Origin of the sequence: Alloyangia mangrovi (genome assembly GCF_002300555.2) — a bacterium.
GTDB lineage: Bacteria > Pseudomonadota > Alphaproteobacteria > Rhodobacterales > Rhodobacteraceae > Salipiger > Salipiger mangrovi.
In genome coordinates this window covers 1-41,604 of sequence record NZ_NTHN02000051.1, presented here as the reverse complement: position 1 = coordinate 41,604, position 41,604 = coordinate 1, and the positions used below count along the sequence as shown (strand labels likewise).

Sequence of the window (41,604 nt, the reverse complement as noted above, 5' to 3'; positions counted from 1 at the left end):
CTCGACCGAGCCGTCGCCATCGTCGCTCGGACCGATGGCGCATCCGATGGCGACCGCTGACAAATCGATACTTGAGGTCGATTTGCCAGCGCGTCAACGCGACGCCCCGCAAATGCCTGGGCTACCGAACGCCTGCCGAGGTCTTCGAAGCCAAGCTCGTGGATATCCAGGACCGACTGATATAAAACAGGAAATAAGACTCTGCGCTTCGGCGTGAGTTCACACTCGGGCACATCCGGGCATTGCGGGCGCGCAGTCACGGCAGCTCACCTTGGCCGCCGTCCTTCCAGAGCAGCCGCTGGTCGCCTCCGAGCTTGGAGTTGATTAGCGGCTCGTTTCTGGGAAGCGGGCTGGCGATGTCGGACTGCGGGAACAGCGCGCGGTAAGCCACGAGCCATGCAAGCTCGTGCGGCTGCAGGGTTTCCGTGCCGTCGAAGTAGGACTGGGGCTTGCCGGAATAGGCCTCGGTGAGCGCCCCCTTCGCCGCGTAGTCCGACAGCGCGTAGCCCACGGCGCGCTCGAGGGCCGCGTCGCAGCTCTCGGTGATCGGCTGGCCCAGACGGTCGAGATGCGCCGCGATGGTGACTAGCGGCGCGATCGCGTGGAACTGGTAGTGCAGCCCGTAGCCACCGCGCTTGGTTTCCTGCGGCAGGCTGCCGTCGGGCCGCGCCGTGCAGAGGATCCGCACCGCCGAGGCCGAGGCCCAACCGATCTGCATGTCGTTGCGGGTGACCTCGCCGGTCAGCAGCACCGCCAGCGCCGCCCAGGCCCGCAGGTTGCCGGTGCGGGCGCCCGAGGTCGCCTCCTTCTCCCAGAAGTCGATCTGCTCGGCGCTGCGCCGAGTCAGCCAATCCTCGATCCCGGCGGCGGCCTTGAGGTCGGTGGCAAGGGGCCGGACCTGCCGGTAGCTTTCCGCGATCCCCGCCAGCCGGGCCCCCACCGACAGCCGCGCGGTGAAGCTGCCGAGGTCCGAGAGCGCGTCGGCCTCGGCCCAAGCGGCAATGCGCGAGAGCACGCAGTCGGCCTGTTGTGCGCTGTCCTCCCCTTCTGCCAGCACCGCGTTGGACTGCGCCACGAGGTCCCGGATGAAGGCGTCGATCGGTCTCAGCGCCCGGTTCACCGCCGCGTTGCTTTCCGTGTCGATGGAGGAGCGCGACGGGTCGTCCTCGGCGTAACGGCTGCCGTAGTCGAGGGTCACAACCGGCTCGGGCGCGCCGGGGCAGCCTTCGGCCAGCGCCGGGACTGCGGAGAGAAACAGAAATGGCACCGTGGGGAGCAGAGAGATCCGGCGCATCTCAGCCTCCCCCGCTCATCCGCACAAGACGGGTGATCCCCGCCGCGCGCTGGTTGCCCTGCGCCGCGGCGCGTTCGAGCCAGTGGATCGCCTGATCCGGGTTCGGAGCCACGCCGATCCCGAAGGCCAACGCCTCGCCGTATTCGGACATCGCCGCAGTGTCCCCGCCCTCGGCAGCGCGGCGCAGCCAGTCGCTCGCCTCGGCAAGCTGCGCCGGAGATATGGCGGTGTCCTGCAGGTAGAGACCGTAGCTGCGCATCGAGATCAGATCGCCGCTTTCGGCCGCCCTGCGATAGAGGTCTGACATGTCGAGCATCTGCCCGATAAACACCCGAACCCGATCATCCGCGCGCCTTAGCCGCGCCAGAAACCCTGCCAGCAGTTCGTACTCGGCGTTGGCCGAGGCCTCGGTGAGCATTTCGGCTGCCTTCTGCGGATCGTAGCTGTCGGTGCCGCTGGCGATGGCCAGCTCGAAGAGGGTCCGGCTCGCGGTCTGATCGCCCATCGCCCGCGCCCGGGTCAGCAGTGCCACCGCCGCAGGCAGGGCCCCCGGCTTGCCGAGCGCCAGCACGGTTTTGGCAAGGTCCGTCATCGCCCAGGCGTTGTCGCCGAGCAACTGCGTGGCCACCTCGATCCAATGCTCCGCCGTCTCGCGCTCGCCGGTCAGGATCGACACGTTGGCCATCGAGATAGCGCTCTTGTAGTCGCAGGTCATGATCCCCTTGGCCCGCGCGAGGTAGCGCGTCCGCTCCGCGCCGGGCGCAACGAAGGGCACGGCAAAGAGAATGGCCTCGAAATCCCCGTCCCTTGCGATCACCTCGCGGTAGCGCTCGAAGATCTCCTGACGCTCCACCGCGGTGCGGGCATGGTCGGCCATGAGCTGCATCGCCCGGCCCATGCCCTGCTCCGCCGGGCCCTCGAGCAGCTCGAGGGCCTCGGCCTGCTCTTCCATCCGCTGCAGCGGAGCATCGCCCGGCGCGCCGCCCAGCAGCATCTCCGCGAGCATGAGCGCCGTTGACGGACCTGACCTGGCATAGACGTTGCGCAGCTGCCGGGCCTCATCCAGCATCGCATCGCGGCGGCCGTCCAGCTCGAGATCCAGCTTCATCAGCGCATCGCTCACCAGGCCGTAGCGCTTGGAATATTCCAGCCAGAAGGCGCGCATCTCGCCGGTTGTCGCCGGGTCTTTCTCGAGCAGCTTCAACCAGCCCGCCACCGCGGACGGGCGGCCGTAAAGCGCGTGGGACTGCAACACCGCGAAGACCAGCGGATCGCTCCGTGGCGAGAGCGACACCAGTTTCGCGCCGGGCAGGTCGAGATTGGCGGTGTCGGTTGCGCGTTCCAGCTCGGCCCAATAGGCCGCCTCCTGCATGCGCGGCGCGTCCGGCGCCCGGCAGGCAAAGGCCGAGGACAGCACCTTGAGCGGCGTAACCCCGCCGCTGACCGAGACCGCGCGCGACAGCAAATCCACCGCCCGGTCGAAGTCGCCGGGGCTTTCGGGCTGTGCCAGAAGCAGCTCGGCAAGGCTCACCGTCCCGTCGAGATCCTCGTGTTTCACCGCCTCTTCCAGCAGCACCCTCGCCTCAGCAGCCCCGGCCCAGCGTCCCTTGTCCTTGAGCACCGCCGTGGCGAGGCGGGTGAAGGCCCAACCCGGGGCATCCTCGAGCGCGACCAGCGCGCGCAAGGCTTCCAGCCGGCGCGGCCGCTTGTCGGGAAAGTCCGCGGCGTGCAACTCCAGGAAGAGCGCCACCCGTGTCAGCCCCGCCCGCGCGCCATCGACCGCGGCGCGCTCGTAGAGCTCGAGCGCCTGGTTCAGGTCGTGCGGCAGCAGCGCCCCGCTCTCGTATTGCCGGCCCAGTTCGATCTCTGCGTAGGGCAGCCCAGCGTCGGCAGCCTGCCGCAGGTATTTCAGCAACAGATCGTTCGATTTCGCGAAGCCCTCGGCCTCAAGGTGGTACTCGACCACCTTCCAGGCCGCGTGGGCATCGCCGAGATCGGCGGTGAAGCGGAACCAGTCATGCGCAAGCTGCGGCGACTTGGTGACGATCTCGCCCGAATGGTACTCGCGGGCGATGCGGGCGGTGCGGTCGCAGATGGTGGTGTTCAGCTCGCCCACCAGGGCACCGAAGGCCATGGTCACCGCCAGTTCGAGCGGCACGTCCCAGGCCGCGGGCGCCTCGCCCGCGAGCACCATCGACGAGAGCGTCAGCAACGCATCGGCGTTGCCCGCATAGCCCGCCGAGATCAGCAGTGCATCCGCCTGCGCCACGTCGCGCGCAACGCCGATGCCGTCGCGGTAGAAGCGCGCCAATGCCGTACGGCTGCCCGCCGAGAGCGTGTCGCCATAACCCGCGAGCCGCGGGACCATGCCGCTCCTCATCAGCTCCTCGAAGCGCCCGGCCGCCTCCATCACCGTGATCCGGGCCAGAAGCGCGTTCTGCCCCAGGAACCTCGGGTCGCGTTCCTCGAGGCGTGCGATCATGGCCATCGCCGTGTCGAACCAGCGCGCCGGGTCAATCTGCATGAGCCGCGAGAGGTCGCGGCGCACCATCGCGGTTTCCCAGTCGGGCAGCGCCTCGGCGTTCCACGCCCCCCAGAAGGCGGTTGTCTCCTCGTCCGGGGGGGCGGGCGACGCAGATCGGGTCGATGTCGAGATCCGGTGGCCGGAATTCGAGGTCGAGCGTCCTTCCCCACGACGGGCCGCCAAGCAGCCCGAGGGCCATGCCGAGCGCCAGGGCAAGGCATCGCATCGCGGCGGCGGCGGTCTGCATCGGGGGCATGGGCGCGCTCCGTCTCTCAGCGAATGTAGAAATTCGGCACCGCGGCGGCGGAATAGGTGCCGTCGAGCTCGGTCAGCACGATGGTCACCCCGGTCTTGCGCTTGAGCTCGACCGCCGCGATGGTGGCAAGCGCCTGCGATCCGTCGCGCAGCTCCAAGTCGAGCGTCAGCGGGGCCTTCAGTGCGACCGACCGGGATTCCACCGGCTCGAGATTGTCGATCGCCACCGCCTTGGCCAGCGGCACGTAGAGGCTCAGCGCCGGCTGAGGCGTCAGGTTGAACACGGTCACATCGCATTTCGCCGGGCTCATCTCGAGCATGTCCTGCGTCACCAGAGGCTCGCCCTGCGCAGGAACAACCACGGTGTAATGCGAGCTGGGGGCCACGACGAAGTCGATCGAGCTTGCCGAGAAGGAGACGGTGATCGGCCCCGGCATGACGTTCACGTAGCCCGAGAGGCCCGAGGTGAAATCCCGGATCGTCTTGCCATCCACCGCGGCAAAGCTCTGGCCCGGCGCGAGGATGCGGATGAAGCTCGAGTCCGGGTCGAACACATCCCGGTAGAGACCTTCATCCCCGGACCGCGCGGCACTGGGCGCAATGCTGGCAATCGAGGCGAAGAGAGCGGCGGCGCTCCCTCCGGCAAGGAAAAGACGGCGCGTGATCATGATTTGTCCTCCGAGGGGGTCGTGCAGGTATATAGGGCGGGATCGCCGCCGAGCGGCGCGGACAGGGATATCTCGATCCCGTCCGCACCCTCGGGCCAGAGCCCGGAGAGCGGCATGTAGAACCGGCCAGAGCGACGCATGCGCTCGCTGCGGTGCAGGACCTTCTTGCGCTCCGATCCCGCCGCCGAGCGGAAGCGGAACTCGACCTCCAGCGCGGTCGATCCGTTGGTGTCCAGAAACAGCGTGTCCGCCGGCCCGAGCCCCAGCCCGCCGAGATCGGCGTGCAGCAACCTACGGTCCTGCGAGACCTCCGAGGCGATCCGCGTGGTACAGTTCCCGCTGGCCGCCGCGATCAGCTCGCGCATCGGCTGGTCCCCGTATTGCGCGAGGTTGTTGTAGATCGGGTTCTCCCAGACGAGGAACACCGGCGGCGCCTCCTCGAACTCCTCGGAGGTAAGATAAGAGGTGATCGCGCCGAACTGGTTGCCCCCGGTGATCGCGTAATTGACAACCTCGAGGTCGCTGTGCTGCGCGATGAACCCCGGGAAGTTGTTGATCGGTGAGTCCGAAAAGGAGGTGCCGACGAGCGCGATATCGAGGGTCTCCGTCTCGGTTCCGAAAAGATCGAGCATGCCGCCCACATCCTTTTCGGGCACGAGGTCGAGCTGCGCCACTGTGGTCTCGAATGTGTCGGTCTCCGGCTCCGGCAGGGTCTCGGTACAGAGCGCCTGCAGGATGCGCCGCATCCCCGAGAAGGAGGGTTCATGGCCGATCCTGACCGTCTCGTGCTCGGTCTTGGCGAGGGCGGAATAGGCCGGCTGCGCGCGTATCACATCGGCGATGGCGCGGGCGCCGAGGTCCGCGCCATAAGCAGACCAGTGGAAATCGGTGCCGAAGAACGGAAGCTGCCCCGGCTCGGCGTTCAGAAGCGCCTCTCGGATGTCCGTAGTGACCACGCCTGCCGCAGCGAGCCGGCGCTGGATGTCCAGATGCACCTCGGTGGCGACCTCCAGATCGAACCCGTAGAGCGCCGCCTCTGGGGGCAGGTAGTCCGGCATCGACACGCTCTTGGTCGGGATCGCCACGAAGATCAGCGTGGTCCCCCGGCGCTCCAGCGCCCGCGACAGTTGCGCCAGACCGTCGACGACACCTTGCGAGAAGGGGTGGTTCATGCGGAGGTCGGCATTGATGCGGAAGAACACCCCGTCCCGCCCCTCGATGCTGGGCAGGTCGCGGTTGCGTTCGAGCCCCGTACAGCCATAGGCGCTCTCGCCCGCGAGCGCGGGGATGCCGGTGGCGGCGATCAGCGCCGTGGCAAGCAGCACCCCTTTGGACAGGCCGCTCATCGGGGTCCCTCCCTTAGCGTCAGCAAGGCCAGCGAGACCGCCTCGGAGAGACGGGTATCAACCACCGGGCCTAGGTTCTGCACGATCAACCGCTGGCGCAGGCTGCTGCCCCGGCCGGCCGCCTCGAGAAACCCCCGGGCGCGGCGCAGGTCGCCGGCTGTGGCGGCCTTGTCCTGCAGGATCTCGCTGGCGAGCTGCAGCGCGGCGGCATCGGCCCCCGGCGCGCCCTCGCGGCGGGCCAGCGCCTCGAGCTCGTCCTGCATCGGGCCGAAGGGGGTGCCGCTCACGTGGTGGCGGATCAGCGCCTCGGTGGCGGCGGAACTGCCGGCGATGGCATAGGCGAGCAGCGCATTCTTCAGCACCTCGAGACGGCCCGGGGAAGTGGTGCCGGGGTCCACCCGGTCCAGCGCCGCGATAAAGCCGAAGATGGCGCCACCGCTGCCGGTCACCGCGGCGATTGCGTAGTAATGGGCGATGTCCGCGGCAAGGTCGGGGCGCGCGTCGAGGTCAAGCCGGTTTGCGAGCTGGAAGGCCGCATTGCCGTCGCGGTGATCCGCGAGATCGCGCAGCTGGGCGAACCGGACGTAGGCGCCGCGTGACAGGCGCTTGCGGACCGCCAGTAGATGCGGCGGTAACTGGTCGGAGCGGGTGATGCCCCGCACCATGGTGACGTCGACCTGGGTCGCCGCCGCACCGCGATAGACCGCGACGCCGGTGTTCAGGCTGCCCTCCGCTGCCCGGGCCACCGTCGCCGGCAGCAGAAGGGCAAAGAGCGCGAGATGGCCAAGCTGGCGCAGCGGCAATGGCAGGACGTGCAGCAGGCGCGTCATGTCCCGCCCTCCTCGGCCAACTCAAGGGACTGCGCCTCGGGGCCCGCCTCCGCTGCCAGCGTCTCGGGCAGCTCGGGGTCGAGCAGGTAGCGCAGCGGAATTTCCCACAGGACCGTGGTTGCAGCGGTCTCGGGAGCGCGCTTTTGCAGGTAGTCCCGCATCGGCACGAAGGGTCCCTGCCCCTCGGTTGCGTAGTTGATCACGTCGCGGCCCAGCTCCAGCTTCAGCGCCTCGGCAAAGCTCCAGTTGGGGTTGGCGGAATAGGAAGTGCCCACGAGATCGACCACCTCGCCCGCGCCCGCTTCGCCGAAGAGGTCCAGCGCGGCCTCCTGCCCCGAGGGTATGGAGACGGCCTCGTAGGGGGTCACGCGTTCGGCAGAGAGGCCGACAAGCGGCGCCAGTTCGCCGGAGGTGACATAGGACACGAGATCGCCGGTGAAGCGGACCTCCGCCCCCGGCACCTGTGTGAACTGCGCGCTGCCGGTCAGCCCCGGTTGCGCCGCGATCCGCACCGCCACGGCCCGGGCGCCCCCCCGGCGTCCAATGGGTGTCGGTGGCGAGGAAGGGCGCCGCCAGTGCCGCCAGCGCGGACCGGCTGTCGACCGTTGGGATTTCCCGATCTGTGAGGTCGGCGCGGAACCTGTCGTAGAAGCGATGCAGCTCTTCCGAGAGAGCCGGGTCGGGGCCCTGCGCGGCCAGAAGGTCGAGCTTGGCCGGAACCGGGACGACGATGAGCTCGGTGCCGCTCGCGCGCAGGGCCTCGGCGCTGCGCACGATCTCGTCCAGCGCGGCGGCATAGGCGGCACCCGCCGCCGCGGGCTGGCGCAGCTCTTCGTCGGTGAACAGCACGCCGCCTGCCCCGACCGCGACCCCGGGGCGGCCCTCGTTCAGCAGCAGGTAGCGGGCCGCGCCGATGAGACGGATCGCCAGGTCCCGGTGCGGCATGCCCTCGCGGTAAAGCGTGTCGATCTCCTGCGTCATTCCATGCCGCCCGAGCCCCGCGTGCTGCGGCAGGGCGGTCGCGGGTCCCAGAACCAGCGCCATGTTCGCCGCCGCCGCGTAGCCGAAGAAAGCCACGGGCACGACCAGCTTCAGCGCGAAATTGACCGAGTGGGGGAACGACATGGCGGGCCTCAGAACTGGAAGTAGAGAAAGGGAGAGAAGCTCTGCTCGGAAAGCTTCAGCACGGTGAGAACCCCGAGGCCGAGCAGCAGGGTCGCGGTCAGCGCCTGCGCCGCGACGCCGCCGATCACCCGCATACCCCCGCCCGGTTGCAGGGGCTGCCCGCCGAGGGCCGCCTGCCCCTCGCGGCGTTCGGCAAGGCGGGGCTCCATCCAGGCGACCAGCGCGGCGATGCCGGTGAGGGCAAGGCTTTCACGGGTCAGCGCGTGCCACAGGGCCGGATCGCCCCAGAGCCCGTTCGCCCCCAGCATCGCGGCGTAGATTTCGAAGCCCTGCCCCACGTTCGCGGCCCGGAACATGACCCAGCCAAGCAACACGAGCAGCAGGGTGAGCGGCAGCGACCAGACCAGTCCCGCCGCGCGGCGGTCGTGGCCGGTGGCGCGCTCCAGCGCCAGCAGGCAGCCGTGCCAGAGCCCCCAGAGCACGAAGGTCCAGTTCGCCCCGTGCCACAGTCCGCCCAGCACCATGACCGCCATCAGGTTGGCGTAGGTCCTCGCCCGGCCAAGGCGGTTGCCCCCGAGCGAGATGTAGAGGTAGTCGCGCAGCCAGGTCGAAAGCGAAATGTGCCATCGCCGCCAGAACTCGGTGATCGAGCGGCTGATGTAGGGAAAAAGGAAGTTCTCGGGGAAGTGGAAGCCCATCATCTTGCCGAGCCCGATCGCCATGTCGGAATAGCCCGAGAAGTCGAAGTAGAGCTGCAGCATGTAGGCCCCTGCCCCCGCCCAGGCGAGCAGCAGGCCGACCTCGCCGCTGCCGTTGAACGCGAGATCCGCGAGCGGCGCCACCGCATCGGCCAGCAGCACCTTCTTGCCGAGGCCGACGAGAAAGCGCGCCATGCCCTCGGAAAAGAGATCGAGCGAATGGGTCCGGCTGCGAAACTGGTCCTCGAGGTCTTTGTAGCGCAGGATCGGCCCGGCGATGAGCTGCGGGAAAAGCGCGATGAAGGCGGCGAAATCGACGAATTTCGCATCCGCCCGCGCGTCGCCCCTCCAGACGTCGATCAGGTAGCTGAGCGCCTGGAAAATGTAGAAGGAAATGCCGATCGGCAGGATCAGCCGCCAATGCACGCCCACCCCCGCGGCGTCGGTGCCGAGCAGCGTGGCAAAGCTGTCGATGAAGAAGTTCAGGTACTTGAACACCCCCAGCACGCCGAGGCAGCCGATCATCCCCACGGCGAGCCAGAGCCTGCCCCGCGCCGTGTCGCGATGCCGCGCGATCCTCTGCCCGACGAGATAGGCAAAGAGCGTGGTTGCAAAAAGAAGCCCGAGGAAGTCCAGCCGCCACCAGGCGTAGAAGAGATAGGATCCGGCGAGGATCACCAGCGACTTGAAGCGCCAGGGCACCGCGAAATAAGCCACGAGGAAGAGCGGCAGGAAGAGGAACAGGAAGGTCTCGGAGGAAAATACCATGGCCGGTCACCCCTCGTCCGATGCCGCGCAGTCCGGCGGCGGCAGGAAGCGCGCGTCGGTGCCCCCGGCGGCCAGGACCAGCGGTTGTCGCCCCGACAGGTCGGCCATCAGCGCGGCGCTGCCGTCCTGCACGTCGCCGTCCAGGAAGCGGGGAAACTGGTCCGAGAAATCATTCGCGCTCAGCACCAGCCGCGCCGGGGCGGCGGTGTCGATCCCCACACGGTTGGCGGAAAAGCGGTTGCCCTCGAGATCGAGCACGGTGCCTTCGGGCTGCTGCGTGACGTAGAGACCGGAACTGCCCGAACCCGCGATCGTGCTGCCGGTGATGCGCGAGGCGCGCGCCTGGCGCAGCGCCAGCCCCTTCTGGCCTGACGCGATGGCCCGCAGCCCCTCGACCGAGGTGCAATCCGACCGGCTGACCGACAGGGCGCTCTTGCCCGCCTGCCAGACCAGCGTGTCGCGGACCAGCGTGCCGTTGCTGGCGCCCCGCAGGCGGATCCCGTTCAGCGCCGGGCGGTATATCTCGGTCCTTTCGAGGCGCGTTGCGCGCGCGCCGTCGCTGAGCCGGATCGCATCGCCGGCCCCATCGACAAAGAGATTGCCGGAAAGCCGCGCTCCCGACGTTCCGCGCAATTCCAGCGCCGTGCTGCGCGCATCGACGAAGATGTTGTCCGAGATCGCGCTGTCCTTGGTCATCACGAAGCGCACCGCGTTGAGATCGCGCAGAAGCGAGGCGCGCAGCACCGAGGGCTCGCTCGGGCGGTAGAGGCCGCTGACGATCACCGCGAGGCCGGAAAAGCTGGGAGTCCGCCCGAAGCCAAGCCCCGAGAAGAGCGCCGCCTCTGCCTGCAGGACCCCGGTGCCGGCGGTAACCACGAAGGGGGCAAACTCATGGGCGCTGGCATTGACCGCGCCGCGGGCGACGATGCCGCCCGCCGCCAGCTCGAGCCGGCCGAGGTTCACCACGAAGGCGCCGGCACCGCGGTCGAGCGCCAGCACCGCCCCATCCTCGATGCGCAGCGTTGCCCCCTGTTGCACCAGCACCGGGTAGGCCATGGCTCCCTCGACCACTGCCGCCGGGTCGAGCCGGCGCGCCTCGGAGAGCAGCCTGTCCGCGTCGATGCTGCCCTCGCGCAGCGAAATCGCCACAAGCCGCCCCTGCGGCTGCGCCCGCAGCACGGTGAGCTGGTCGTTGGTGCCCACCACCAGCGCCATCTGCGCCAGCGCCAGCCGCAGGTCGAACAATTCGACCTTGGCCTGCGGGCCGCCGGGCGACGGAGAGAGATCGACGCCGAGGCGGGAGTGCAGGTCGCGCGGATCCTGCAGGTCGCTCAGTTGTGCCCGAAGGCCCATGTAGCGCGCCTCGATCCGCTCCGCCTCATCTCCCGGCACCTCCTGCGCGGCCGCCGGACCCGTCAGCAGGATGCACAGCGCCAGCAGCAGCGCCGCGACCGGGGAGCGGTCAGGAGACATGGTGCGACACCCCTGCCTGCGCCGCGAGCATCAAGGTCGGCCGCAGGGTCATCAGCAGCGCCTCCGCCTCCTGCGCGCCGGCGTTCACCAACCGGCAGGGCTGGAGGTTGTCGAGCGTGACGTGCTCGCCCTGCCCGACGCTGCGCCGCCATGGCCCATCGAACATCTCGATCGTCCCGCGCGTGACGATCAGCTTGCGCCCGGGTTCGGGGTCGATGTTGACCGAAGTGCCCGAGTTGATCGTCAGCATCACCATGTCGAGGCCGCCCGAGCGCAACAGGCTCATGCTCCGGCCCCACTCATGCTCGCGCCGCTTGTGGCGGCTGGCTTCGAGGCGCTGGCTGCGGCGCAGCAGCTCGACCACCTTCTGCACGTCCTGGCAGCGCCCCCTGCGGGTCACCAGAAGCGCGTCGGGCGTGTCGATCACGATGACCTCGGGAACGCCGACCAGTGCCACCAGGCGATCCCCGGCGCGGACCAGCGCGTTCTCGGTGTCGGTGGCGATCACGTCGCCATGAAAGACGTTGCCCTTCTCGTCTTGCTGGCCGACGCCATGCACCGAGGTCCACGAGCCCACGTCGCTCCAGGTGATATCCGCCGGGGCGAGGATCACATGCGGGGAATGCTCGAAGATGATGCGTTCGGTCGGTTCGGCGCGCGCATGGCGGAAGGCCTCGCCGCCGAGATGCACCTGTCCGGCCTTGCGGATGCCGTTCTCGAAGGCAAGGCTCACCGCCGCGAAGGTCTTCGGATCGATCCTGCGGAACTCGTCGATGATCGTGCGCGCCGCAAAGAGCGATATCCCCGACGCCCAATAGGCGCTGCCGGAGGTAATCAGCGCCTCGGCCTGCTCCCTCGGAGGTTTCTCGACGAATTTCGCCACCCGCCGCAGCGCCGCGTTATGCCGGAAGATGCCACCGTCGACGATGTAGCCATAGCCCGTTTCCGGGTAGGCCGGGGTGATCCCGAAAAGCACGATCCGCCCGTCTTCGGCCGCCTTGCGCGCGTCGGCAACGATGCTGTCGAAGTCGCCCGAGATCACGTGGTCCGAAGGCAGCACGAGCATCAGCCGGTCGGGATCTTCTGCCGCGATTTCCAGCGCGGCGGCGAGAACCGCCGGGCCGGTGTTGCGCGCGAAGGGCTCGACGATCAGCCGCCCCTCGCATTGCAGCCCGGCGAGCTGGCGCAGGACGGTCTGCACATGTGGTGTCGCGGTGACCACGACCGGATCGGCGTAGCAGCCGGCGCGGTGCCGCTGGACCGTGCTCTGGAAGAAAGTCAGCGAGCCCGCATCGGCGACGGGGTGGAACTGCTTGGGGCTCTGGCTCCGAGACATCGGCCAGAGCCGTGCGCCGATGCCCCCGCAGAGGACGACGGGAACGACCCGTGACATGTCCTTGTCCCTTTCTTCCCTGCGCGCTGCATCAGCCGCCGGGCCGGTCGGGAGGACATCCGGCAGGGGTCCCTCATCGCGCATCGGGGTTCTCCTCCGCCTTGGCTCCGCCACCCATCGACAGGCCCCGGCCGATCACCGCCAATCCCGCGGCGAGCGGTGCGGGCAGGAGCTGGCGTTTGAAGCGCAGGCGGGCGGAGCTGCCGCGCTCGAGGTCAGCACTCCCGGGGAGGTTGATCCGCACCGGTTGCAGCGCCGCCCCGGCGCCCGGCGCCGGCAGCAGCTCCAGCGTCACCGGCACCACCCTGCCATCCTGCAGCACAAGCTGGGCGCCGTCGCCCGCCAGTGCGCGGGCGCTGCCCTCGAAGGTGATCTCGGTGCTGGCGGTCAGCGTGCCCTCGCTTTGCAGCAGGTCGAGCAGCGGCGTGCCCGGCAGCACCGTCGCGCCGCTGGCAAAGGCCTCGAGCGGGGCGATGCGGCAGTCGCAGGGCATCTTCACGCTCAGCAGGTCGCCGGAATTGGCGAGGATCGAATAGACCACCTCGCCGAACTGCGCGTCGGGATCGACGTAGGAGAGCTGACCCGCCGCGGTGGCGCGCATGGTCTGGCCACCCTCGGTGAGGATGACCGGGCGCGGCTCGTAGGCGTAGACCAGCCGCTCGTGCACGATGCCCGCCGCGACGATCGCCAGCGCGGCGGTCAACCCCATCACCAACCCCCGCCGCCCCAGCCCCGCCACCCGGTGCAGCGCCGGCTGCACCACCGCGGCGGGCTTGGACTTGAACGAGACCGGGCCGGTGTAGCCCAGCATCCCCCCCGACCGAGACCACGTCACCGGCGATGTAGCTGTTGAGGAGGTAGCGCAGCGGCGGCAGATGCGCGCCGGTGGGATCGGTGAAATGCAGAACCACGCGACCGTCCTCGGACGGGTCCGCCGTGATCCGCGCATCGAGATAGAGGCTGACCGAGAACCCCTCGAGATCGAAGCGCAGGGTCATGGGGGTCACCCGCTCCTCGCTGCTGCGCGGCATCAGCCCGCCGGCATGGGCGCGGGTCAGAGACAGGCTCTCGCCCCGCAGTTGGCGGGTGCCGATCAGCACGGTGAAGGGCATCTGCACCAGCGGGTGCTCGCCGTCATGGGCAAAGCCGGTGGGCAGGTTGTGGGTCGGTTCGCTCGTGGCCATGGTTCGGTCCTTGCTCACCCCAGGGTGTCGCCCCTGGGCCAGGTCTCCGGGCACGCCCCGGGGCGCGGTTTTCTCGGCTCTGGCCGGCGCCACACTGCCGCGCCGGATCACACACCCATCGGCACCGGTCTCAGAAGAGACCGGCGAACCAGAACAGGCCCACCGTCAGCCAGCCCATCGTCAGGGCATGGACATGCAGCGAGCCTGCCGCGACCAGCCGCTCGGCGAGGCCGGCGCGCCCGCCACCTTGGGCCGAGGCCTGGCGGGTCCATTTCTGCCGGTCGAGGCGAAAGAAGACGAAGCTCTTCACCAGCGCGCCGAAGAGCTGGTTGAAATAGAGGAGGAAGGCGTAGCTGATCGGAAATCCCAGGCGCCCGCGGAACCCCGCGATCCCCCAGCAGAAGACGTAACGGGTCAGCATGACCCAGGCGACATAGGCCGGCAGCACCGCCATGTCGAAGGCCAAGGCCGCGGTCAGCGCCAGGATCGGCCCCGACAAGGTGGTCCAGATCGACACCCTCTGGTCGAGGATCGACCACCAGGTGAACAGGCCGATCCGCCACGGCGACAGCTTCAGCGCCCGGCCGTTGGTCCGCAGCATGTTGCCGAACCAGCGCACCATCAGCACCGAGGCGGACTCGAGGAATCCGGACCGCGGCTGGCTCTCGGCGGAGACCGAGCGCACGTCCGGCAGGTAGATCATCTCGTAGCCCTGGCGCAGCAGCCAAAACCAGGTCGACTTGTCGTCGCCGGTGAGGAAGTTCACCCGCCCCAGCCGCCAGTGATCTATGAAGTCCGCGTGCACCATCTCGATGAACCCCGGATCGGTGGCCAGGTCTGCGCGGAACACCGACATGCGCCCGGTCAGCGTCAGCACCCGGTTCGACAGGCCCATCGAGCACATCATCATCTGCCGCTGGTCGAAGCGCAGACGGAACCAGTCGCGGAAGAGGCCGGGCCGCGGGATGTCGACCGCCTCGTCGGTGGTCAGCGCTCCGACGCTTTGGTCGGTGAACCACGGCGCTGCCTCGGCGACGAGCGTCTCGGGCACGCAGGAGTCGCCATCGACGAAGACCACGATGTCCCGCGACGACGGGCAGTGCCGCGCGATGATCCGGAGCGAGCGCGCCATCGCGTCGCGCTTGCCTGTGCCGCGGATGCGATCGACGATGAGCCGCACCCCTTGCGACCCGCCTGCGCCGGCACCTCCCTCCGGTCCAACCACCTGTCCGAACGCTTGTTCGAACACCTGGCGGATCAGCCGCGCATCTGCCCCCTCGACCACCGAAGCGACGATCGTTGCCCCGTCACGCGCCCGCGCGGCGGCGCGGAAGATCGACCGGTAGACCTGGATGGTGACCTCGGGATCGATGCCGTAGGAGGTGACCAGGAAGAAGGCATGCACTGGATGCCGCGCGTCGGCGAAGCGCGCCTGCGCCCGCGCCTTGCGGCGCGGATGGACCACCCGGCGGAAATAGATCGCGCGCAGAAAATTCAGCGCGGCCCAGGAATAGCGCCACATACCCAGGACTCCGACCACCAGCGCCGGCGCCCCAGCCCGGCCCAGCATGTCGCTGGTCACGGCGCCGCCGAGAATGACGATGACCGACAGATAGGCAACATGTCCCAACATGGCGCGCTACCAGCAGATCCCGCTGTAGCCGCCGCCCGAGACCAGGCTGCGGTCCAGCCGCGTCAGGTCGATCATCGGCGTCCGGCCGGCGGCCCTGGCAAGCGAGGGCAGCGCCTCCTTGTAGAGGTTGCCCACGACGATCGCATCGGACCTTTCGAGCAGCACTTCGAGGCTGCCGACCAGCCGGGACTCCAGATCCGGCACCGTCGCATTGCCGCGTCCGGCCGTGGCATTGCCCGCGGCGAAGGCCTCGAAGACGAACGGGTCGTAGATCTCGACCGACACGCCGGAGCGGATCAACCTTGCGGCGAGTTCCGCAAGCGGACTTTCGCGCAGATCGTCGGTTCCTGCCTTGAAACTGACCCCGACCATCCCGACGCGGCGGGCCTTGGCCTCGGTGACGAGAGTCTCGGCCCGGGCGATCTGCTCGGCGTTCGCCTCCTCCACCGCCGCCAGAACCGGGGTCGTCACGCCATTTGTCATCGCGAGATGGCGCAGGGCCCGGATGTCCTTGGGCAGACAGGATCCGCCAAAGGCAAATCCGGGGCGCATGAAATAAGGGGAGATGGCAACCTTGTGATCCGAACAGAGAATTTCCATAACCGTCTGCCCGTCCAGACCACAGGACTTCGAGATATTCCCAATCTCGTTGGCGAAGGAGACCTTCACCGCGCGCCAGGCATTCGACGTGTATTTCACCATCTCGGCAGTGCGCAGATCCACGGAGTGAACCGTGCAATCCATTCCCATGTTGATCTCGCGCAAAAGCGCCTCGGTGTGTGCATCAAGAGATCCGAATACGATCAAGCCGGGATCATGATAGTCTTCTATCGCCGTGCTTTCCCGGAGAAATTCCGGGTAATACCCTACACCGAAATCCTCTCCCGCGGTCTTGCCCGAGTATTTCTCAAGCAGCGGAATGCAGGTTCTTTCGCAGGTACCGGGGACAATCGTCGAGCGCAGGATGACCGAATGAAATCCGTCCTTTTCCGCCAGAGCCGCGCCGATCGCCTTGCAAACCTGCTCGATGTAGATCAGCCCGACCGCACCGTCGGCACCGGAGGGCGTGCCGACACAGACAAAAGAAGCCTCGGTTCCCGAGATGGCCTCGGCGACGGAGCGGGTCGCCGACAGCCGGCCCGAGTCCACGGTCTCTGCCACGAGCGCGGCGAGGCCCTTTTCCACGATGGGCGACTTCCCAGCGTTGATCACATCGATCCTGGCTTGGTCCACGTCCACGGCCACGACTTGGTGCCCGGCCTTGGCCAGACAGGCAGCTGCGACAACACCGACATAGCCTATTCCGAACACGCTGATCCTGGCCATCTGTACCTCTTGGACTGCAAAGGGAACCGATGTTCGCAGCGTGAAGGCCAAAGATAGCCGGATACAGTCGGGAGGATGCCTACACCTGTAGGCATCCTCCCGACTTTGCGGGCCTTGCGAGCAAGCCCCACGGGAACCGGTGCCTCACTGATGTCTCCGTGGCGCGCGATCACGGCAAACTGCGGCGGACGCCTGCCGGCGTCCGCAGTGATTTCATTTCATGGGAGGGAGGGCGCGGCATGGAACGTGCTCTGGCCACCTCGGGTCGCGTTGCGCCGGATGCGCAGTTGCCGGAGAGAGAGCCGGTGCCGCTTCAGCTCCAGAGCCCCTGCGACAGCGCGTAATCCACGAGCTCGGCACGGCTGCGCAACCCGAGCTTAGTCTGCGCCCGCGCCTTGTAAGTTTCGACAGTCTTGGCGCTGATCGAGAGGGCGCTGCCGATCTCCTTGGCGTTCTGGCCTTTCGCAACGCGGCTCACGACCTGCCGCTCCCGCTCGCTCAGGCCGTCGGCCCCCGCCTTGCGCGTGCCGAGGATCCGCGACAGCAGCGGCACGAACCCGGGATCAAAATACATCCCCCCCGGACAGGATGGCCGCAATCGCGATCTTGAGCTGGAGGAGATCCGAATTCCTACCGACGCACCCATGCAAATCCGCCTCGATCGCGACGCGAAGCGTCTCGCCGTCGACCCTGAGCGTATATCCAAGAAGCTTTGTGTCCGGGCTCGCCCGCTTTATTTCGCCAACGACCTCAGCCCAATTAGATTTATTTGGCGGCCCAAATTCGAGAGGGTCTATAATAAGAATGGCCGGTCGGAACTTCAATACCACATCAAGAATTTCTAAATCTCCAAGAATGAATTCTCGACACTCGAATTCCTCTGCGTCATTCAATTGCGAGGCCAATGCAGAACACATGGCCGCACTTCTGTCGACCAAACCGACAAGCCGCTTGTCCAAGAATATGGAGTGCGCCGCATCTTCTTTGTTCGCGAGGCGCTTCGAATAAGTGTCTTCAAACATGTGATCAATCTCATCCATCGTCCCCTGGGTGAAATCATGAGAGTTGCGCGTTTATTTCACGCGCCTGCGTAAAATGAACTGAAGAAAGAAAACCTCACACGTGCTATCAGCACGGCAGAAAGGGTGCAGTTTTTGGTTGTATAAATTTTTCGATAAAACACCCCTAGATTGCAGCAACAATGGGTCGGTGCTGTCAAGTCAATCCTCTGGCGTCTGCTGTATCGCGCCGCTTGCGCTCCAAAAAAACATCGGAGCCGGGGCATCTCGCCGGAGCGTCGTACGCGCGTCGACTGGATCGTGCATCACATCAGCACACGCCGCCGGCAGCCCAACGGTCGGGACTTCGCGCACCAATGCAGAAGCGCATGCAGATCTGCTGGCTTGAGAACGTCTCGGGGGGGGAAGGAAGGGTGGCGACGACCCAAGGGAGGAGGAGAAGGGCCGTCGCCGATTTCCGAGGCTCAGGGAGGAGGAGGAGAGCCTCTAGAAAATTCCTCGGCACTGCGTGGTGCCGATGAGCCATTGATGCCACTTGCTGCGCCGCAGCACCACTGCCGAAAGGGAAGACCCGCCTTGCATACGACGCATGGCTCGGAGGGTCGTCGGGACGATGCGGGAAGCGCCTGTTTACAAAAGATTAATCAAACCCGCTCACCCGACCAGCGGGCGGAAGGAAACCTGCCCCAATAGCCAATCCGCGAAGGCCGCCGCCTTGTCGCCCCGCCCCTCCGGCGCGACGATGTACCAGGCCTGTTCGGTGCTCAGAGGCGCGTCCAGAACGATGCACAGCTCGCCGCGTTCCAACTCCGCCTCGATCAGGTAGCGCGGCAGCAGCGCGATGCCGAGCCCGGCCCTCACCGCCTCGATGCTGAGCGCGAATTCGTCGAACCAGTGGCCACCCTGCGCATCGGCCGCCTCCAGCCCCTGACTGGCGAACCACTCGCCCCACATTGTCGCGCGGGTGGTCACATGCAGCTTGGGCTGCGCCAGCAGTTCCCCGGCCCGCGCAACCTTGAGATCCCGCAGCGCTCCGCCTGCCACGGGCACCACGATCTCGCTGCACAGGTAGCTGCATTGCCCGCCCGGCCAGAGCGGCTGGCCGAAGTGCAACGCGAGGTCGCATTGGCGGCTGCCGAGGTCGAAGACGCCGGTGTTCGTGCTCACATCCACCCGCAGCCCCGGGTGCCGCGCCAGGAAGTCGGGCAGACGCGGCATCAACCAGCGCGTGGCGAATGTCGGCGGCGCGTTCAGCGCCAGAAGGCTCTGGCCCTGCGCGCCGGCGGTGGCGTGGCGCATGGTGCTCTCGGCCATGCGCAGCAGGCGCTGCACCTCGGGCAGCAGCTCGGCCCCGGCCTGGGTCAGCACGACCCGCCCCCGCAGACGGTCGAACAGCGGCTTGCCGATCTGCTCCTCGAGGTCCCGCACATGCCGGCTGACCGCGCTCTGGGTCAGTGCCAGTTCCGCGCCCGCGCGGGTAAAATTGCCGTGTCGGGCGGCAAGCTCGAAGGTCTGCAGCACCTTCATATCGGGAAGCAGGCGTCGTTGCAGCGGCACGTCTAACCTCGGGTTGATGCGCCGCTCACGATAGGCCGCGGCAGGGGCGATCACCATGCCAAACGCGCATGGGGTCAGCCCGACTTGGCGTTATGCGCATCGGCGGCCCGCTTGGTATTCTATCGTCGACCAAAAAACCCGGAGGCCTCCATGCTGAGCAAACCCCTGCCCGCCCTCACCGCCGAAACCCTCGAACGCTGCGGTGTCAGCGCCGCGCTCGACGTAGCGGGCGGGTTGCAGGTCGTCTCCCCGCTCACCGGCGAGATCGTCGCCTCGCTCGCGACCCACAGTGCCAAGGACGCTGCCGGGGCCATCGACACCGCAGCCCGGGCCTTCCGCGCCTGGCGCCTCGTGCCTGCCCCGCGCCGCGGCGAGCTGGTGCGGCTCTACGCCGAGGAACTGCGCAAGGCCAAGGAAGAGCTCGGCCGCATGGTCTCGATCGAGGCGGGCAAGTCACCCTCCGAGGGTCTTGGCGAGGTGCAGGAGATGATCGACATCTGCGATTTCGCCGTCGGCCTGTCGCGCCAGCTCTACGGCCTCACCATCGCCACCGAGCGCCCCGGCCACCGGATGATGGAAACCTGGCACCCCCTTGGCGTGGTCGGGATCATCACCGCCTTCAATTTCCCCTGCGCCCCCTGGTGCTGGAACGCCGCGCTGGCGCTGGTCTGCGGCGATCCGGTGATCTGGAAACCCTCAGAGAAGACCCCTCTCACCGCGCTCGCCTGCCAGGCGGTGCTGGAGCGTGCGCTTGCCCGCTTCGGCGACGCGCCCGAAGGGCTGAGTCAAGTGCTGGTCGGCGGGCCGGAGCTGGGCGAAGCGCTGGTGGACAGTCCCAAGGTGGCATTGATCTCGGCCACCGGATCGACCCGCATGGGCCGCATTGTCGGGCCGAAGGTGGCGGCGCGCTTCGGCAAGTGCATTCTCGAGCTCGGCGGCAACAACGCGGGGATCGTCTGCCCCACGGCCGACATGGACATGGCCCTGCGCGCCATCGCCTTCGGCGCCATGGGCACCGCCGGCCAGCGCTGCACCACCATGCGCCGGCTCTTCGTCCACGAGAGCGCCTATGACCAGCTCGTCCCGGCGCTGCGCAAGGCCTATGCCAGCGTCACTGTCGGCAACCCGTTGGAAACTCAGGCGCTGGTCGGGCCGCTCATCGACAAGGCCGCCTTCGAGAGCATGCAGGCCGCGCTGAGGGAGGCGGTTGAGCTTGGCGGCACCGTGCACGGCGGTCAGCGCGAACCGGTGGAAAGCGAGGCTGCCTATTACGTGAAGCCCGCGCTGGTGGAAATGCCCGAACAGGCCGGCCCGGTGCTGCGCGAGACCTTCGCGCCGATCCTCTACGTGATGAAATACAGCGACTTCGACGAGGTTCTGGAGGAGCACAACGCCGTCGGCGGCGGGCTCAGCTCGTCGATCTTCACCACCGACCTGCGCGAGATGGAGACGTTCCTGTCGGCGCGCGGCTCGGACTGCGGCATCGCCAACGTCAATATCGGCACCTCGGGGGCCGAGATCGGCGGCGCCTTCGGGGGCGAGAAGGAGACCGGCGGCGGGCGCGAGAGCGGCTCGGACGCCTGGCGCGCCTACATGCGGCGGGCAACCAACACGATCAACTACTCCTCGGAGCTGCCTCTGGCCCAGGGCGTGGTCTTCGATATCGACTGAAGCGCTAGGCCGGGCGTCCACCGCCCGGCCTTTTGCCTTTCGCCCTACCCCATAGGCCCCGGCTTCAGCGCATGGGTCAGCGTCGCCCCGGCCTCGTAGTAGGCGCCGCGCAGCCCGATGAAGCGCTCGGCGTAGCCGTCGATCGCCGCCACCGGCAGCCCGGTCTCGCGCCCCTCGAGCAGCGCCACGGCAGCGGCGGTGCCAAAAACCGTCCCCGGCGCGATGCCGCGGCCGGAGTAGCCGAAAATCGACAGCGCCGAAGGCCCGAAGCGCACCACCTTGGGTACATGGTCACTGGTCATCGCGATCCGCCCCTGCCAGGCATGCTCGAAGGGCACATCCGCCAGTTCGGGATAGACCTGCGCCAGCTTGCGCCGCGCCCATCCCGCATGCACGCTACCGCCCGGCCCCTCGGCGTCGCCCATGGCGCCGAGGATCATGCGCCCGGCCTGATCCATGCGGAAAGAGGACATAACCAGCGCCGTATCCCAACAGCCCTCGCCCCCCCGGCAGGATCCGCGCGCGCATCTCTTCCGGCAAAGGCGCGGTGGCGAACTGGCTGTAGTGCACCGCGACGTAAGACGGGCGGAACGGGTCCGAGAAACCCTCGTGATAGGCATTGGTCGCCATCAGCACGGCCCCGGCCCGGACCCGGTGGCCGCCCGCGCGGACCTCCCAGCCGTTGCCCGAGCGCGACAGCCCTGTGACCTTCGTGCTCCCATGCAGCCTTGCGCCCGCCGCCTGCGCGGCCCGCGCCAACCCGCGGCAATAGGCCAGCGGCTGCACCGTGCCCGCGCGCGGATCGAGCAGCGCACCGTGAAAGGCCTCGGACCCGGTGCGCCGCGCGGTTTCGGCAGCGTCGAGAAGTTGCACCGGCGCACCGACCCGGTTGCCCTGCCGGTGGCGCGAAGCGAGATCCTCCGCCCCCGAGGCCGCATGCGCGAGGTGCAGCGTGCCGTTCCGCGTCGCCTCGCAGGCGATCCCCTCGCGTTCGATCAGCCCGAAGACCCGCGCCGGGGCCCCGCCCAGAACCTCGATCAGCCGCCGCCCCTCGGTCTCGCCCATCTGCGCGAGGATCTGGTCCGGCGGCAGCCAGAGCCCGGCGTTGACCAGCCCGACGTTCCGTCCCGAGCCCCCATGGCCGATCTCCCGCGCCTCGAGCAGCGCCACGCTGGCGCCGCGGCGCGCCGCTTCGAGCGCCGCCGCGCAGCCGGTGAAGCCGCCGCCGATCACCGCCAGTTCGACATCGAGATCACCGTCGAGCGGAGGCGCCACGACCGCTTCGGAGACGCTGGCATGCCAGAGGTTGCCCTTGGGGAATTCTTCCATGTTTTCAGCCCGGTCCTCGTGGCCTCTTTGGCCGCGGGGCCATTCTTGGCCAGAGCCTCCGCCGGCGTCCAGTGCCGTTTGCGCATGGGCCGACACGCGCGGCGCATGGTGGCCCGGGCGGCGCAGGATGGGGCTCCGCCCCGCCCGGCGCTGCGCGCCGAGCTCCCCGGGATATTTGCGCCTAGAAGAAAAGGCGGGCGCGGGCCTCTTGCAGGCATCAACATCGTGGCCGGAGGCGGTCCGAGCTTGGTAGGGTGGCGCCCCTCTGGCAGGTGCTCAGCCTGCGAGCAGCCCGGCCAATGGCAGAAGCGCGAGGAGAAAGCCGAGGTTGCCCCAGCCGCTGTCCTCCTGCGTGTCGTCGTCCGCTGCAGGCGGCTCGGCATCTTCGGATTCGGCCAGATCGATCAGGGGCAGGACCGCCTCGGGCGCGGTGTCGCCAGCCTCGGCATCGATCCCGGCAAGGATCGGGGCGAAAGCCTCGGTCGGGGCCACGTCCCGGATCACCACCTGCAGGATTTCGTGGGGTGCGAGGGCGACCTCGAGCAGCCCGTCCCCGTAGAGCTCCCCCGGGTCGCGCGTTTCGAGCCTCGGCGTGGCGCCTGCATCGCCGGGAAGCTCCCCTTCGGCAACGCCGAGCAGGGTGATCTCCATTCCGGCAAAGCCGGTCAGAAGGCCGGACAGATCGAGGTCGGTGACGCCGACTTCCCCCGCGTGAGAAGTGACGTAAAGCACAAGATCCCCCGCACCTGCGAAGCCGTGCACGTCGAGCCCCGCATCCTGCGCCTCGGTGCCGCTGGCGCCGCCCGGGGTGAAATCGAGCAGTGCCTTGCCGGGAAGCGCCGCGGCCATCATGGCGAACATCTCGCCGGGCACGGTGATCGCTTCAAAGCTGACCCCCGTCGAAAGCGCGTTCGCGGTGTTCTGGATCAGTGGCCAGACATGGGCCTGGTCCACGCCCGCCTCGAGGAACTCCTCGACGATCTCCAGCATCTCCTGCGCCTGCAGCAGCCCATAGTCCGACTCCGCATCGAGGTTGTCCGAGGATTTGAGGTTCCATTCAGTGACATGCACCTCGAGATGTTCGAACCCCTCCTGCGCGAGCCATGTGTCGTGGATCGTGTCGAGATCGTAGGACCGGCTGTCCTCGGTGCCGCGTGCGTAGACATGGGCGATCACCCCGTCGAGCGCCTCCTGCTGCGCCTCGGTCTCGAAACCCATGCGAACGAGCGCGTTGGTAACCTCGGACCAGTTCACCTCGCCATTGCCGCGAATATTGGCCCCGGTGAGCCCGGCCCCCGGATAGGTCTGCGCCAGGTCGGCGATGATCTCCTCGGCCTCCCAGCCCGCGTAGCCGTCGGAGATCCTCGAAACCCCGTAGTTCTGGCCCATCTGTGCCAGCACGCGGATCTCGCTTGTGTCGGTCCCCATCACCTCGGCCACCAGCGCCAGCTCGTCGGCGATGATCTCGGCCATCCGCGCCGCCAGCCGGCCATATTCCACCGCCGTCATCTCGCCCGACCCCCAGTACTCGTTGCCGATCTCCAGCGCGGCAATCTCCGCCTCGCCGTAGGTGCCGGATGCAAGGTCGTGCACGAAGTCGCGGAGCACCTCCTCGTCGATCTGCGGCAGGCGATTGCCGGTCGCGTCCACCGCACCCGACAGTTGGTCGCGGGTCGGCAGCACGAGGGTCACCGCGTGGCCCGCCTGACCTGCATAGGCCATGAACTCCGACAGCGGGATGAAGGCGGTCTCGGCCCCGGTTTCAGCGTGGCTCGCGGTGGCGGCATCGGGCTCGGCGAGATCGAAATAGTATTCCGTGAGGGAGCCGCCCGGGTAGCGCAGCCCGGTGACATTGAGCGCCGCGATCGCCTCGGCATAAGAGCCTTCGCCGGTCATCGCCGTGCGGGGCGCGAGGATGTTGCCGCCAAAGAGCGCCGCCCCGGCGGGCACGCCGGTCACGGTGACATCCGCTGGCAGGGCAAGGGGCATGCCGTCCTCCGGGTGGCGGCGCGGGGGGGAGCGGGAAACCGGGGAACTGGCGCTGGACCGGCCGGGGCCGGGTACGGAAAGGCTCTGGCGGATCCACAAGCGGACCACCGTGCAGCACTCGTCTCAAGCGTCGAAACAGGGGAGGCCGCGAAATCCGCGGCGCGGTCGTGATCGGAAATATCTCAATGAAAGTGGCTTACGCGGCGCGAAACCCACCTGCGCCCTGCCTTCGACGGTAGATAGCCACCTCCCTCCGCGCAAGCGCGATCCCCCGGTCCATGGGAGAATGGGCGGGGTTCTGCCGGAGGCCCGGGCCGGGTGGTGCGGCAAAAGAAACGCGCGGCGACAGGGGTCTGCCGCCGCGCGCGTCATGCATTGGGTGCCGGGCGCCCCCGGCCGACGCTCAGAGGATGCGCTCGCCGGTGCCGGGGTTGAAGTAGGAGACCTTGCCGAGATCGAAGGCGAAAGTATGCGCCGCGCCCGGGGCCGCCGCGGTCTCCGCATGGAGCCGCGCGGTGATCTGCTTGCCGCCGAGCGTGGTCATCACGTAGGTATCCGCGCCCGCGGGCTCGACGATCTCGACCTTGCACTGCGCCTGCTGCACCGACTCGCCCGAGCGGTAGCCGGGCTCCGAGATGTCCTCGGGGCGCAGGCCGAGGATGACGTCCTCGGGCAGGTTGGTGGCGCGGGTGTCGGTCAGCACGATCGGCTCGGCGCCGTCGCGGGCGATCTCAAGCTTGGTGCCGACGCCATTGGCGCGCGCTTTGGCCGGGATCAGGTTCATCGCCGGCGAGCCCATGAAGTCCGCGACGAAGAGGTTTGCAGGCTTGTTGTAGATCTCGGCCGGGGTGCCGATCTGCTGGATCACGCCGCCCTTCATGACGACGATCTTGGTGGCCAGCGTCATCGCCTCGATCTGGTCGTGGGTCACGTAGACCATCGACGCGCCGAGCCGCTGGTGCAGCGACTTGATCTCGGTGCGCATCTCGACCCGCAGCTTGGCGTCGAGGTTCGACAGCGGCTCGTCGAACAGGAACAGCTTGGGATCGCGCACCAGCGCCCGGCCCATGGCCACACGCTGCCGCTGGCCGCCCGAAAGCTGGCCGGGACGGCGCTTGAGCAGCGGCTCGATCTGCAGCTGGCGAGCAACCTCGGCGAGCTTGCGGTCCTGCGTCGCCTGGTCGACGCCGCGCACCTTCATGCCGAAGGTGATGTTCTTGGCGACGCTCATCGTCGGGTAGAGCGCGTAGGACTGGAACACCATGGCGATGTCGCGGTCCTTGGGCGAGACATGGGTCATGTCCTCGCCGCCGATCTTCAGCGTGCCGCCGGTGATCGGTTCGAGCCCGGCGATGCAGTTGAGCAGCGTGGACTTGCCGCAGCCCGAGGGGCCGACGAGCACGAGGAAATCGCCCGGTTCGATCGAGACGTTGATGTCCTTGAGGATCTCGGTCGCGCCGTAGTTCTTGTAGAGGTGCTGGATATCGAGGATCGGAGCCATGGGGATCATCCTTTGACGGATCCGGCGGTCAGACCGCGGATGAAGTATTTGCCGGCGACGACGTAGACGAGGAGGGTCGGCAGCGCGGCGATGATCGCGGCGGCCATGTCGACGTTGTATTCCTTCACGCCCGTCGTCGAGTTGACGATGTTGTTGAGCGCCACGGTCACCGGCTGGGTGCCGGCCGAGCTGAAGGAGACACCGAAGAGGAAGTCGTTCCAGATCTGGGTGAACTGCCAGATCACGCTGACCACGATGATCGGGATGCTGAGCGGCAGAAAGATCGACCAGAAGATGCGCAGGAAGCCCGCGCCGTCGACCTTGGCCGCTTTCACCAGCTCCTGCGGGATCGTGACGTAGTAGTTGCGGAAGAACAGCGTAGTGAAACCGATGCCGTAGATGACGTGCACGAAGACGAGGCCCGGAATGGTGCCCGCGATGCCCATCAGGCCGAGCAGCCGCGCCATGGGCAGCAACACCACCTGGAACGGGATGAAGCAGCCGAAGAGCATCAGCGCGAAGATGATGTTCGCGCCCTTGAAGCGCCATTGCGCGATCACATAGCCGTTCACCGCCCCCAGCAGGGTCGAGATCAGCACCCCGGGCACGGCGATCAGCACCGAGTTCCAGAAGTAGGGACGCACGCCCTCGCATTGGATGCCGGTGCAGGCGCCGGACCAGGCCTTGGCCCAGGCGTCGAATGTGACTTCGCGCGGAAGCGCGACGAGATCGCCCGTGCGGATCTCCTCGAGGCTCTTGAGCGAGGTGGTGAGCATCACGAAGAGCGGCATCAGGTAGTAGACCGCGAAGAGGCCGAGGATCAGGTAGAGTCCCCAGCGCAGCGCGGTCTTCATGCCCGCGCCCTGCGAGCGGGCCGCCGCGGCGGCAGTGGGCGTTGCGGAGACATCAGTCATTTTTTCGCCCTCAGTTCGGAATAGAGATAGGGCACCACGATGATGAAGATCACCATCATCATGATCATCGCCGAGCTGGCCGCCTGGCCGACGTCGCCGCGCGAGAAGGCCATCGCGTACATGTAGGTGGCCGGCAGGTCGGTGGCATAGCCGGGGCCGCCGCCGGTCAGCGCGATCACCAGGTCGAAGCTCTTGATGGCGAGGTGCGCCAGCACGATGAAGGCCGACAGGAAGATCGGCGCCATTGAGGGGATGATGATCGCGGTGTAGACGCGCCAGGTCGGGATGCCGTCGATCTGCGCCGCGCGGATGATCTCGGTATCGACCGAGCGCAGCCCGGCGAGAAAGAGCGCCATGACAAAGCCCGAGCTCTGCCAGATCGCCGCCATCACCACCGTGTAGATGGCCATGTCCGGGTTCACCAGCCAGTCGAACTTGAAGTTCTCGAACCCCCAGCCCTGCACCATGGCCTGCACGCCGAGGCCCGGGTTCAGGATCCATTTCCACGCGGTGCCGGTGACGATCATCGACAGCGCCATGGGGTAGAGGTAGATCGTGCGGATCGCGCCCTCGACGCGGATCTGCTGGTCGAGCAGGATGGCGAGGATCAGCCCCAGCACCAGCGAGATGACGATGAACATGCCCCCGAAGATGTAGAGGTTGTTCATTGCCGTGTCCCAGCGCGGGGAGGCAAAGAGCCGGTCGTATTGGATGAAGCCGTCGATCTCGTAGCGCGGCATCAGCTTGGAGCGGGTGAGCGACACCCAGGCGGTCCAGCCGATGAAGCCGTAGACGAAGATCAGGACCGCGATGAAGCTGGGCGCCAGCACGATCTTCGGCAAATGGGTTTCGAACCATTTGGCCATGGTGTTCTCCTTTGACGGGCCCGCCCCGTGAGACGGGCCCGCTTGGGTTTGGTCGAAGACCGGGGACGATTACATCGAGTTCGCGACAGCGTCCGCGAGCATCTTCACCGCGTCCTCGGAGCTCATGTCCGAGTTGAAATGCGCCGTCACCACGTCGGTGATCGCGCCGGACTGCGCGCCGCGCAGTGCCATGCCGTGGGCGTAGGAGGGCAGCAGCGAGCCGTTCTCGGCGCTGGCCTTCATGTCCTCGGAGGATTTGACCGCGCAGTCGTCGAACTCGTCGAGCGAGACGTCGGTGCGGACCGGGATCGAGCCCTTGTTGAGGTTGAACACCTTCTGGAAGTTCGGGCCGACGATCAGCTTGGCGAGCAGTTCCTGCCCGGCCTTCTTGTCGTCGCCATCGACGTCGAACATCGCGAAGCTGTCGACGTTGTAGAGGTAGCCCTCGCCCGGGGTCGCGGCGCAGAGGAAGTCCTCGCCCGGCACCTTGCCGGCGGCCAGGAATTCGCCCTTGGCCCAGTCGCCCATGATCTGGAAGGCGGCTTCGCCGTTCATCACCATCGCAGTCGCGAGGTTCCAGTCACGGCCCGAGAAGTTGTCGTCGACGTAGCCGCGCAGGATGCGCATCTCGTCGAACACCTTGACCATCGTGTCCGAGGTCAGCGCGTCCTGGTCAAGATCCACGAGTGCCTTCTGGAAGAACTCGGGGCCGCCGAGGCCGAGCACAACGGTCTCGAAGACGGTGGCGTCCTGCCAGGATTGGCCGCCGTGCGCCAGGGGGATGACGCCCGCCGCCTTCAGCTTCTCGGCTGCGGCGTTGAACTCGTCCCAGGTGGTCGGCATCTCGATGCCGTTGGCGTCCAGAACCGACTTGTTGGCCCAGATCCAGTCAACGCGGTGCACGTTCACCGGCGCGGCGCACCAGGAGCCTTCGCACTTCATGTGCTCGGCGATCTGTGCGGGCAGCACGTCGGCCCAGCCCTCGGCTTCGGCAACCGAAGAGATGTCGGCGAGAACGCCCTCTTCGTACCATTCCTGGATCGCCGGACCCTTGAGCTGCACGGCGGTCGGCGCGTTGCCCGACAGGACGCGGGCGCGCAGCGCGGTCATCGCGGCGTCACCGCCGCCACCGGCGACCGGCATGTCGGTCCAGGTGCCGCCGTTTTCCGAGAACTCTTCCTGCAGGACGGCGACGGCCTTTGCCTCGCCACCGGCGGTCCACCAGTGCAGAACCTCGGCCTGCGGCTCGGCATGCGCCACGCCGGCAACCGTCAGGGCGAGCGCGGAGATCGCCGCTTTTGCGGTATATTTCATATCGGTATTCCTCCCATACGTGCCGCCCCCTTGGACGGCGGTGGGCGAAATCCTGCGCTTTGGCCCCGCGGGTCGGCAAGTCCTTACCCCACGCCGCTGCGCAGCATCCCTTCAGAAATCCCGGCAATCTGTTACAGGCTGTTACAGCACGATTGCCAAGACTGCCGGACCGGGGAAAAACTCCGCGCCGGACCCCGCCGCGAGGAGAGACGTGTGACCATCTCAAGACTGCTGGTCGTCGACGATGATTCCGAGATGCGCAGCATGATGACACAGTTCCTGCAAAGACAGGGATTCATCGCGCATGGCGCGCAGAACTTGGCCGAAATCACCACCGCCATGGAGGCCGGGCGGATCGACCTCATTCTGCTCGACGTCATGCTCGGCGACGAGAGCGGGCTCGAGATCTGCGCCCAGCTGCGCCGCGAGCAGGACGTGCCGATCATCATGGTCTCGGCACTCTCTGCCGATCATCAGCGCATGGCGGGCTACGAGGTCGGCGCGGATGACTACATCGCCAAGCCCTTCAACCCCGAGCTGATGGTGGCGCAGGTGCGCGCGGTGCTGGCCCGCACCCGCCGCACCGCCTCGCTGGCCCACCGCCGCCGCACGCAGGCCTTTCGCTTCGCCGGCTGGCGGTACGACGCCAAGCGCGAGGAGGTGACCTCGCCCGAGGGTTTCCAGGTGGCGCTGTCGCGGCGCGAGACCATGCTGCTGCAGGCGCTGCTGGCCAATCCCTTCATCCCGCTCACCCGAGAAGAGATCGCCGCGGCGCTCGACGTCACCGGCGAGGGCGGCACCGAGGACGCGCAAGGCCGGGCCATCGACGTGCTGGTCGGGCGGTTGCGCTCGAAGATCGAGAAGACGCCGAAGGAGCCGCAGATGCTGCGCACCGAGCGCGGCGTTGGCTACGTGTTCGCGGTGGATGTGACCACCGAGGAGACATGACCGAGGCCACAGGCCCCGGCGGCCCGAGCCTGCGCTTCTCGGGCACGCTGCTGATCCTCGCCGCGGCGCTGACCGGGGTGGTGATCACCGGCATGTGGAGCCTGTCGCAGACCCGCTGGACAACGCATCTCGACCGCGCCGAGCGGGCGGGTCTCCTGCTCTATGGCACCCTCGCCCGGGGACTGGCCCCGCCCGAGGGTGTCAGCCTCGCCCCGCTGGAGCCCGCCGACGCCGAGCGCGCCGAGCAAGGCAGTTTCGCGCAGCTCTCGGCCCTGCCAAGGCCCGCCTATGTCACCCTCGCCCCCATCCTGCCCGACGGCACCGGTGGCCCCGGGCTGCAGCTCGCCGTGATCTCGGACGGGTTGCAATACCGCATCGCCGAGTTGCCCTCGCGCCCCGGCCAGCGCCCCGAGGAGACGCTCGGCCAGCTTACCCGGCTGATGGCGCGCTACTGCAGTCACCCGCAGATCATCGCCCGCCCGGACGCAGGCGACTGGCTGCGCGTCGAAGCGCCCGGTGTCTGGGGGTGCGAGGCCGCCCCCGCCGATCTGCGCCTGCCCGCCATCGGCCTGTCGCTGCTGGCGCTCGGGGTGATCTTCACGCTGGTCACCGGCACCGCCGCCCGCTTCACCGAGTTCGCCGCCGCCCTCGCCGCACGCCGCCGCCTCGGCGGACCCGAGAGCTACGAGGCCACGGGCCCCGCCGAGCTTCGCGCCATCGTCGGCGCGGTGAACACCTACCTCGAGGCCGAGCGCGAACAGCTCGCCAAGCGCGCGGTGGTGCTCTCGGGGGTCAGCCACGACCTTGGCACGCCTGCGACCCGGCTGCGGCTGCGCTCGGCGCTGATCGAGGACGACGCGCTGCGGGCCCGGTTCGAGGCCGACATCGACCAGATGACCGCGATCATCGAAAGCGCCCTGACCTACACCCGCGCCGAGCTGAACGTCGAAGCGCCGCGCGAGCTGTCGCTCTCGGCACTGGTCGAGGCGCTGGTGGACGATTACCGCGACATGGGCCAGCCGGTGAGCCTCGCCGCCGTCGAGCCCATGGTGCTGCGCGGCGGGCAGTCGCTCTTCACGTCGCGGCGCGGCACGCAGGTGATCGAGGGCGCGCATCGGGTCATCGTCACCGCCCGCCCGGTTTCGATCCAGCGCGCCGTGTCAAACCTCGTGGACAACGCGCTGAAATACGGGCGCAGCGCTCGGTTGCGGCTCGAGGCCAGTGCCGAGACCGCCACGATCACCGTCGAGGACGAGAGCGGCATGCGCTCCACCGAAGAGATCGAGGCGCTGATGGCCCCCTTCCGCCGCGGCGCCAACGCCCGCTCGAGCGACGGCATCGGGTTGGGGCTGAGTATCGTGTCGACCATCGCCATCATGCACGGCGGCGATCTGCACTTCGAGACGGCGCCGCACGGTCTGCGCGCGGTTCTCACCATCCGGCGAGGTTGAGCCGCCCGAGCTGATAACGCGCGGAAATTTGCCAGTTCGGGATTGCGCCCTACTCCTTAAAGGGACGTGGCCGCGAGCCCCCGCAGCGCGACCCGCCGTGAAACTGAACGGGAACCTCTCATGTCCTATCGAACCGGCCTGACCGTCATGATGGTCTCGGCGCTGGTCGCGCTCGGCTGCGGCCTCTACGCCTATTTCGCCCCACTCACCGGCGTGACCGGGGCCTGGGGTCCGCTTGCAGGCGCCTTCGGTGCGTTCTGCCTGCTGCTCGGAGCGGCCCTGATGGTGCGCGCCCGGGGCCGCGGCCTGCGCGTCTTCCTGCTGCTGCTGCTTGCCCTCGGCCTGCTGCTCACCGCCTTTGCCACCTTCCTGATGCACCAATGGGTGATGCTGGCCGCGCTTGGCATCTGCGCGCTCGGCTGGATCGCCGCGCTCTCCGGCCCGGAAGGAGCCTACGCATGACCCCTCTCCTCCGCAGCACCGCCCTGCTCGCGCTGCTCGCCGGCCCCGCCTTCGCACAGCAGGCAGACACGCCGACACCCCCAGCCCAGCCCGAAAGCGCCGCGCCTGAAACCGAGACCCCCGAGACCCCGCCGCCCGGTGCAACGGCAACGGAGGACGGCCCCGCAACACCGGCCCCCGAGGCGCAGGACGACAGCGAGCCCGAGCCCAACGCCGAGACGATCACCGTGGAAGTGCCCGCCGCGCGCCCCTCGTCCGATGCCAAGGTCCCCACACCCGGCACCGGATGGCCCAGCTTCCACGGGCAGGTCTCGGGCGCGAAATACTCGCCGCTCGACCAGATCACCCCGGAAAACGTCGGCGACATGGAACTGGCCTGGCGGGTCGAGACCGGCGACGTCTCGGACGGCTCGGGCGATCTGCCCGCAACCGTCTGGTCCGCCACCCCGATCTACGCCAACGGCATGCTCTACATCGGCACACCCTTTTACCGGGTGCTGGCGCTCGACCCCTCTACCGGCGAGGAAGTCTGGTCCTTCGACAGCCAGTCCAAGCTCGAAGCCCTCACGCAGCCCGCGCTCAAGAACCGCGGTGTCGCCTATTGGGAGGCCGCCGAGCCGCAGGAGGGCGCGGCCTGCCAGAAGATCGTCTATCTCGGCACCATGGATGCGCGGCTCTTTGCCATGGACGCGGACACCGGCAAGCCCTGCGAGGATTTCGCCGATGGCGGCGTGCTCGACGTCAACCAGTGGAATACCGTCAACGACCGCTGGCCGCTGTCGCTGCTGCAGCCGCCGACCATCGTCGGCGACCACGTGATCATCGGCTGGGCGGGCAATGACTGGGATTGGGCCGAGGCGCCTCCGGGCTCGGTCTTCTCGGTCAACGCGCAGTCGGGCGAGCTGGAATGGACCTTCGACACCATCCCCGAGAGCATCCGCGAAAAGACCGGCACCGCCAACGTCTGGACCGCGATGAGCGCCGACGAGGAGCGCGGCATCGTCTACCTGCCCGTGGCCTCGCCCTCGCCCAACTACTGGGGCGGCAACCGCACCGAGGACATCCCCTATGCCACCTCGACCACCGCGCTCGACGTGAACACCGGCGAGGTAATCTGGTCGCGGCAATGGGTGCATCACGACATCTGGGATTATGACATCAACTCCGCCCCCACCCTGATGGACATCACCGTCAATGGCGAGGAGATCCCGGCGTTGATGCAGGCCACCAAGATGGGCTTTCTCTTCGTGGTGAACCGCGAAACCGGCGAGGACGTCTGGCCGATCGAGGAACGCCCTGTCCCCGCGGGGACAGTCGAGGGCGAGCGCTACGCGCCGACCCAGCCCTTCCCCACGATCCCCAAGCCGCTGCTCGACCAGTCGCGCCTGCCGGACGTGTGGAAACTGGCCGATCTCGCTTCTTTCGGCGAATGCTCTGAGCTCTGGAGCAAGCTGACCTACGACGGCATGTATACCGCGCCGACCACCGAGGGCGAAGGCGCTGGCGCCTATCCGAACTCGGCGGGCGTGGTGCAATGGGGCGGCGTCGGCTTCGACCCCGAGCACCAGATCGCCGTGGTGAACCTCAGCCACGTCGTTCAGCACATCAAGCTATGGTCGCGCGAGGACTACGAGGCCGCGAACGGGCAGGCCGGCGTCGGCGAGAGCGGCTTCCACCCGCAGACCGGCGCTCCCTACGGCATGTCGCTGCAGAGCGCGATGAACCGCTGGGGCATGCCCTGCTGGGAGCCCCCCTTCGGCGAGATCATGGCGCTCGACATGACCACCGGCGAAACGCTCTGGCGCAAACCCTTCGGCATGTCGCAGCGCTACGGCTTCTACATGCCCGAGGCCTGGGGCTCCCCGACGATCGGCGGCCCTGCGATCACCGCCGGCGGGCTGATCTTCATCGGCGGCACGATGGACGGCATGGTCCGCGCCTACGACCTGCAGAGCGGCGAAGAGCTGTGGAGCGACCTGACCGAGGCGCCCTCGGTCTCGAACCCGGCCATCTATGAGCATGACGGGCACGAATATGTCGCCTTCATCTCGGGCGGCAACTCGATCCTGAAGCCCTCGGTGGGCGACATGATCTCGGTCTACCGCCTGCCGCTCTGAGCGCGGCGCCCGCCCGGAGCACTGTCTGGGCGGGCACACCAGCGTTGCGCCGATGCCGGGCGGGGCGCATCCTGCGCCGAAGCCCGACAGACGCGAGCGCACCCATGCCCCGGCCATATACGATTTCCTGCCATTGCGGCCGCTTCCGCGCCGAAGTGCACGCCGAACCCGAGGATATCCTCGAGTGCAACTGTTCGACCTGCGCCCGCACAGGGTTTCTGCGCTGGCTCCTGCCTCTCGAGGCGGTGACCCTGCAGACCGAAAGCATACGGCTGGCCACCTACCTCTGGCGCGACGCCCATGGCGGCCACCACTTCTGCCCCGAGTGCGGTGTTGCCGTGCTGCGCAGCGGTTGGGGGGGACCGGATCGCCGTCAACGCCCGCTGCATCGAGGGCCTCGACGTCTTCACGCTGCGGACCCGGCGCTACGACGGGCGCTGCGACATGCCGCCCGGCTCCACCCGCTGAGCCTTCGGCGCGGCACCGCCGATCGCCGGATCCGCCCGCTGGCGGCGAATCCCGGCCCGCGTTACGCTGCATCGCAGAATTTCTCCCTTCCCCGGAGGCTTTTTGCATTTCCATGACGACATCAAAATCCAACGAATCCAACAAGCTGATCCTCGACGTGGCGCTGCAGGGTGGCGGTGCACACGGGGCCTTCACCTGGGGCGTGCTCGACGCGCTCCTCGAGGAGGAACGCCTTGAAATCGGCGCGCTTTCCGGCGCCAGCGCCGGGGCGATGAACGCCATCGTCGTGGCCTCGGGCATCGCCACCGGCGGGCGCGAGGGCGGGCGCGCGGCCCTTCGCCGGTTCTGGACCTCGGTCAATGCCGCGGCGCGCGAGGCGACGCCGGTGTTCCAGATGCTCGAGACCTTCCCTGGGCTCTTCGCCGCTTCCGCCGCCTGGTGGCAGATGGTCAGCGGCGGTCAGGTCACCGTCTCGTCGCGCCCCTGGCAGGGCCGCGCCGCGCAGATGGCCCTGCGCGAGCTGATCGCAGAGCAGGTGGATTTCGACGCGCTGAAGCGCGAAGGTGCGCCGCAGCTCTTCGTGTCGGCAACCAATGCCCGCAGCGGCGGCGCGCGCATCTTCCGCAACGACGAGATCAGCCCCGACGTGGCCATCGCTTCGGCCTGCCTGCCGATGAGCTTCCCGCCTGTAACCATCGACGGGGTCGATTACTGGGACGGCGGCTATGCCGCCAACCCGCCCATCGCCGCCCTCGTGCGCTTCACCCCGCAGGCCGACCTGCTGCTGGTCACCATCAACCCCGCCCGCCGCACCTTCACCGCGCGCTCGCCCGAAGAGATCACCGAACGGGTCAGCGAGATGGTCTTCAACCAGGCGCTGCTCACCGAATTGCGCGGCATCGCCATCATCCAGGACGCGCTGATCGAGCACATGAAGTCGCATGAGGGCGACAGCAGCTCGGACCTGCTGCGCGACCTGCACGAGCTGCGTTTCCACGAGATCCACGACGAGGCGAGCCTGTCCGTGCTCGACCCCCATACCAAGATGTACCCGGCGCTCGACATGCTGCTCGAATTGCATGAAACCGGGCGCGCCGCGGCGACGGGCTGGCTGAAGGAGAACTTCCAGCATCTCGGCAAACGGGGCACGGCGAAACTCAGGGAGCGCTACCTGAACGAGATGCTGCAGACCTGAGCCAACCGCGCCTGTAGGTAACGCTCGACGCAAGCGCCTGTTTCGCGCTAGGATTTCTCCCAAGCGACGGCAAAGACCCGCGACGGAAGGGAAAACGGCGGCGCGCAGGTACCGGTCGGAAGCTCCGACCGGCGCGCGCGAGTTGCGCCGCGTTCACCCCAACCGGACGGGTCCGATTGAAGTGGGTGCGTCCGATGCGTTTTCTTGAAGTCCTTCTTTTTGTCATTCTCCTGCTTGTCACCTTCGTCTTCGGGATGAAGCTGATCTTCCCCCTGCCCGACCGGAATTTTGCCGAGAGGCAGCTGCAGCTGCCGCCTGACTCAGAAGGAGAGCTTGGCCGGATCATCGCCCCGATCACCGCCGCGCACGCGGGGCAGAGCGGGGTGCTTCCGCTTGCCGACGGGCGTGACGCCTTTGCCGCGCGGGTGCTTCTGGCGCGGGCGGCGCAACAGTCGATCGACGCGCAATACTACATCTGGCAGGACGACACGACGGGACTGATCCTGCTCGACGAGCTGCGCGCCGCCGCCGAACGGGGCGTGCGGGTGCGGCTGCTGGTGGACGACAACGGCATCCCCGGGCTCGATGCCCTGCTCGCAGAGCTCGACGCCATGCCGAGCGCCGACGTGCGCATCTTCAACCCCTTCACCCTGCGCAATCCCAAGCTCGCCTCCTATCTCTTCGATTTCAGCCGCCTGAACCGGCGGATGCACAACAAGTCGATGACCGTGGACGGGATCGCCACCGTGGTCGGCGGGCGCAACATCGGGGACATCTACTTCGAATACGGCGAGGGCACGCATTTCTTCGACGTCGACGCGCTGGCGCTGGGGCCGATCGTCGGCGACGTCTCGACCTCCTTCGACCGCTACTGGAACAGCGCCTCTGCCTATGACGCCGACCTGCTGCTGGATCCCGTCGTCGCCCCGGCGCTGGCCGAGGCCGGGAAGGAAGCGCGCGGCTCCTCGGTCGGCAATGGCTATCTGAAGGTGGTGGCAGAAAGCCGGCTCGTTTCGGGGTTGAAAGGCGGGGCGCTGGATCTGGAATGGGGCACCGCCGAGCTGATCGTCGACGATCCCGCCAAGGGGTTGGGCCGTGCCACCGTCAAGAGCAAGATCGCCGAGCGAATGTTCGACCTCGTCGGCGGGGTGGAAAGCCAGCTCGACCTGGTCTCGGCCTATTTCATCCCCGGCGAGCGCGGCACCGAGGCGCTGATCACCCTCGCCCGCAAGGGGGCGCGGGTCCGGGTGTTGACCAACGCGCTGGAGGCCACCGACGTGATGCCGGTGCATGCCGCCTACATGCGCTACCGCGAGCCGCTGCTCGCAGGCGGAGTCACGCTCTACGAGCTGCGCGCCATGCGCGAGGAGCACGTGAAGCGATCCCTGCCCGAAGTGCTTTCGGGCTCGGCCTCGGGGCTGCATGCCAAGGTCTTCGGGATCGACGGCAAGCGGGCCTTCATCGGCTCGTTCAACCTCGACCCGCGCTCGGCCCAGATCAACACCGAGATGGGCATCCTGATCGACAGCCCGACCATCGCCGCCTCGCTTTCCGAGCAACTCGACACGCCCCGCTACGCCTATCACGTGACGCTGGACGACGCCGGAGATCTGGTCTGGACCAACACCCCCGAGGTCGGCCCTCCGCTGGTCTTCCATCACGAGCCCAACACCGGGCTGCTGAAGCGCGGCCTGACCCATGTCATCGGCTGGCTGCCGGTGGAATGGATGCTCTGAGCCCGCGGTTGCGGCGGGCCGCGGCTTGCGACATGTTTCCGGCAAGGTGCCGGTACGGCACCGAAACGAAGCGACGGAGTCCCCCGCCATGACCCAGCCCTGCATCATCTGCGTTGCCATCACCGGCTCGCTGCCCACCAAGGCGGACAACCCCGCCGTGCCGATCACCGTGGTCGAGCAGGTCGAGTCAACGCAGGAAGCCTTCGAGGCCGGAGCCACCATCGCCCATTGCCACGTGCGCGACGACGAGGGGAAGCCGACCTCCGACCCCGAGCGCTTCGCCGCGCTGAAGGAAGGGATCGAGAAACACTGCCCCGGAATGATCGTGCAGCTCTCGACCGGTGGCCGCTCGGGCGCGGGCAAGACCCGCGGCGGCATGCTGTCGCTGCGACCGGACATGGCCTCGCTCTCGGTAGGGTCGAACAACTTCCCGACCCGCGTCTACGAGAACCCGCCGGACCTGGTGGAATGGCTCGCCTCAGAGATGAAGACCTACGGCATCAAGCCCGAGATCGAGGCGTTCGATCTGTCGCACATCTACCAGGCCAAAGCGATGGCCGACCGCGGCGAGTTGGTGGGCACGCCCTATGTGCAGTTCGTCATGGGGGTGAAGAACTCGATGCCCGCAGTAAAGCGGGTGTTCGACTATTACGTCGAGACGGTGAAGGTGCTCTTCGGAGAGGATGCCCCGTGGTGCGCCGCCGGGATCGGCCGGCACCAGATCGAACTGAACGACTGGGCCGCCGCCGCGGGCGGGCACCTGCGCACCGGGCTCGAGGACAACATCCGCCTCGACAAGGACAGGCTTGCACCGTCCAATGCCGCGCTGGTGGCCCGGGCGGTCGAGGTGGCGCAGAAGCACGGTCGCTCCATCGCCACCCCCGCCGAAGCCCGCGCGCTGCTGGGGCTGCGCGCGGCCTGAACCCTCACTCGGCTGCGGTCGGCTCCGGCCGCAGCCCGCCGGAGGTGCTCTCCTCGCTCACCGGGCCGTGGCCGAACTCCTCGAGGCCCGGTCGCGTGCCGATCGAGATATGCTCGATGTCTTCGGCGTTGAAGCCGCGGATGATCGCCGGGATCATCATGCTCACCAGCACGAAGATCGGCAGGCCCACGACGGTGATCACCTGCTGCAGCGCGGTGAGACCCGCATCCCCTGCCAGCACGATCAGCATCGCTGCCACGACCCCTTCGGCCGCGCCCCAGAACACCCGCTGATGCACCGGGCCGGGCGTGGCTGTGCCGGTGCAGAGCATGTCCACTACCAGCGAGGCCGAGTCCGAGGAGGTGGCGAAGAAGATCGCCACGATCACCACCGCAAAGCCCTGGATGAAAGTGGTGAAGGGGAAGTGTTCGAAGAAGGCGAACATCGCCAGCGGCACGCTGTCGGCGACGGCGCGGCTGATCTCGCCCGCGCTGTCCCCCATCGCCTCGCGTGCGGCGAGGCCCAGCCCGTCAAAGTCCATTGCCTGCCAGCCAAAGATGGCGAACCAGATCAGGGTGAAAAGCGAGGGCGCCAGGAGCACGCCGAAGACAAACTCGCGCACCGTGCGCCCGCGCGAGATTCGCGCCACGAAGAGCCCGATGAAGGGCGACCAGGTGACGGTCCAGGCCCAGTAGAACACCGTCCAGCTGCCCTGCCAGCCCCAGCCGTCGGTGCTGGGGTTCTCATTGGCCAGCATGTCGTTCCAGAACGCCAGACGCGGCAGGTTCGACAGGTAAAGCCCGAAGGTCTCCACGATGCCGCGCAGCAGGAAAAGCGTCGAGCCGCAGACCAGGACGAAGATCATCAGCGCCACGGCCATGGCGATGTTAAGGTTCGAGAGCATCTTCACGCCCTTGTCGAGCCCGGCGACAATCGAGCCCACGGCCACGATGGTCAGAACGGTCAGGATCATCACCTTCACGAAGGCGCCGTCGCCGGTGCCGAAGAGCGCGTCGAGACCCGCGGCGATCTGGCTAGAGCCCAGGCCGAGCGAGACTGCCACGCCGAAGAGCGTGCCGAGGATCGAGGCGATGTCGATGGCCTTGCCGATGGGACCGTGGATGCCCTCGCCCAGCAGCGGGTAGAACACCGAGCTCACCCGTACCGGCAGATCGTAGCGGTTGATGAAATAGGCAAATGCCAGCCCCGGCAGGGTGAAGATCGTCCAGGTGTGCAGCCCGAGGTGGTAGATCGCGATGGAGATCGCGTCCTTGGCGGCCTCCTCGGTGTAGGGCTCGACCCCCGGCAGCGGCGGGGTGGAAAAATGGCTGATCGGCTCGGCCACGCCCCAGAACATCAGCACCGTGCCGATGCCGCCCGCGAAGAGCATGGTGAACCACGAGAGGTTCGAATAGACCGGCCGCTCCCCCTTGCGGCCCAGCCGGATGTGCCCGTGGCGCGACATGGCGGCCCAGATCAGGAAGCCCAGCCAGACGTTCACCCCCAGCACGAAGAACCAGCCGAGGTTGGTCACGATCCAGCTTCGCCCGGCAGCAAAGGCGTCACCTATGGCTTCGGGGAAGATCACCAGCGCGAGAACGAAGACGATGGTGAAACCGGCGGAGATGAAGAAGATCGTCGGATCGGTACGCAGTCCGAGACGGCGGGCAAGCTGTTCCAATGGCTCAAACCTATGTGTATTTCCGTGTGGGCTCCCTTTCGAACCGATGAGTTCCGCGATGGTTCCGATATTTGCAGCCTGCCGCTGGCGCGGGACGGACAGCAAAACGCCGGCCCCGCATGGGACCGGCGTTTCTTACCTTCTCACATAGAGGCGTCTCAGAGGTCGATCAGCACCGTCTTCGTCCGACGGTTGGCGAGATAGGCCTCGCGCCCGAGGTCCTTGCCGAGCCCGCTCGCCTTCCAGCCGCCGGTCGGAAGGATGTGGTCGCGGGTGCGGCCGTAGCGGTTGACCCAGACGGTGCCCGCCTCGAGGTCGCGCGTCAGGCGCAGCGCGCGCGACAGATCGCAGGTGAAGAGCCCGGCCGCCAGACCGTAGGTCGGATGGCTGGCGAGTTGCATGGCCTGTTCTTCCGTCTCGAAGGTCTGGAAGGTCGCCACCGGGCCGAAGATCTCCTCGCGCACCGCCGGATTCGTCTCGTCGACGCCGCCAATTAGGGTGGGCCGATAGAAGGCGCCCTCGTGTTCGAAGCGCCCGCCGCCGCAGATCAGTTCCGCGCCTTGATGGGTCGCGGCCTGCACGATGCTGTCGATGCGCTGAAGCTGCTTTTCCGAGATGATCGGCGAGAAGCCCGCCTCGGCGTTATGGGTCGCCGACGGGGTGATCTTGGCAAACCGCTCCGACAGCTTGGCCGCCAGCTCATCGGCAACGCTGGCCTCGACGATCATCCGCGAGCCGGCAACGCAGAACTGCCCCGCGTTGGGGATGATGCCGGTGACCAGCGCGTCGGCGGTCACGTCGAGGTCGGCGTCGGCGAAGACCACCATCGGGCTCTTGCCGCCGAGCTCCAGCGTCATCGGCTTGATGCCGGTGCGGGCGATGTTCTCCATGATCGCGGCCCCGGCGCGGGTCGAGCCGGTGAACGAGACCTTGTCGATGCCCGCATGGCCGGTGATCGCGGCACCGGTGGTCGGCCCGTCCCCCAGAACCACGTTGATCAGCCCCGCCGGGAGCCCCGCCTTCACCGCCAACTCGGCAAGGTAGAGCGTAGTGTAAGGGGTCATCTCCGAGGGTTTCAGCACCACCGCGTTGCCTGCCGACAGCGCCGGGCCGAGCTTCCAGGCGGCCATCGAGATCGGGAAGTTCCACGGGGTGATCGCCCCGATCACGCCGTAGGGGTGGTCCGAGATGAAGCCGAACTGGCTGTCCGCCGTCGGCACCAGCGTGCCCGCCTCCTTGTCGGCGAACTCGGCGAAGAACTTGATCTGCTCGGCGGTCACCATCACGTCCCCGGCCAGCGCCGCGGCATAGGGCCGCGAGGAGCAGATCGCCTCGAGCTTGGCCAGCGTTTCGGCCTCGCGTTCGATCAACTCGGCCCAGGCATAGAGCGCGCGCAGCCGGGCACGCGGCTGCAGCCCGGCCCAGCCCGAGGTCTCGAGCGCCTTGCGGGCGTTCACCACCGCGCGGTCGACCAGAGCCGCATCGGCGCAGGGGATGGCGCCGAGCAGCTTGCCGGTGGAGGGTGAGCGCAGTTCCAGCGCGTCGTCACCCGAGACGTATTCGCCGCCAATGAAATGCTGGTTCGGCAGGGTCAGCCTGTCGGGATCGAAAGCGATGGTCATGTGGCACCTCATGTTGGTCTTGTGCGCTTCGTGTCGTTGGCAGGACGCGCCGCGCAGCATTCCAGCCGCCGCGGGGCAGCGTCGCGACCGAAGGTTCTGCAAAAGTCTTAGCGAGGAGAATTTTTGCTGGCCAGTGCCGGCTTCCGCGCCTCGCCACCGGCCGCTGGCCGCACGTTGCGTAAGGCTCGATTTCCGGGCAGTTTTCCGCCCCCTCGGCGCCCCGACACCCGTCCCGCGGCGGACATGCTGCCCAACTCGTAGACACGGACGAAGGTGCGGATATTGTCGAGGTAGGACATTGTTCGGTAAATCTTGAAACTGCTTG

Annotated in this window: 31 protein-coding genes and 5 pseudogenes; 11 read left to right on the top strand and 25 right to left on the bottom strand. The window is 67.6% G+C overall.

Annotation, left to right across the window (positions count from 1 at the left end; translation table 11 throughout):
• Nucleotides 1-185 (top strand): annotated as a pseudogene (locus CLG85_RS21390) (hypothetical protein); the annotation flags it as partial.
• 71 nt (nucleotides 186-256) lie between these two features.
• On the opposite strand, the gene CLG85_RS21385 reads toward CLG85_RS21390, so the two are convergent.
• The 16 genes and pseudogenes from CLG85_RS21385 to CLG85_RS21310 form a co-directional block, all read right to left on the bottom strand.
• Nucleotides 257-1,294, bottom strand: a complete 1,038-nt coding sequence (locus CLG85_RS21385; protein WP_095883672.1) for an alginate lyase family protein — start codon at nucleotides 1,292-1,294, stop codon at nucleotides 257-259.
• A 1-nt stretch (nucleotide 1,295) separates the two neighbouring features.
• The gene (locus CLG85_RS21380) at nucleotides 1,296-3,845 is read right to left on the bottom strand and encodes a tetratricopeptide repeat protein (protein ID WP_260349973.1); all 2,550 of its coding nucleotides are present in this window, start codon (nucleotides 3,843-3,845) and stop codon (nucleotides 1,296-1,298) included.
• The gene (locus CLG85_RS21375; protein WP_260349972.1) at nucleotides 3,808-4,074 is read right to left on the bottom strand and encodes a hypothetical protein; all 267 of its coding nucleotides are present in this window, start codon (nucleotides 4,072-4,074) and stop codon (nucleotides 3,808-3,810) included. The genes CLG85_RS21380 and CLG85_RS21375 overlap by 38 nt, the downstream gene beginning before the upstream one ends.
• A gap of 16 nt (nucleotides 4,075-4,090) precedes the next feature.
• Nucleotides 4,091-4,741, bottom strand: a complete 651-nt coding sequence (locus CLG85_RS21370) for an alginate O-acetyltransferase AlgF (protein ID WP_095883670.1) — start codon at nucleotides 4,739-4,741, stop codon at nucleotides 4,091-4,093.
• Entirely contained in the window at nucleotides 4,738-6,087 is a 1,350-nt protein-coding gene (locus tag CLG85_RS21365; RefSeq protein ID WP_095883669.1) for an alginate O-acetyltransferase AlgX-related protein, read from the bottom strand. The genes CLG85_RS21370 and CLG85_RS21365 overlap by 4 nt, the downstream gene beginning before the upstream one ends.
• Entirely contained in the window at nucleotides 6,084-6,917 is an 834-nt protein-coding gene (locus CLG85_RS21360) for a hypothetical protein (protein WP_095884418.1), read from the bottom strand. The genes CLG85_RS21365 and CLG85_RS21360 overlap by 4 nt, the downstream gene beginning before the upstream one ends.
• Nucleotides 6,914-7,862, bottom strand: a pseudogene (locus tag CLG85_RS21355) (alginate O-acetyltransferase AlgX-related protein). The gene CLG85_RS21360 and the pseudogene CLG85_RS21355 overlap by 4 nt, the downstream one beginning before the upstream one ends.
• Before the next feature lie 188 nt (nucleotides 7,863-8,050).
• Complete coding sequence (locus tag CLG85_RS21350; RefSeq protein ID WP_260349971.1) at nucleotides 8,051-9,508, bottom strand: MBOAT family O-acyltransferase; 1,458 nt, start codon at nucleotides 9,506-9,508, stop codon at nucleotides 8,051-8,053.
• A gap of 6 nt (nucleotides 9,509-9,514) precedes the next feature.
• Nucleotides 9,515-10,981: a right-handed parallel beta-helix repeat-containing protein gene (locus CLG85_RS21345; protein WP_260349970.1), complete on the bottom strand. Its 1,467-nt coding sequence runs from the start codon at nucleotides 10,979-10,981 to the stop codon at nucleotides 9,515-9,517.
• The gene (locus CLG85_RS21340) at nucleotides 10,971-12,374 is read right to left on the bottom strand and encodes a mannose-1-phosphate guanylyltransferase (protein WP_176476743.1); all 1,404 of its coding nucleotides are present in this window, start codon (nucleotides 12,372-12,374) and stop codon (nucleotides 10,971-10,973) included. Before CLG85_RS21340 ends, CLG85_RS21345 begins: the two co-directional genes overlap by 11 nt.
• A gap of 73 nt (nucleotides 12,375-12,447) precedes the next feature.
• Nucleotides 12,448-13,185, bottom strand: a complete 738-nt coding sequence (locus CLG85_RS21335) for a hypothetical protein (protein WP_260349969.1) — start codon at nucleotides 13,183-13,185, stop codon at nucleotides 12,448-12,450.
• A 503-nt stretch (nucleotides 13,186-13,688) separates the two neighbouring features.
• Complete coding sequence (locus tag CLG85_RS21330) at nucleotides 13,689-15,191, bottom strand: glycosyltransferase (protein WP_095881269.1); 1,503 nt, start codon at nucleotides 15,189-15,191, stop codon at nucleotides 13,689-13,691.
• Between the two features lie 6 nt (nucleotides 15,192-15,197).
• A complete protein-coding gene (locus CLG85_RS21325; protein WP_260349968.1) occupies nucleotides 15,198-16,517 on the bottom strand; it encodes a nucleotide sugar dehydrogenase in 1,320 nt (439 codons plus the stop codon).
• A 313-nt stretch (nucleotides 16,518-16,830) separates the two neighbouring features.
• Nucleotides 16,831-17,091, bottom strand: a complete 261-nt coding sequence (locus CLG85_RS21320; RefSeq protein ID WP_260349967.1) for a response regulator transcription factor — start codon at nucleotides 17,089-17,091, stop codon at nucleotides 16,831-16,833.
• Complete coding sequence (locus CLG85_RS21315; RefSeq protein ID WP_260349966.1) at nucleotides 17,081-17,557, bottom strand: hypothetical protein; 477 nt, start codon at nucleotides 17,555-17,557, stop codon at nucleotides 17,081-17,083. Before CLG85_RS21315 ends, CLG85_RS21320 begins: the two co-directional genes overlap by 11 nt.
• A 633-nt stretch (nucleotides 17,558-18,190) precedes the next feature.
• Nucleotides 18,191-19,150, bottom strand: coding sequence for a LysR family transcriptional regulator (locus tag CLG85_RS21310; RefSeq protein ID WP_235865327.1), 960 nt, complete (start codon nucleotides 19,148-19,150; stop codon nucleotides 18,191-18,193).
• A gap of 93 nt (nucleotides 19,151-19,243) precedes the next feature.
• Here CLG85_RS21310 and amaB point away from each other — a divergent pair, with 93 nt between their 5' ends.
• A complete protein-coding gene (gene amaB, locus CLG85_RS21305) occupies nucleotides 19,244-20,764 on the top strand; it encodes an L-piperidine-6-carboxylate dehydrogenase (protein WP_260349965.1) in 1,521 nt (506 codons plus the stop codon).
• Nucleotides 20,765-20,808: 44 nt separating this feature from the next.
• Here amaB and CLG85_RS21300 read toward each other — a convergent pair.
• The 6 genes and pseudogenes from CLG85_RS21300 to CLG85_RS21275 all read right to left on the bottom strand — a co-directional run bounded on the left by CLG85_RS21300 (nucleotide 20,809) and on the right by CLG85_RS21275 (nucleotide 28,677).
• Nucleotides 20,809-22,093 (bottom strand): annotated as a pseudogene (locus CLG85_RS21300) (NAD(P)/FAD-dependent oxidoreductase).
• A 276-nt stretch (nucleotides 22,094-22,369) separates the two neighbouring features.
• Complete coding sequence (locus CLG85_RS21295; protein WP_095883536.1) at nucleotides 22,370-24,082, bottom strand: type I secretion protein; 1,713 nt, start codon at nucleotides 24,080-24,082, stop codon at nucleotides 22,370-22,372.
• A gap of 403 nt (nucleotides 24,083-24,485) precedes the next feature.
• Nucleotides 24,486-25,583, bottom strand: coding sequence for an ABC transporter ATP-binding protein (locus CLG85_RS21290; RefSeq protein ID WP_095883537.1), 1,098 nt, complete (start codon nucleotides 25,581-25,583; stop codon nucleotides 24,486-24,488).
• Between the two features lie 5 nt (nucleotides 25,584-25,588).
• A complete protein-coding gene (locus CLG85_RS21285; RefSeq protein ID WP_095883538.1) occupies nucleotides 25,589-26,497 on the bottom strand; it encodes a carbohydrate ABC transporter permease in 909 nt (302 codons plus the stop codon).
• Entirely contained in the window at nucleotides 26,494-27,363 is an 870-nt protein-coding gene (locus CLG85_RS21280) for a carbohydrate ABC transporter permease (protein ID WP_260349964.1), read from the bottom strand. The genes CLG85_RS21285 and CLG85_RS21280 overlap by 4 nt, the downstream gene beginning before the upstream one ends.
• Before the next feature lie 69 nt (nucleotides 27,364-27,432).
• Nucleotides 27,433-28,677, bottom strand: a complete 1,245-nt coding sequence (locus tag CLG85_RS21275) for an ABC transporter substrate-binding protein (protein WP_095883540.1) — start codon at nucleotides 28,675-28,677, stop codon at nucleotides 27,433-27,435.
• Between the two features lie 213 nt (nucleotides 28,678-28,890).
• On the opposite strand from CLG85_RS21275, the gene CLG85_RS21270 reads away from it, so the two are divergent.
• The 9 genes and pseudogenes from CLG85_RS21270 to CLG85_RS21235 all read left to right on the top strand — a co-directional run bounded on the left by CLG85_RS21270 (nucleotide 28,891) and on the right by CLG85_RS21235 (nucleotide 37,976).
• Nucleotides 28,891-29,625 carry a response regulator transcription factor gene (locus CLG85_RS21270; protein ID WP_095883541.1) on the top strand — a complete coding sequence of 245 codons (735 nt, stop codon included), beginning with the start codon at nucleotides 28,891-28,893 and terminating at the stop codon, nucleotides 29,623-29,625.
• A complete protein-coding gene (locus tag CLG85_RS21265) occupies nucleotides 29,622-31,076 on the top strand; it encodes a sensor histidine kinase (RefSeq protein ID WP_260349963.1) in 1,455 nt (484 codons plus the stop codon). The genes CLG85_RS21270 and CLG85_RS21265 overlap by 4 nt, the downstream gene beginning before the upstream one ends.
• A gap of 120 nt (nucleotides 31,077-31,196) precedes the next feature.
• Nucleotides 31,197-31,538 carry a hypothetical protein gene (locus CLG85_RS21260; protein ID WP_224850073.1) on the top strand — a complete coding sequence of 114 codons (342 nt, stop codon included), beginning with the start codon at nucleotides 31,197-31,199 and terminating at the stop codon, nucleotides 31,536-31,538.
• Entirely contained in the window at nucleotides 31,535-33,655 is a 2,121-nt protein-coding gene (locus tag CLG85_RS21255; protein WP_176476561.1) for a pyrroloquinoline quinone-dependent dehydrogenase, read from the top strand. Before CLG85_RS21260 ends, CLG85_RS21255 begins: the two co-directional genes overlap by 4 nt.
• 104 nt (nucleotides 33,656-33,759) lie before the next feature.
• Nucleotides 33,760-33,942: pseudogene (locus CLG85_RS28025) on the top strand (GFA family protein); the annotation flags it as partial.
• A 46-nt stretch (nucleotides 33,943-33,988) separates the two neighbouring features.
• Nucleotides 33,989-34,123 (top strand): hypothetical protein, encoded by a 135-nt coding sequence (locus CLG85_RS21250; RefSeq protein ID WP_260349962.1) that lies wholly within the window; start codon nucleotides 33,989-33,991, stop codon nucleotides 34,121-34,123.
• A 112-nt stretch (nucleotides 34,124-34,235) separates the two neighbouring features.
• The gene (locus CLG85_RS21245) at nucleotides 34,236-35,318 is read left to right on the top strand and encodes a patatin-like phospholipase family protein (RefSeq protein WP_095881873.1); all 1,083 of its coding nucleotides are present in this window, start codon (nucleotides 34,236-34,238) and stop codon (nucleotides 35,316-35,318) included.
• A gap of 194 nt (nucleotides 35,319-35,512) precedes the next feature.
• A complete protein-coding gene (locus CLG85_RS21240) occupies nucleotides 35,513-37,054 on the top strand; it encodes a phospholipase D family protein (RefSeq protein WP_095881872.1) in 1,542 nt (513 codons plus the stop codon).
• A gap of 88 nt (nucleotides 37,055-37,142) precedes the next feature.
• A complete protein-coding gene (locus tag CLG85_RS21235) occupies nucleotides 37,143-37,976 on the top strand; it encodes a 3-oxoadipate:acetyl-CoA acetyltransferase (RefSeq protein WP_260349961.1) in 834 nt (277 codons plus the stop codon).
• 4 nt (nucleotides 37,977-37,980) lie between these two features.
• On the opposite strand, the gene CLG85_RS21230 is transcribed toward CLG85_RS21235, so the two are convergent.
• The 3 genes and pseudogenes from CLG85_RS21230 to CLG85_RS27870 all read right to left on the bottom strand — a co-directional run.
• A complete protein-coding gene (locus tag CLG85_RS21230; protein ID WP_095883583.1) occupies nucleotides 37,981-39,657 on the bottom strand; it encodes a BCCT family transporter in 1,677 nt (558 codons plus the stop codon).
• A gap of 158 nt (nucleotides 39,658-39,815) precedes the next feature.
• Nucleotides 39,816-41,279 (bottom strand): aldehyde dehydrogenase family protein, encoded by a 1,464-nt coding sequence (locus tag CLG85_RS21225; protein ID WP_095883582.1) that lies wholly within the window; start codon nucleotides 41,277-41,279, stop codon nucleotides 39,816-39,818.
• 227 nt (nucleotides 41,280-41,506) lie between these two features.
• Nucleotides 41,507-41,578 (bottom strand): annotated as a pseudogene (locus CLG85_RS27870) (LysR family transcriptional regulator); the annotation flags it as partial.
• Nucleotides 41,579-41,604: the final 26 nt, after the last annotated feature.

Excerpts from the sequence above, each read along its gene's own strand:
- CLG85_RS21385 (WP_095883672.1), bottom strand. The coding sequence starts at position 1,294 with ATGCGCCGGATCTCTCTGCTCCCCACGGTGCCATTTCTGTTTCTCTCC.
- CLG85_RS21380 (WP_260349973.1), bottom strand. The coding sequence starts at position 3,845 with ATGGTGCGCCGCGACCTCTCGCGGCTCATGCAGATTGACCCGGCGCGC.
- CLG85_RS21375 (WP_260349972.1), bottom strand. The coding sequence starts at position 4,074 with ATGCCCCCGATGCAGACCGCCGCCGCCGCGATGCGATGCCTTGCCCTG.
- CLG85_RS21370 (WP_095883670.1), bottom strand. The coding sequence starts at position 4,741 with ATGATCACGCGCCGTCTTTTCCTTGCCGGAGGGAGCGCCGCCGCTCTC.
- CLG85_RS21365 (WP_095883669.1), bottom strand. The coding sequence starts at position 6,087 with ATGAGCGGCCTGTCCAAAGGGGTGCTGCTTGCCACGGCGCTGATCGCC.
- CLG85_RS21360 (WP_095884418.1), bottom strand. The coding sequence starts at position 6,917 with ATGACGCGCCTGCTGCACGTCCTGCCATTGCCGCTGCGCCAGCTTGGC.
- CLG85_RS21350 (WP_260349971.1), bottom strand. The coding sequence starts at position 9,508 with ATGGTATTTTCCTCCGAGACCTTCCTGTTCCTCTTCCTGCCGCTCTTC.
- CLG85_RS21345 (WP_260349970.1), bottom strand. The coding sequence starts at position 10,981 with ATGTCTCCTGACCGCTCCCCGGTCGCGGCGCTGCTGCTGGCGCTGTGC.
- CLG85_RS21340 (WP_176476743.1), bottom strand. The coding sequence starts at position 12,374 with ATGTCACGGGTCGTTCCCGTCGTCCTCTGCGGGGGCATCGGCGCACGG.
- CLG85_RS21335 (WP_260349969.1), bottom strand. The coding sequence starts at position 13,185 with ATGCTGGGCTACACCGGCCCGGTCTCGTTCAAGTCCAAGCCCGCCGCG.
- CLG85_RS21330 (WP_095881269.1), bottom strand. The coding sequence starts at position 15,191 with ATGTTGGGACATGTTGCCTATCTGTCGGTCATCGTCATTCTCGGCGGC.
- CLG85_RS21325 (WP_260349968.1), bottom strand. The coding sequence starts at position 16,517 with ATGGCCAGGATCAGCGTGTTCGGAATAGGCTATGTCGGTGTTGTCGCA.
- CLG85_RS21320 (WP_260349967.1), bottom strand. The coding sequence starts at position 17,091 with ATGTATTTTGATCCCGGGTTCGTGCCGCTGCTGTCGCGGATCCTCGGC.
- CLG85_RS21315 (WP_260349966.1), bottom strand. The coding sequence starts at position 17,557 with ATGGATGAGATTGATCACATGTTTGAAGACACTTATTCGAAGCGCCTC.
- CLG85_RS21310 (WP_235865327.1), bottom strand. The coding sequence starts at position 19,150 with ATGGTGATCGCCCCTGCCGCGGCCTATCGTGAGCGGCGCATCAACCCG.
- amaB (WP_260349965.1), top strand. The coding sequence starts at position 19,244 with ATGCTGAGCAAACCCCTGCCCGCCCTCACCGCCGAAACCCTCGAACGC.
- CLG85_RS21295 (WP_095883536.1), bottom strand. The coding sequence starts at position 24,082 with ATGCCCCTTGCCCTGCCAGCGGATGTCACCGTGACCGGCGTGCCCGCC.
- CLG85_RS21290 (WP_095883537.1), bottom strand. The coding sequence starts at position 25,583 with ATGGCTCCGATCCTCGATATCCAGCACCTCTACAAGAACTACGGCGCG.
- CLG85_RS21285 (WP_095883538.1), bottom strand. The coding sequence starts at position 26,497 with ATGACTGATGTCTCCGCAACGCCCACTGCCGCCGCGGCGGCCCGCTCG.
- CLG85_RS21280 (WP_260349964.1), bottom strand. The coding sequence starts at position 27,363 with ATGGCCAAATGGTTCGAAACCCATTTGCCGAAGATCGTGCTGGCGCCC.
- CLG85_RS21275 (WP_095883540.1), bottom strand. The coding sequence starts at position 28,677 with ATGAAATATACCGCAAAAGCGGCGATCTCCGCGCTCGCCCTGACGGTT.
- CLG85_RS21265 (WP_260349963.1), top strand. The coding sequence starts at position 29,622 with ATGACCGAGGCCACAGGCCCCGGCGGCCCGAGCCTGCGCTTCTCGGGC.
- CLG85_RS21260 (WP_224850073.1), top strand. The coding sequence starts at position 31,197 with ATGTCCTATCGAACCGGCCTGACCGTCATGATGGTCTCGGCGCTGGTC.
- CLG85_RS21255 (WP_176476561.1), top strand. The coding sequence starts at position 31,535 with ATGACCCCTCTCCTCCGCAGCACCGCCCTGCTCGCGCTGCTCGCCGGC.
- CLG85_RS21245 (WP_095881873.1), top strand. The coding sequence starts at position 34,236 with ATGACGACATCAAAATCCAACGAATCCAACAAGCTGATCCTCGACGTG.
- CLG85_RS21240 (WP_095881872.1), top strand. The coding sequence starts at position 35,513 with ATGCGTTTTCTTGAAGTCCTTCTTTTTGTCATTCTCCTGCTTGTCACC.
- CLG85_RS21235 (WP_260349961.1), top strand. The coding sequence starts at position 37,143 with ATGACCCAGCCCTGCATCATCTGCGTTGCCATCACCGGCTCGCTGCCC.
- CLG85_RS21225 (WP_095883582.1), bottom strand. The coding sequence starts at position 41,279 with ATGACCATCGCTTTCGATCCCGACAGGCTGACCCTGCCGAACCAGCAT.